General features: G+C 43.9%; 68 protein-coding genes, 1 tRNA gene and 2 pseudogenes (2 of these 71 only partly in view). 46 read left to right on the top strand and 25 right to left on the bottom strand.

What is annotated here, in order from left to right; genetic code table 11:
* From VSQ62_RS16315 to truA, 4 genes are all read right to left on the bottom strand, one after another.
* Positions 1-239: the 5' portion of an FMN-binding protein gene (locus tag VSQ62_RS16315; RefSeq protein WP_334635859.1), read on the bottom strand. The gene continues 205 nt to the left of window position 1, outside the view; only the first 239 of its 444 coding nucleotides appear in the window; it begins with the start codon at positions 237-239; its stop codon lies beyond the left edge, outside the window.
* Positions 240-241: 2 nt separating this feature from the next.
* On the bottom strand, positions 242-2,254 hold the full coding sequence (locus VSQ62_RS16310; protein ID WP_334635858.1) for a methyl-accepting chemotaxis protein: 2,013 nt from the start codon (positions 2,252-2,254) through the stop codon (positions 242-244).
* A gap of 33 nt (positions 2,255-2,287) precedes the next feature.
* A complete protein-coding gene (locus VSQ62_RS16305) occupies positions 2,288-3,145 on the bottom strand; it encodes a DUF2971 domain-containing protein (protein WP_334635857.1) in 858 nt (285 codons plus the stop codon).
* Positions 3,146-3,399: 254 nt separating this feature from the next.
* The gene (truA, locus tag VSQ62_RS16300) at positions 3,400-4,176 is read right to left on the bottom strand and encodes a tRNA pseudouridine(38-40) synthase TruA (protein ID WP_334635856.1); all 777 of its coding nucleotides are present in this window, start codon (positions 4,174-4,176) and stop codon (positions 3,400-3,402) included.
* Positions 4,177-4,301: 125 nt separating this feature from the next.
* On the opposite strand from truA, the gene VSQ62_RS16295 reads away from it, so the two are divergent.
* Positions 4,302-4,778 carry an acyl-CoA thioesterase gene (locus VSQ62_RS16295; protein WP_334635855.1) on the top strand — a complete coding sequence of 159 codons (477 nt, stop codon included), beginning with the start codon at positions 4,302-4,304 and terminating at the stop codon, positions 4,776-4,778.
* Between the two features lie 48 nt (positions 4,779-4,826).
* On the opposite strand, the gene VSQ62_RS16290 is transcribed toward VSQ62_RS16295, so the two are convergent.
* Together VSQ62_RS16290 and VSQ62_RS16285 are read right to left on the bottom strand one after the other, a co-directional pair.
* Positions 4,827-5,075, bottom strand: a complete 249-nt coding sequence (locus VSQ62_RS16290) for a hypothetical protein (RefSeq protein ID WP_334637684.1) — start codon at positions 5,073-5,075, stop codon at positions 4,827-4,829.
* The gene (locus VSQ62_RS16285) at positions 4,957-5,574 is read right to left on the bottom strand and encodes a hypothetical protein (protein WP_334637789.1); all 618 of its coding nucleotides are present in this window, start codon (positions 5,572-5,574) and stop codon (positions 4,957-4,959) included. Before VSQ62_RS16285 ends, VSQ62_RS16290 begins: the two co-directional genes overlap by 119 nt.
* Positions 5,575-5,731: 157 nt before the next feature.
* Here VSQ62_RS16285 and VSQ62_RS16280 point away from each other — a divergent pair, with 157 nt between their 5' ends.
* On the top strand, positions 5,732-5,881 hold the full coding sequence (locus VSQ62_RS16280) for a hypothetical protein (protein ID WP_334635854.1): 150 nt from the start codon (positions 5,732-5,734) through the stop codon (positions 5,879-5,881).
* A gap of 22 nt (positions 5,882-5,903) precedes the next feature.
* On the opposite strand, the gene VSQ62_RS16275 is transcribed toward VSQ62_RS16280, so the two are convergent.
* Together VSQ62_RS16275 and VSQ62_RS16270 are read right to left on the bottom strand one after the other, a co-directional pair.
* Positions 5,904-6,155, bottom strand: coding sequence for a chorion class high-cysteine HCB protein 13 (locus VSQ62_RS16275; RefSeq protein WP_334635853.1), 252 nt, complete (start codon positions 6,153-6,155; stop codon positions 5,904-5,906).
* 71 nt (positions 6,156-6,226) lie between these two features.
* Positions 6,227-6,862: a DnaJ domain-containing protein gene (locus VSQ62_RS16270; protein ID WP_334635852.1), complete on the bottom strand. Its 636-nt coding sequence runs from the start codon at positions 6,860-6,862 to the stop codon at positions 6,227-6,229.
* Between the two features lie 157 nt (positions 6,863-7,019).
* Between VSQ62_RS16270 and VSQ62_RS16265 the strand changes: the two genes are divergently transcribed.
* The 12 genes from VSQ62_RS16265 (at position 7,020) to VSQ62_RS16220 (ending at position 12,305) form a co-directional block, all read left to right on the top strand.
* Positions 7,020-7,973 (top strand): HipA domain-containing protein, encoded by a 954-nt coding sequence (locus VSQ62_RS16265; RefSeq protein WP_334635851.1) that lies wholly within the window; start codon positions 7,020-7,022, stop codon positions 7,971-7,973.
* The gene (locus tag VSQ62_RS16260; protein WP_334635850.1) at positions 7,963-8,178 is read left to right on the top strand and encodes a hypothetical protein; all 216 of its coding nucleotides are present in this window, start codon (positions 7,963-7,965) and stop codon (positions 8,176-8,178) included. The genes VSQ62_RS16265 and VSQ62_RS16260 overlap by 11 nt, the downstream gene beginning before the upstream one ends.
* Positions 8,179-8,274: 96 nt before the next feature.
* Positions 8,275-8,388, top strand: coding sequence for a type I restriction-modification system subunit M N-terminal domain-containing protein (locus VSQ62_RS32475; protein WP_350339927.1), 114 nt, complete (start codon positions 8,275-8,277; stop codon positions 8,386-8,388).
* On the top strand, positions 8,366-8,578 hold the full coding sequence (locus tag VSQ62_RS32470) for a DUF3990 domain-containing protein (RefSeq protein ID WP_350339926.1): 213 nt from the start codon (positions 8,366-8,368) through the stop codon (positions 8,576-8,578). Before VSQ62_RS32475 ends, VSQ62_RS32470 begins: the two co-directional genes overlap by 23 nt.
* A complete protein-coding gene (locus VSQ62_RS16255) occupies positions 8,566-8,802 on the top strand; it encodes a hypothetical protein (protein ID WP_334635849.1) in 237 nt (78 codons plus the stop codon). Before VSQ62_RS32470 ends, VSQ62_RS16255 begins: the two co-directional genes overlap by 13 nt.
* 12 nt (positions 8,803-8,814) lie before the next feature.
* On the top strand, positions 8,815-8,952 hold the full coding sequence (locus VSQ62_RS16250) for a hypothetical protein (protein ID WP_334635848.1): 138 nt from the start codon (positions 8,815-8,817) through the stop codon (positions 8,950-8,952).
* Positions 8,953-9,038: 86 nt separating this feature from the next.
* Positions 9,039-9,509: an IS200/IS605 family transposase gene (tnpA, locus tag VSQ62_RS16245; RefSeq protein WP_334635847.1), complete on the top strand. Its 471-nt coding sequence runs from the start codon at positions 9,039-9,041 to the stop codon at positions 9,507-9,509.
* Positions 9,510-9,708: 199 nt separating this feature from the next.
* Positions 9,709-9,921 carry a hypothetical protein gene (locus VSQ62_RS16240; protein WP_334635846.1) on the top strand — a complete coding sequence of 71 codons (213 nt, stop codon included), beginning with the start codon at positions 9,709-9,711 and terminating at the stop codon, positions 9,919-9,921.
* A gap of 236 nt (positions 9,922-10,157) precedes the next feature.
* Positions 10,158-10,919: an SAM-dependent methyltransferase gene (locus VSQ62_RS16235; RefSeq protein ID WP_334635845.1), complete on the top strand. Its 762-nt coding sequence runs from the start codon at positions 10,158-10,160 to the stop codon at positions 10,917-10,919.
* A gap of 82 nt (positions 10,920-11,001) precedes the next feature.
* Positions 11,002-11,886: a S8 family peptidase gene (locus VSQ62_RS16230; RefSeq protein ID WP_334635844.1), complete on the top strand. Its 885-nt coding sequence runs from the start codon at positions 11,002-11,004 to the stop codon at positions 11,884-11,886.
* Positions 11,887-11,971: 85 nt separating this feature from the next.
* Positions 11,972-12,127 carry a hypothetical protein gene (locus VSQ62_RS16225; RefSeq protein WP_334635843.1) on the top strand — a complete coding sequence of 52 codons (156 nt, stop codon included), beginning with the start codon at positions 11,972-11,974 and terminating at the stop codon, positions 12,125-12,127.
* Positions 12,108-12,305: a GNAT family N-acetyltransferase gene (locus VSQ62_RS16220; RefSeq protein ID WP_334635842.1), complete on the top strand. Its 198-nt coding sequence runs from the start codon at positions 12,108-12,110 to the stop codon at positions 12,303-12,305. Before VSQ62_RS16225 ends, VSQ62_RS16220 begins: the two co-directional genes overlap by 20 nt.
* Before the next feature lie 202 nt (positions 12,306-12,507).
* On the opposite strand, the gene VSQ62_RS16215 is transcribed toward VSQ62_RS16220, so the two are convergent.
* The 6 genes from VSQ62_RS16215 to VSQ62_RS16190 form a co-directional block, all read right to left on the bottom strand.
* The gene (locus tag VSQ62_RS16215) at positions 12,508-13,167 is read right to left on the bottom strand and encodes a transposase (protein WP_286164879.1); all 660 of its coding nucleotides are present in this window, start codon (positions 13,165-13,167) and stop codon (positions 12,508-12,510) included.
* Positions 13,168-13,509: 342 nt separating this feature from the next.
* Positions 13,510-13,824: a DUF6618 family protein gene (locus tag VSQ62_RS16210; RefSeq protein ID WP_016217795.1), complete on the bottom strand. Its 315-nt coding sequence runs from the start codon at positions 13,822-13,824 to the stop codon at positions 13,510-13,512.
* Between the two features lie 12 nt (positions 13,825-13,836).
* Positions 13,837-14,643: an ExeA family protein gene (locus tag VSQ62_RS16205; protein WP_120397164.1), complete on the bottom strand. Its 807-nt coding sequence runs from the start codon at positions 14,641-14,643 to the stop codon at positions 13,837-13,839.
* Positions 14,643-15,911 (bottom strand): DDE-type integrase/transposase/recombinase, encoded by a 1,269-nt coding sequence (locus tag VSQ62_RS16200; RefSeq protein WP_300870027.1) that lies wholly within the window; start codon positions 15,909-15,911, stop codon positions 14,643-14,645. The genes VSQ62_RS16205 and VSQ62_RS16200 overlap by 1 nt, the downstream gene beginning before the upstream one ends.
* Positions 15,912-16,000: 89 nt before the next feature.
* Positions 16,001-16,519: a DUF6431 domain-containing protein gene (locus VSQ62_RS32465; RefSeq protein ID WP_350339905.1), complete on the bottom strand. Its 519-nt coding sequence runs from the start codon at positions 16,517-16,519 to the stop codon at positions 16,001-16,003.
* A gap of 327 nt (positions 16,520-16,846) precedes the next feature.
* The gene (locus tag VSQ62_RS16190) at positions 16,847-17,314 is read right to left on the bottom strand and encodes a helix-turn-helix domain-containing protein (RefSeq protein ID WP_334635841.1); all 468 of its coding nucleotides are present in this window, start codon (positions 17,312-17,314) and stop codon (positions 16,847-16,849) included.
* A 570-nt stretch (positions 17,315-17,884) separates the two neighbouring features.
* On the opposite strand from VSQ62_RS16190, the gene VSQ62_RS16185 reads away from it, so the two are divergent.
* Positions 17,885-18,373, top strand: coding sequence for a hypothetical protein (locus VSQ62_RS16185; protein WP_334635840.1), 489 nt, complete (start codon positions 17,885-17,887; stop codon positions 18,371-18,373).
* 109 nt (positions 18,374-18,482) lie between these two features.
* Here VSQ62_RS16185 and VSQ62_RS16180 read toward each other — a convergent pair.
* Positions 18,483-18,689: pseudogene (locus tag VSQ62_RS16180) on the bottom strand (helix-turn-helix transcriptional regulator); the annotation flags it as partial.
* 92 nt (positions 18,690-18,781) lie between these two features.
* A complete protein-coding gene (locus VSQ62_RS16175; protein WP_334635839.1) occupies positions 18,782-20,269 on the bottom strand; it encodes an IS4 family transposase in 1,488 nt (495 codons plus the stop codon).
* Positions 20,270-20,517: 248 nt separating this feature from the next.
* Here VSQ62_RS16175 and ylxM point away from each other — a divergent pair, with 248 nt between their 5' ends.
* From ylxM to VSQ62_RS16105, 14 genes are all read left to right on the top strand, one after another.
* Entirely contained in the window at positions 20,518-20,862 is a 345-nt protein-coding gene (ylxM, locus tag VSQ62_RS16170; RefSeq protein WP_334635838.1) for a YlxM family DNA-binding protein, read from the top strand.
* Positions 20,863-20,877: 15 nt separating this feature from the next.
* A complete protein-coding gene (ffh, locus tag VSQ62_RS16165; RefSeq protein ID WP_334635837.1) occupies positions 20,878-22,233 on the top strand; it encodes a signal recognition particle protein in 1,356 nt (451 codons plus the stop codon).
* Between the two features lie 74 nt (positions 22,234-22,307).
* The gene (gene rpsP, locus VSQ62_RS16160; protein WP_172489021.1) at positions 22,308-22,553 is read left to right on the top strand and encodes a 30S ribosomal protein S16; all 246 of its coding nucleotides are present in this window, start codon (positions 22,308-22,310) and stop codon (positions 22,551-22,553) included.
* Between the two features lie 37 nt (positions 22,554-22,590).
* Entirely contained in the window at positions 22,591-22,821 is a 231-nt protein-coding gene (locus tag VSQ62_RS16155; RefSeq protein ID WP_016217220.1) for a KH domain-containing protein, read from the top strand.
* An 83-nt stretch (positions 22,822-22,904) separates the two neighbouring features.
* Positions 22,905-23,411 carry a ribosome maturation factor RimM gene (gene rimM / locus VSQ62_RS16150; RefSeq protein ID WP_334635836.1) on the top strand — a complete coding sequence of 169 codons (507 nt, stop codon included), beginning with the start codon at positions 22,905-22,907 and terminating at the stop codon, positions 23,409-23,411.
* A gap of 35 nt (positions 23,412-23,446) precedes the next feature.
* Positions 23,447-24,244: a tRNA (guanosine(37)-N1)-methyltransferase TrmD gene (gene trmD, locus VSQ62_RS16145; RefSeq protein WP_334635835.1), complete on the top strand. Its 798-nt coding sequence runs from the start codon at positions 23,447-23,449 to the stop codon at positions 24,242-24,244.
* A 123-nt stretch (positions 24,245-24,367) separates the two neighbouring features.
* The gene (rplS, locus tag VSQ62_RS16140; RefSeq protein WP_334635834.1) at positions 24,368-24,715 is read left to right on the top strand and encodes a 50S ribosomal protein L19; all 348 of its coding nucleotides are present in this window, start codon (positions 24,368-24,370) and stop codon (positions 24,713-24,715) included.
* A 76-nt stretch (positions 24,716-24,791) separates the two neighbouring features.
* The gene (lepB, locus tag VSQ62_RS16135; RefSeq protein ID WP_334635833.1) at positions 24,792-25,391 is read left to right on the top strand and encodes a signal peptidase I; all 600 of its coding nucleotides are present in this window, start codon (positions 24,792-24,794) and stop codon (positions 25,389-25,391) included.
* Between the two features lie 41 nt (positions 25,392-25,432).
* Positions 25,433-26,281 carry a ribosome biogenesis GTPase YlqF gene (ylqF, locus tag VSQ62_RS16130; RefSeq protein WP_334635832.1) on the top strand — a complete coding sequence of 283 codons (849 nt, stop codon included), beginning with the start codon at positions 25,433-25,435 and terminating at the stop codon, positions 26,279-26,281.
* Between the two features lie 31 nt (positions 26,282-26,312).
* Positions 26,313-26,882: a signal peptidase I gene (gene lepB, locus VSQ62_RS16125; RefSeq protein ID WP_334635831.1), complete on the top strand. Its 570-nt coding sequence runs from the start codon at positions 26,313-26,315 to the stop codon at positions 26,880-26,882.
* Positions 26,875-27,579, top strand: a complete 705-nt coding sequence (gene rnhB / locus VSQ62_RS16120) for a ribonuclease HII (protein ID WP_334635830.1) — start codon at positions 26,875-26,877, stop codon at positions 27,577-27,579. Before lepB (VSQ62_RS16125) ends, rnhB begins: the two co-directional genes overlap by 8 nt.
* Positions 27,576-27,950, top strand: a complete 375-nt coding sequence (locus tag VSQ62_RS16115) for a YraN family protein (RefSeq protein WP_334635829.1) — start codon at positions 27,576-27,578, stop codon at positions 27,948-27,950. Before rnhB ends, VSQ62_RS16115 begins: the two co-directional genes overlap by 4 nt.
* Before the next feature lie 4 nt (positions 27,951-27,954).
* Positions 27,955-28,791: a peptidoglycan editing factor PgeF gene (gene pgeF / locus VSQ62_RS16110; protein WP_334635828.1), complete on the top strand. Its 837-nt coding sequence runs from the start codon at positions 27,955-27,957 to the stop codon at positions 28,789-28,791.
* Positions 28,792-28,836: 45 nt separating this feature from the next.
* On the top strand, positions 28,837-29,766 hold the full coding sequence (locus VSQ62_RS16105) for a mechanosensitive ion channel family protein (RefSeq protein WP_334635827.1): 930 nt from the start codon (positions 28,837-28,839) through the stop codon (positions 29,764-29,766).
* Positions 29,767-29,934: 168 nt separating this feature from the next.
* Here VSQ62_RS16105 and VSQ62_RS16100 read toward each other — a convergent pair whose 3' ends face one another.
* Together VSQ62_RS16100 and VSQ62_RS16095 are read right to left on the bottom strand one after the other, a co-directional pair.
* Entirely contained in the window at positions 29,935-30,129 is a 195-nt protein-coding gene (locus VSQ62_RS16100; protein WP_334635826.1) for a hypothetical protein, read from the bottom strand.
* Positions 30,130-30,267: 138 nt separating this feature from the next.
* Positions 30,268-30,340: transfer RNA gene (locus VSQ62_RS16095), tRNA-Thr, on the bottom strand.
* 149 nt (positions 30,341-30,489) lie between these two features.
* Here VSQ62_RS16095 and VSQ62_RS16090 point away from each other — a divergent pair.
* A complete protein-coding gene (locus VSQ62_RS16090; protein WP_334635825.1) occupies positions 30,490-31,371 on the top strand; it encodes an AraC family transcriptional regulator in 882 nt (293 codons plus the stop codon).
* On the opposite strand, the gene VSQ62_RS16085 is transcribed toward VSQ62_RS16090, so the two are convergent.
* Positions 31,368-32,063, bottom strand: coding sequence for a YczE/YyaS/YitT family protein (locus tag VSQ62_RS16085; RefSeq protein WP_334635824.1), 696 nt, complete (start codon positions 32,061-32,063; stop codon positions 31,368-31,370). The two genes, VSQ62_RS16090 and VSQ62_RS16085, sit on opposite strands and share 4 nt — an antisense overlap.
* 168 nt (positions 32,064-32,231) lie before the next feature.
* On the opposite strand from VSQ62_RS16085, the gene VSQ62_RS16080 reads away from it, so the two are divergent.
* The gene (locus tag VSQ62_RS16080) at positions 32,232-32,573 is read left to right on the top strand and encodes an MmcQ/YjbR family DNA-binding protein (protein WP_334635823.1); all 342 of its coding nucleotides are present in this window, start codon (positions 32,232-32,234) and stop codon (positions 32,571-32,573) included.
* A 133-nt stretch (positions 32,574-32,706) separates the two neighbouring features.
* Here VSQ62_RS16080 and VSQ62_RS16075 read toward each other — a convergent pair whose 3' ends face one another.
* Entirely contained in the window at positions 32,707-33,504 is a 798-nt protein-coding gene (locus VSQ62_RS16075; RefSeq protein WP_334635822.1) for an ABC transporter permease, read from the bottom strand.
* Positions 33,497-34,129: pseudogene (locus VSQ62_RS16070) on the bottom strand (ABC transporter ATP-binding protein); the annotation flags it as partial. The pseudogene VSQ62_RS16070 and the gene VSQ62_RS16075, both read right to left, overlap by 8 nt.
* Here VSQ62_RS16070 and VSQ62_RS16065 point away from each other — a divergent pair.
* The 5 genes from VSQ62_RS16065 to VSQ62_RS16045 all read left to right on the top strand — a co-directional run bounded on the left by VSQ62_RS16065 (position 34,049) and on the right by VSQ62_RS16045 (position 41,352).
* The gene (locus tag VSQ62_RS16065; protein WP_334637683.1) at positions 34,049-34,612 is read left to right on the top strand and encodes a helix-turn-helix domain-containing protein; all 564 of its coding nucleotides are present in this window, start codon (positions 34,049-34,051) and stop codon (positions 34,610-34,612) included. The pseudogene VSQ62_RS16070 and the gene VSQ62_RS16065 overlap by 81 nt on opposite strands.
* A 172-nt stretch (positions 34,613-34,784) precedes the next feature.
* Entirely contained in the window at positions 34,785-35,462 is a 678-nt protein-coding gene (locus VSQ62_RS16060) for a DUF3990 domain-containing protein (protein WP_334635821.1), read from the top strand.
* Complete coding sequence (locus tag VSQ62_RS16055) at positions 35,443-36,078, top strand: helix-turn-helix domain-containing protein (RefSeq protein ID WP_334635820.1); 636 nt, start codon at positions 35,443-35,445, stop codon at positions 36,076-36,078. The genes VSQ62_RS16060 and VSQ62_RS16055 overlap by 20 nt, the downstream gene beginning before the upstream one ends.
* Positions 36,079-36,597: 519 nt before the next feature.
* A complete protein-coding gene (locus VSQ62_RS16050) occupies positions 36,598-38,451 on the top strand; it encodes a DEAD/DEAH box helicase family protein (protein WP_334635819.1) in 1,854 nt (617 codons plus the stop codon).
* A gap of 360 nt (positions 38,452-38,811) precedes the next feature.
* Positions 38,812-41,352, top strand: a complete 2,541-nt coding sequence (locus tag VSQ62_RS16045; protein WP_334635818.1) for a DEAD/DEAH box helicase family protein — start codon at positions 38,812-38,814, stop codon at positions 41,350-41,352.
* 542 nt (positions 41,353-41,894) lie between these two features.
* Here VSQ62_RS16045 and VSQ62_RS16040 read toward each other — a convergent pair.
* On the bottom strand, positions 41,895-42,119 hold the full coding sequence (locus VSQ62_RS16040; protein ID WP_334635817.1) for a helix-turn-helix domain-containing protein: 225 nt from the start codon (positions 42,117-42,119) through the stop codon (positions 41,895-41,897).
* Positions 42,120-42,855: 736 nt separating this feature from the next.
* Between VSQ62_RS16040 and VSQ62_RS16035 the strand changes: the two genes are divergently transcribed.
* From VSQ62_RS16035 to VSQ62_RS16005, 7 genes are all read left to right on the top strand, one after another.
* Positions 42,856-43,770 (top strand): RpnC/YadD family protein, encoded by a 915-nt coding sequence (locus VSQ62_RS16035; RefSeq protein ID WP_334635816.1) that lies wholly within the window; start codon positions 42,856-42,858, stop codon positions 43,768-43,770.
* 111 nt (positions 43,771-43,881) lie between these two features.
* On the top strand, positions 43,882-44,697 hold the full coding sequence (locus VSQ62_RS16030; protein ID WP_334635815.1) for a ParA family protein: 816 nt from the start codon (positions 43,882-43,884) through the stop codon (positions 44,695-44,697).
* A 5-nt stretch (positions 44,698-44,702) separates the two neighbouring features.
* Entirely contained in the window at positions 44,703-45,824 is a 1,122-nt protein-coding gene (locus VSQ62_RS16025) for a ParB/RepB/Spo0J family partition protein (protein WP_334635814.1), read from the top strand.
* Between the two features lie 172 nt (positions 45,825-45,996).
* Entirely contained in the window at positions 45,997-46,596 is a 600-nt protein-coding gene (locus tag VSQ62_RS16020; RefSeq protein ID WP_334635813.1) for a sigma factor-like helix-turn-helix DNA-binding protein, read from the top strand.
* A gap of 122 nt (positions 46,597-46,718) precedes the next feature.
* Entirely contained in the window at positions 46,719-46,973 is a 255-nt protein-coding gene (locus tag VSQ62_RS16015) for a UPF0175 family protein (protein WP_334635812.1), read from the top strand.
* Positions 46,936-47,451, top strand: coding sequence for a PIN domain-containing protein (locus tag VSQ62_RS16010; RefSeq protein ID WP_334635811.1), 516 nt, complete (start codon positions 46,936-46,938; stop codon positions 47,449-47,451). The genes VSQ62_RS16015 and VSQ62_RS16010 overlap by 38 nt, the downstream gene beginning before the upstream one ends.
* Positions 47,452-47,745: 294 nt before the next feature.
* Complete coding sequence (locus VSQ62_RS16005; RefSeq protein WP_334635810.1) at positions 47,746-47,952, top strand: hypothetical protein; 207 nt, start codon at positions 47,746-47,748, stop codon at positions 47,950-47,952.
* Positions 47,953-47,956: 4 nt separating this feature from the next.
* On the opposite strand, the gene VSQ62_RS16000 is transcribed toward VSQ62_RS16005, so the two are convergent.
* The gene (locus tag VSQ62_RS16000; protein WP_334635809.1) at positions 47,957-48,235 is read right to left on the bottom strand and encodes a helix-turn-helix domain-containing protein; all 279 of its coding nucleotides are present in this window, start codon (positions 48,233-48,235) and stop codon (positions 47,957-47,959) included.
* A 153-nt stretch (positions 48,236-48,388) separates the two neighbouring features.
* On the opposite strand from VSQ62_RS16000, the gene VSQ62_RS15995 reads away from it, so the two are divergent.
* On the top strand, positions 48,389-49,120 hold the full coding sequence (locus VSQ62_RS15995) for a zinc-ribbon domain-containing protein (protein ID WP_334635808.1): 732 nt from the start codon (positions 48,389-48,391) through the stop codon (positions 49,118-49,120).
* Between the two features lie 160 nt (positions 49,121-49,280).
* On the opposite strand, the gene VSQ62_RS15990 is transcribed toward VSQ62_RS15995, so the two are convergent.
* Positions 49,281-50,753 carry a transposase gene (locus tag VSQ62_RS15990; protein WP_334635529.1) on the bottom strand — a complete coding sequence of 491 codons (1,473 nt, stop codon included), beginning with the start codon at positions 50,751-50,753 and terminating at the stop codon, positions 49,281-49,283.
* 291 nt (positions 50,754-51,044) lie between these two features.
* Between VSQ62_RS15990 and VSQ62_RS15985 the strand changes: the two genes are divergently transcribed.
* A complete protein-coding gene (locus VSQ62_RS15985) occupies positions 51,045-51,236 on the top strand; it encodes a hypothetical protein (RefSeq protein ID WP_334635807.1) in 192 nt (63 codons plus the stop codon).
* A 166-nt stretch (positions 51,237-51,402) separates the two neighbouring features.
* Here the strand turns inward: VSQ62_RS15985 and VSQ62_RS15980 are convergent, their stop codons facing one another.
* Positions 51,403-52,737: an IS110 family RNA-guided transposase gene (locus VSQ62_RS15980; protein ID WP_334632994.1), complete on the bottom strand. Its 1,335-nt coding sequence runs from the start codon at positions 52,735-52,737 to the stop codon at positions 51,403-51,405.
* A 389-nt stretch (positions 52,738-53,126) separates the two neighbouring features.
* Between VSQ62_RS15980 and VSQ62_RS15975 the strand changes: the two genes are divergently transcribed.
* On the top strand, positions 53,127-54,277 hold the 5' portion of the coding sequence (locus VSQ62_RS15975; RefSeq protein ID WP_334635806.1) for a DUF4234 domain-containing protein. Its footprint extends 664 nt past the window's final position; only the first 1,151 of its 1,815 coding nucleotides appear in the window; it begins with the start codon at positions 53,127-53,129; the stop codon falls past the right edge of the window.

Genomic DNA, 54,277 nt, shown 5'->3' with positions numbered 1-54,277 from the left:
GTCTGCATGTAAGCATTATCCCAGCTTTTGATAAAACCGCTGGCATTTTCAGCGTTGTATTCTACAGAGACGATACTTCCGCCCTTCACCATGATCGTAATATATTCTTTCCAGCCGTGACTGAAATCTTTGGCCTGAGCCGTATAATATCCGTCTTGAAGCTCCGTCTTCTCGCTGCATGCCGTCAGAGGGAGTACAAGCAACAGAAAAATCAGTGTAAATGTCAGTAATCGTTTCATTTTTAATTTTCCCCCTTCAAAATAAATTTATCCACTTGTACCTGAAGATTCTCGGCTTCTTTTGCCAGTGATCCGCTGGCCTGTTCCATGCCGCCGGCATTCTGAAGGTTACGGTCGGCGATTTCTGAAATAGCTTCAATTCGTTCGTCCATGAGAGACAGGGCATTCTGCTGGCTGTTCACTGCCGCTACAAGCGTATCGGAGATCGCACTGATCTGGTCAGACACAGAAGAAATAGCACTGAAAGAGCCGGCAGTATCTGCAGTCAGTTCCACACCGGTCTGAATAATATCTTTGGTGCTGGTTACCATCTCGGTAGCGTTCTGTGCAGCCTCGGCGCTTTTAGCCGCCAACTGTTTCACTTCATTTGCGACAACTGCGAATCCTTTTCCGGCTTCTCCGGCGCGGGCAGCCTCTACGGAAGCATTGATCGCCAGAATGTTGGTCTGGAAGGCAATGTCTTCGATCGCTTTGGCAATCTTAGTGATCTCTTGTGCGTTGGAACTGATATCATCCATCGCGTTAGTGAGAGAGGACATCCGTGAATTGGCTTCCTGAATGCATTGTGCGATCTCTTCGGTCTTAGCCCTGGTCTGGGAACTGCTTTCCGTAACGCCAGACAGCCGTTCCTTCACGTGGGAAACTTCGTGGATCAGAGCTTCGGTGGACTGGTTCTGTTCCAGAGAAGCCTGATGAAGCTGGCCGGACTGTCCGTTCAATTCTTCTGACATAGCAGCCAAGCGGGTTGCAGCGGCCCGGAAGCCTTTGATAGTTTCATTCATAGACTGTATGATCGTGTGGAGACTTGTTCGGATCAAGGCAAAGTCTCCTTTATAATCTACCTGGGCGCTGACCTTTAGATTGCCGTCAGCAATTTGGGTTAATACCTGCTGAATATCTGATATGTAACGGTTGACGCTTTCTACGGTAGCATCCAAAGTCTGGGTCATAAGCTCTAATTCATCCCTGGAATTGACATGCGTCACCTCGGTATGGAGATCACCGTCGGAGAGGGCAACCATCCGGTTCGTAACGCTTTTGACCGGACGGGAGATCGAGCGTGACAGACGCAGTACTACCAAAATGGATATAATCAATACGGCCAGAGTAGATAATATTGCAACCATCATTGCCGCATTGATCAGGTGGTCATAGTCGGACTTGGGAATCTGAATGACCAGGAACCACTGAGTACCGCGGATAGGTGAAAAGGCCATCAGCATATTCTCATTGCCGATAGAGTATTCTTCAGAGCCGGTCTCGCCGCTCATTACGTGGCTCAGAGATTCGTCGTTGCCGTCGTTGAGCTGCGCCAGTGTGCTTTCGGTCAGAACCAATGACTGGTCAGGATGTCCGGTAACGAGACCTTCCCGGTTCACCATATAGGCGGTTCCGTGTCTGCCCAGGTTAATGCTGCTGATCACGTCGTTAAGTGCGTCATATTTGTAAACTCCTACTACATAGAAGGCTGTCTCCTGATTCTCCTTCACCGGCATTCCCATGGTGATGCCGAGCTTTCCGTCAAAAATAGTGGAAGAGCTGGTGGTCAGATTGTCTGTTTCTTTCAGAAGAGCGAAGAAGTTATCCTCCAGATTCTCCGGTGCACCGTCGATTCCCTGTATCAGCCGGCCCTGCAGGTCATACAGGGCAATGGTATGCAGCTCGTAGATCTCAGCGGCTTCCATAAGCACTTCTTTGCGGTTTTTGCGGATTACGGCGGTATCAAGCCGAGCATTATCTGTTCCTGTCGAACTCATGCGTGAATCTCCTGCAATGGTCATCATTCTGTCTGCAAGCATATGAATATTGGCTTCCACGGTTTTGGACGACTGCCTTGCCATAGGCTGCAGGCTGTCCAGAAGAATATTGTTGGCTAACGACTGCATAGAGAGCGCCATGATCACGCAGCATATGATAACTAATATCAGAATATTAAGAGTAGTGTTTTTTAAAATTCTCCCGTTCAGGCTGCGTCTGGTCTTTTTGCTGTGAGAGTTATTTTTCTTAGTAGTCACGTTTGCTGTCTCCTTTTCTTAAAAATTCTTGTACTAATATCTCAGCTTGATATTAGATAAGGCAACATCTGCCTGATATCCTTTTGTGTGCAGCATATATTCCATTCCCTTTTTCGCAAGGTCAATGTGGTTCTGCGGTGCAACCATGATCTCCTCAATAGGCAGAAGCCCTTCGCTTAAGGGGATCTCAATATAAGGAAGCATAAATCCGTCCTTGGCACGGAAATATACCGTCGTATCTTTCTGCTTTTTGAATACAAACCGATATTCTTCTTCCTCAGCAAATCCTTCATGTTTAAAGAACATGGCATAAACTTCAGCGGTTTTTTGGAATTTGCGGCACGCCTTCTGATAATTGACGTTCTGCCGGTCCCTGCTGCCGGCCGCTAAGACGTCTTCAAGGGGCGTCCGAAGCAGATTGGGTAAATAACTGCAGATATTTCTCTGGATTAACTGCCTTTGCCGTCTGGGATTGTAAACTACAAGGCCGTGGTAGGCGATCTCGGCCGCTTCCTCGATTCTTGCGATGATCTCATCGCTTCGGAAGCCTATATTATAACCGGTCTTGCTGCCGAATTCCGACCACATGGTGATGCTGTCCCGGCATTTTGAGAAAGAAAGCACGAAGTATTCCCGGGGCTTTTCATGCTTAGAATAGATAGAATCCGCAAGAAACATCTCCTTTAATGCCGGGCTTTTGATAGTGTCCCGGCACACCTCTTCTATGATTCCCCGGATGTAAGAAAATTCATTGGGGTCGTTTAGAAAATCACTCTTTGTAGCCCAGAAGCAGTTGTGGTTAATGATACCGTTGATGCCGTTGCTCTTGGTATAGTGATACAGGATGCTGCTGTTTTCGGCGCGTTTTAATTTTACCTGTCTGCCAGACATAGATTCGTTACCTCTCATGGTGTGTTATTCAAATATGCGAAAATACTCCTTTACTTACTTATCGGCTGTTTCACTATAAAAATTACCTAATTTTTACAATTATTGAGTTTTAGGGTATTTATTTGTATCTTGTATTGGCTTGATAGGGGAGGGGTTTGATGCTATAATATGCGGAAAGAAAAGACACAGGGCAGCCGCAGACAGGATACCATGCGGCGTCCCTGTGTGATCTGCAAATTGAGGAAGACAAACGATCAGTAGGTGATCTCCTGAAGATAGAGCCCTTTGGGGTCGCAGGGAGCGCTTGCATCCATGCTGCCCTCCAGGATATCGTCGATGTCTTCTTTGGGGCGGGTGTAGAATCCAATATCCAGCAGCGTACCTACCATGAGCCGTGCCATATTGTGAAGAAAGTCGTCGGCATGGATCATTATCTGCATCTCCTGGGCGGCGCTGTAGATCTCAACCTCATAAACCTGCCTTACGGTAGATTTGCTTTTCTTTGAGGAAGAGAAGTTCTTGAAATCATGAGTCCCGGTCAGGAGAATGCCGGCCTGCTGCATCAGCTGCCTGTCCGGCGTCTTGAAACAGTGGTAGGTGTACTTGCGGTCGAACACGCTGGGTACGTCGTCGATGGTCATGCGGTACACATAAGTCTTGGAGGTGGCGTTCAGTTGGGCATGGAAACGGTCAGGAACCTCATCTACCCGGACGATCGCAATGTCCATGGGAAGATATCGGTTGAGGTAATGCTTCATATCCAGAAGCTTCATATCGGATCCCGTCTTGAAATTGGCGACCTGCGCATAGGCATGTACGCCAACCTCGGTACGGCATCCGCAGTTCAGTTCGGTATCGGATTCTCCGGTCATCTTTCTGATGACTTCTAAGATCTTATTGGAGACCGTATTGTTGGATTCGTCTTTCCCCAGGCGTGTCCAGCCCTGGTAACGGCTGCCGTCGTATTCTATTGTTAATTTGATGTTTCTTAAAGCAGAAGGCGTTTTTGCGGATTTGTCTCTTTTGCGCATATTCAAAATCCTCATCTTTCTATATGGAAATATTTATAACATCATTGTATTAAGTATATCAAATTCTATATTATAAGAAAAGGGTAAACAAAGAAAAAGACCTATAACGAAAGGAAATAATATAAATGAGTGTAGAAAGCAGAAAAGTATCAGAATCCATTGTGGAAACAGTCCATATGGTCCGTCCGAATCATTTGAACGGGGCGGGACGTTTGTTCGGAGGCATCCTGATGCAGTGGATCGATGAAGTTGCGGCGCTTGCGGCGAAGCGTCATGCCCATATGAATATAACGACGGTTTCGGTGGATAATCTCCGCTTCTTAAAGGGAGCCTATCAGAGGGATGTCATTGTGCTCAAAGGGAAGATCACGTATGTGGGGCGGACCTCCATGGAAGTGAAGGTGGATACCTATGTAGAGGATGCGGACGGCGAAAGGATATTGATCAACAATGCGTTTTTTACAATGGTGGCGCTGGATTCCAACGATAAGCCTGCCGAGGTGCCGCGTCTTCTGCTGGAGACGGAGGAGGACCGGCACGATTTTGAGAAGGCGAAGCTTCGAAGAGAGATGCGGCTGCTTAGAAAGGAAGAGGGATTCTAAGCATGCCGCCAGAGCTTATAGCTGTATTTTGTAATGATCAGAGGGAGGTCATTTCTTCATATAAGAAGATACCATCCGCACCATATTCTCGATCTGGTCCTGTTCTTCCTTGGATTTTCCGTCCTTTAGGACGGAGAGTACCAGAGAGAATTCATCCGGTGTAAACTGAATTCCTTTTTTATTCGCGTTCGTGATCAATGCCATCATGATAGGTGCGAGAGACTTCCCGCTCTTCCCCTGAGTCTGTGCTGCCGCTGTGCGGATCAGCTCCATTTTCATTGGATCCATGTTTTGCATTGACGGGTGGTTCATCCATTCGTTCATTGTCATTGTCTCCTTTCCTGCTGCCCGTGTCGGGTTGATTCATTTCATTTTCAAACATCATGCTGTACATTTCAAACATCTCCTGCTGTTCAGGATTCATCATGCTTTTCATCATGTCCATCGGATCAAAGGAATTCGAATCCATGGAGGATCCTGACATATTCTGCATGTTCTGCATATTCTGTACCATTTCCATCATATTCATCATGCCGGACATTTGTTCCATCATTTCTTTTTCAGAAGGGTTCATATAAGGTTTTAACCCCTCCAGTATATTGGAAGGAGAGGGATCAGAAGAAAAACCCTGAAAGACTTCCATGGTGTGGCGAAGCTCCAGAAATTTGATATAGACCCCGAAAAAGCGCTGGATAGAGGGCGGAGTGTATGGAAGCAGGAGTTTTAATGTATATAGGAAGGGCGGTGTGACCAGATTATCGAAAGGTGTCATTGGTTTCGGTGGATTTTGTTCCATAAGCACTCCTTGAAATAACGTTGTAAATATATATGACAGCGGAGAGGAATTTATACATACTTGTCTGATAATGTATTACAGTTTGAAGATATGGAAAAACTAAATTGAAAATATTTCATATATTAGTATGGTAAGATACCAGAAAGGGGAAGGGAATATGGATAGGAAACTGATTATTGACGGCAATGCCGTGTACGAGATTGATGAGAATTGTATGCTGAGAAAACATCTGGAAGAAGCAGTTCTGGAACAGCCTGAGAAGGACAGCAAGAAACTGAATGAATACAAAATGAAGAGGGCGGAGTGATATACTCCGCCCGGTTATAGAATTAGCATCCGCAGTCAAAGCCGCCGCATCCATTGCCACATCCGCCGCAGCAGAAGAGCAGAAGGATGATCCACAGACAACTGTCATTGCCGCATCCGCCGCCAAAGCCGTTACCGCATCCGCCGCAGCAGAAGAGCAGAAGGATGATCCACAGGCAGCTATTGTTGCCAAAGCCGCATCCGCATTCTCCACCAGTTCTTCCTACGCCTGACTCACAGCCGCATCCACAGTTCGTAGCACTTAAATCGCTCATATTGAAATCCTCCATTTATGATGTTTACAGTAACATAATATGCGGAGGGTTCCAATGTGTGAGAAGGAAAATCAATTTTTTATCAGTCGTTTTATAGAGTGCTGGTAGAGGTAGGAATTCTTCTGCAGCTTAAGCTTGTCCAACGTGGTGATATTCTCCTTAGCGTACTCGTCATAAAGGGTCAGCAGGTAGGACGTGGTGTAATTCCTGTGCTGGAACCAGGTGAAGAGGAGCCAGTTCATAATGTCCGGATACCAGTACCGCTCAGGGATGGCAGAGGACTGGAGCAGGGCAACGTGCTGTGACGCTTCTTCTGAAAGTTCGGTAAGCTCGTCAGAGTAGTTCTTATCCTTGAATAGGGCGTCGCTTTGCTGGATGATGTCGTACAGGGCGTTAGAAGCCTTCCAGTAAGCGACGAAGGCAGGATCGGTATCCTCAGGAGTTTCTTCCATATTATGAAGATCGAAGGTCTGCATAGTCGGCCGCCTTCTGGTGAAGTTCCAGTCATACTCGGAACGCTTGTCCGGGTCGGACAGGACATTGTAGGCCTCTAAGATCTCCTGCATCTGTTCGGTGGTGTCGATACCGTTGCGGATGTTGACATCCGGGTGGTACTTTTTCGCCAGTTCGTTCTTGGCTGCGGTAATGTCTTCTAAGGTAGCCTTTTCTGAGACACCCAATATATCATAATAATTCTTGTCGTTCATTCTATCCTCCATTGATGATAAAATATGGAAATGAGCATAATTATCTTACGACACTTTCGCGGATAAATCAATTAGAAATTTTGAATATTCAAAAGGTGATATAGATGTGAATCTGTGTTATACTGGTTGTATTAGTTGGGTGATTGAGGTGATGGGCATGGAAATGGCAGATTTTAACGGATATGAACAGAATCAGAGAATGTACGGAGGAACCGCTGGAAGGAAAATGGGTATTTCTGTTGACGGGAAGGATTATATTCTGAAATTTCCGGGGAATCTGAAAGAACAGGGAATGAAGAATATCAGGCTTAGTTATTCTAATAGTCCGGTGTGTGAATATATTGGTTCACAAATTTACCGGATGTTGGGGTTTGATGTGCATGAAACGATTCTTGGTACAAGAAATGGAAAAACGGTTGTCGCATGTGGGGACTTTCTTAGGAGTGGAGAGATATTATATGAATTTGATAAGATTAAGGTAACCTTCGAACCACATTTTTTAGACTCCAGTGGAAATGAGACGAATGGAGTAGGCGTAGATCTGTACGAAATTCTTATGACAATGCAGGAACATCCATTTTTAAAAGATGTTCAGGGAATCAGGGAGCATTTTTGGAATATGTTTGTAGTGGATGCATTTCTTGGAAATCCAGACAGAAATAACAGCAATTGGGGGATTATTCTGGGCATGGATGGTAATAAACGAATAGCTCCAATATATGATAACGGGAATTGTCTCAATTGTAAATGGGATGAAGAAAAGATGTCGGAGGTTTTGTCAGATGAAATGGAACTGGAGACAGAAAGTTATAGAGGGCGCCGGTGTATTTTTGAGATGAAAGGGAAGAAGATAAATCCGTATCATCTTATGGAAAATATGGAATATCGGGAATGTAGTGACGCTGTGGAAAGGTTGATTCCTATTATAGGGGATTTATTACCGGAAATTAGAAGGTTGATAGAGGATATTCCAGTGATATCAGAAGTACAGAAGATGTTCTATTATAAGATAATGGAATGCAGATATGATAAGGAGTTTCTTCCAATTTATCAGAAAATTATTGCCGAAAAAAATATATATGAAACTGGAGGACAACAGAATGTACAATGATGAGAAAATAATTTTGCCTATGGACCTTCCGGAAGGGCTGCAGCGTGATTTCAAGGAATTACAGGAATATTATGACGCAGGTGACTGGCTGCAGTTTGACTTATTGTTTGAAGCAGTGGAGGCGAGTGTGAAGGCATATTATCTTGCCGGAAAAATCAGCAGAGAGGAATTGAATCTTATTTTTAAGAAATATGGAATCGCATAGCGGTAAAGAAGATATCACAGAAGAGGAGACATAAGGAATAACGAAGCAAGAGCTGGCTACGAGAATATGGGCAACTGCGAATGAACTCAGGAAAACATCAAGGCAAGCGAGTACAAGGACTATATTCTTGGCTTTATGTTTTACAAATACTTATCAGACAAGGAGCTTGATTATTTCAAAGATTGGGGTGGGGAATCAGAGGAAGTATGATTTTATAAAAGGTCCAATTGCCAATGATAATACGATGCCTGTATTGAATATGTATATATCCGGGTTCGTTGATGAGGATTTTGCAATAAAGCGTTTGTTGCCGCAGAAACTCAAAGATCAATGTGTATTCAAAACAGAAAAAACGATTCCGTTTCTTAAGTTCAGGGAGGTAATATTATGCAAAAAATGATGAGTGAGGTATTGCATTATTATGACAGGGAAGTTGTAAAAATGATGATAGATAAATATGGTCTGATTCCTATGGAAGCAATCAACAGTTTTATAAAATCTCAAACCCACATTATGTTAGAAGATATACAGTATGGTATGGATGAGTTCGGTTATCCTGCTATATTTGATATGTGGGAATGTGAGAAAATAACGGGAGATCCTAGAAATTTCATATATATATAAGAGGAGAATAATATGACAGCAGAACATGAATTTTATCTATATTTATTGGAATGTTATGCCGCGTATAAAAATAAACCGACAGGTGAGGTACTTGAAGAGTGGGATTTACTGAATATATCGGATTTTATTTTTAATAAAAGAGGGGGTTAATTCCCCGCAGCTTGCTGCGTAACAAACTTTTTCAAAATGTAGATGAAGTGATATACTAGAGGAAAAAGGAAAGGAGAAGTTGTGCGATGAGTGAAACTATACGCAAGTCACACAATGTATCGGTACCCATGTATCATTTCGTATGTCCTGCAAAATATAGAAGAGTAGTAATAGATGAAGATGTAGATAGGGTAATCAAAGAAACATGTGAAGGAATTCAGGAAAGATATGAAATTAGATTTTTGGAAGTAGGTACGGACAAAGACCATGTACACTTTCTTATACAGTCAGTGCCAACATATAGTCCAAAGAAAATCATACAAATAGTGAAGAGTATCATAGCACGAGAGGTGTTTGCGAAATGTCCACAAGTGAAGAAAAAATTGTGGGGAGGGGAATTTTGGATAGATGGGTATTATGTAGCAACAGTAAGTGAACATGGGAACGAGCAAATCATAAGCAAGTATGTGAAAGAACAGGGGCAGGAGAAAAATTATAAAACAATCTATAAAAATGTAGAGGAAACAAAGCAGTATAGCATATGGGATTATATGTAGAGGCTGCGACCTTAGATACCCCGCAGCTTGCTGCGGGGTAGTTCATTTAGTTTGGGTTATACTAGCCTTGTGCCGTTCATCAAACAGATTCCGCAGGATCAGGATATGTGCTGGGAAATAGCAGGAGGAAAGATGAAAAAATAGATTTATCTAGCAGTATTGCGTTACATTTGAATTGGATGTTACGCATTTTCTGGAGGTGATCAGAAAAAAGGGACTGTTTGACAGAATAAACACAGCGTTTACCTATCTTAATAAAGATACGGAATTATTCAAGGTCGTGAATGTAGAAATGACGGATACATTAGAAGAATATGTAACTCTTGCAGTCAGGAAGAAGCAGGATCAATTTGCAGGACTATCTGGATTTTCTTTAAGAGTTACTGCTTTGATCGGCAGTTCTATGTTATAATTGGTAACAGTATAAGTCTGGCAGAGCCAGCGGAAATTGCGGAGGTTAGAGATGAGAAAACGAATTAATCACTCGGTGCAGTTGTAAAACTGGCAGCAGATTGTATCGAGGTTAATCAAAAAGCAAAGGCTTATGTTGTCAGGAAACTGCACCGATCAACTGGCTAAGCGGGAGTGCCTGCGGGTATATTGCCGCGGGACGTTAACTACAACAGATATTGAAAGGAAGCAGTTTGAATGAATAAAGCAGAATTAAGATCGATTTGGGAAAAGGAAGAGAAGGCGGCACATATAATAGGCTGGGATTTTTCGCATATCCATGGGAGATATGAGGAAGAGGATGATCTGCCGTGGGACTATGAAAAGACGGTGAGAAAGTATTTGAACAGGGATTTTGATATGTTAGACTATGATACCGGCGGCGGTGAATTTTTATTGTCTCTTGACCATCCATTTGACAAGACAGCGGCAACGGAAGGATTCAAGCCTAATGTACGATTGTGTGAGGAAAAATTGTTGCCTCTGGGAATTAACTTTAAAGAGTGCGGCACACCTTCCGTGATTCCTTTTGATAATGAAGCTTTTGATGTGATCATTAACCGGCATGGCAGTTTTGATGCCGGGGAATTATACCGTCTGTTAAAAAAGAACGGAATCTTTATTACGGAGCAGGTAGGAAGCGATAATGACAGAGATTTGGTTGAGATGGTTCTTCCCGGAACGGATAAACCTTTCCCGCATTTGAATCTCAAAGAGCAGAGGAGAGTGTTCGAGAATGCCGGATTTCATATTATCAAGGCGAAGGAAGCGTATCGTCCGATCAGATTTTATGATGTTGGCGCATTTGTCTGGTTCGCATGTATTATTGAATGGGAGTTTCCAGGGTTTTCCGTTGAGAGATGCTTTGATAAGCTATTGAAAATGCAGAAGGTCATTGAAGAAAAAGGGGAAATAAAAGGAACGGTTCATCGATATTTGATTGCGGCAAGGAAAGTGTAAGCCGAACAGACAGGTTCGGAATGGTCAATAAGGGCACAAGTTTGGCATAAACCGAATATCCTGATAAAAAAGGATTTTTTCGATGAATAAAGTAAAACAGCAGATCCACTATTGTTGTGACGACACCATGAAGGGAAATGTCAGGGGGCAGAATGTAACGGTGGCGGTTCTAGATACAGGGATGGCGGCGCATCCAGATCTTAAGGGAAGGATTCTGGCGTTTTATGACTGTGTCAGTCATCGTCATGGATTATACGATGACAGCGGGCACGGAACGCATGTGGGAGGTATCATTGCCGGCAGCGGTGCGCTGTCTCAGGGAAGGCTCGCCGGAATTGCGCCGGAAGCGAATCTGGCAGCGGTGAAGGTCCTGGATGCCAGGGGTGAAGGAGATGTGATGCAGATCATGGAGGGAATCCGGTGGATCAGGAAGAACTGTAGCCGATACGGTATTCAAGTGGCCAATATATCGGTTGGTGCGAAGCTTGGACTGGATGAAGAGAAGGAGCGGTGTCTGATACAGGCAGTAGAGATGCTGTGGGACGACGGGATCACGGTTATTGTGTCGGCAGGGAATTACGGGCCAAAGGAAGGAAGCGTGACAGTTCCGGGGAACAGCCGTAAGGTGATTACTGTGGGGGCATTGGAGGAACCTGGGATGAAGAATATCTGTTCCGGCGCAGGGCCTACCAACCGGTGTATTGTGAAGCCGGAAGTTGTGGCGCCGGGGTATCAGGTTTTCTCCTGCAGCAGCCTGTATCGCAAGAACAGGATCCCTTATGTCAGAAAGAGCGGAACATCTATGGCAACGCCTGTGGTATCGGGTGCGGCGGCATTATTTCTGTCGAAATATCCGGGCGCGGCTAATGTGGAGATTAAACTTAAGCTCCGGGAGACCTGTGAGCGGCAGCAAAACGGTAAGAATCAGGGGTGGGGGATACTCAGAGTAGACAGAATGCTGATGTAATTGTAAATGGAATAAGAATACTTCTGTACAGTACGATTTTGTCGGTTACTTTAAATCAATAATATAATGAAACAGGAGAAAAAATATGGAAAACATATTAAATATTGTATATCGGGAACCGGAACTTGAGGATGCGGAGAAAATCGTAGACTTCTATAATTATGTGGGTGGGGAAACGACTTTCTTGAAAAAAATATCAGGCAAAAGGAATCGGAACCGAGATGATCCGCCGGTTGATTGATTTCTGTAAGGGGAATGGGATTACTGCCAGAATACAGTTAGATACGCGATGTGATAACGAAGTAGCTGTGAAGCTATATGAAAGATTTGGTTTTGAAATCGAAGGACGGTTAAAGAACACGACGCTGATTAATGGAGAGTATTTTGAGCTGTATGTAATGGGATTGATGCTGCAGTAATATGCATGAATGGCAGAACATTTGGCTCGCAGCGGGGGCTTTGACTTACCAAACGGGGCTCTTGGATTATAAATGGGATTTTCGGTTTGCTATTTACCGTATAAGACGGAAAAACACGAATGTTAGTTCGTATAGAATTCGATTTTGTTTCCGCAACATTTGGAGAAGCTAAGCTAGTACAGCATTGCTTAAATATCAGTGATTAAATTGCTAATGGTATCCCAGCATATGTCCACTTAAATGGGTGTGCTGTAAGATTGTACTGTTCAATAAAGCGCAAGATGCTTGCTTCCAGTTCTTCTATTGACAGATAGCTTTTCCGCTTCAGCAGCTTTCGGTTAATGATGCCAAACCATATCTCAATCTGGTTCATCCAGGAACTGTGTTTCGGAGTATACACAAAGCGGATCCGGTGGGAAGGGTCATGCAGGAAATCTGCCCGGCTTTTCATACTTTTGAGGATCCCTGTCTTTCCTTTTTTGCCCAGTTCCACACCAGGGACACAGGCCTCTGCCACAAAGCGGACAAGGGCTTCCGACTTATGGGTGTTCAGGCCATCACATATAAATGTCCATGGAGCCTGCGGGTCTGTTTCTGTCAATGCTTTTACAGCTTCCACAAAATCCTCTTCTGTGCGTGTGGAGTTTAGATATGGCATTTCCATACGGCCCGTTGCAACATCAAAGAACCCGATGAGACTGGTCGTGCCATGGCGGATATACTCAAACTCCATTTTGGCGCACTGGCCGGGTAATGGGAGCTTATTAGGATATTTATGTTCCAACGCCTGTACCCCCGTCATTTCATCCGTGGAAACAACGTGTGCACCTTCCCGGTTTTGTTCCGGGGCGCTCTGGTACAGGCCGCAGATTTCGTTTACTTTACACGCAAAAGATTCCGGGGATTCCGTCTTTTCAGAAGAATGGAGCCAATAACGGATTTTGTGGGGATGTAAATCTACCTCATTTTTAAAAAACGGCTGACAGATTTCTCAGAAATCTGTTCAGCTGTTGGACGGCGAATTGAGGGAGACATAAACGGCAAATTATTTTTCCAACCTTTTTCGCATTGACTGCGCAGTGCTGTCTACAAATGCATAATACCGCCGAAAATGCAGCACGCTGTTGGTATAGCTTTTCTTTCGAAATCGAAAGGCCATGAATCCCATTATGAGATCCATAGCCACATGATGTATTTGGATTTTTTATTGTTTGTCAGCCAGAGTCGGCAGATAAGCCAAACCGGCAGCAACAGTTACGGCATCTACCTTCCGCATTAGATTGCTGATCCGCCCCTCATTCCAGAAAATATCAGAAAAATCGGATAGTTCACATCCCACATCATGGTTCGGGATGCACAGGTAGTTTCCGTATTTATGCACTCCGGCCAGGATGTGGAAGTATGTCCCCCGTCCATTCATCTCAGCTTCATACCATCCAGGCCGCCATCGCAGCAGGATAATCTCCCCTGTCCAGGTTTCTATGCGGGAACCATCCCTGAAAAAACATCTGTATTCCAAAAACAACACCCCCTATCCAAGATTCTGGCTGCTGACGGAGGCAAGTATGACTTCCGTGTCAATTGCTTTCTTCTCCATCTGTGCGCCAAGGGTAAGGGCATTTGTCATCAGGTTATCCACCAGACGCGGATTCCCCTGGGAATGGCTGTGGACAGCGGAAAGGGCGGCCTGCTCTATGATGGAGGCAGAGCCTCCCGCACAGGAGATCTTGTGGAGTACATACTGCGCCACTTCTGAATCTGTGAGCCCGGTAAAGTTGTAATGCACGGTGATCCTCTGGCGCAGGGCTTCGTGGACAGGCTTGCGCAGGGTATTGTTCAGGTGCGGTTCCCCGCACAGGATGAGCGTAAAGCAGTTCAGGGAGTCATAGCCGTAGTTCATGAGCATCTTAATGTCCTCCAGGATGCCTGTGGAGAGGTACTGGGCCTCGTCAACGGCCAGAAGAAGGGGCTGCTTCTTTTCCCGGTAAAGGTAGAGGATCTGCTCCTGTATGGCCCGGAACATCCCGGGTTTGCCGCCTCTAGGCTCTACTCCCAGTACAGAGCAGAGCTGGCGGTAGAACTCCATGACGCTTACGGTGGAAAGACAGATGTACTCCATATGGTAAAGGTTCGGGTTGAGCCCCTTTGCAAAACAGCGGAGTCCAAAAGACTTCCCCATGCCCGGGCGTGCCGTGAACAGACCAATGCCCCTGGTATCCTTGAGGTAATCCAGCCGGGAGAGCATCTCAGAGATGTCCCTGGAAAGGAAACGGTCTTTTTCCCGGGCCATCTGTTTGTCAAAAGGATTGAAAGACAATCCATAGTAAGAACGGAACATCAACAGCCACCCCCTAACTTTGAGTAGTCGATGCCAGGTGTATTGTTGCGCTTCGTCCTGCAGTTCTCATTCTTATCCGTAGGGCGGATGGGATAATGCACCCCTTCGTAAAGGATGAAGGCGGAGGACATGTCATCCGGGAGGAAGCGGATCTCCACTTTTGATGAGATAAACTGCATAGGGACGTCATAGGATACCTTGTCGATGGAGACGGTAGAATCCTTATTCACTTTCCTTGTAATGCGGTTCAGGAAACATTCCTCCAGCCATTCCCTGGACGCAGGTGTCCGTATGGAAGCGCGGGTCTGCTGGTAACGGGAAAGGGGTGTAGTGCCGATGCCGGAATGGAGGGAAGTATTATAGGAGCGCATGTAATCCTTAAGGAGTCCATTGAACTGTGCCAGGGAGCTTAAGGAATCCAGATCCAGGGTATAGAGCCAGGTTTCCTTGAGTGTCCGGAACTGGCGTTCTATCTTAGCCTTGGATGCGCCATCCCGGATTTTTGTATGTAAAAGGACCGTTCCGATGGAGCCGCAGATGAGGGAAAGCTGCCCGTTCGAGTAGCTGGAACCGTTATCGACATAGAGCTTAGAAGGGATTCCATGTGCAGCCACAGCATCCTTAAGCACTTTCTGGAAGTTATAAGCTGAGTCGTTATAGAAGAGCCCGCCGCCCACCAGGAACCGGGAATGGTCATCGATGATCAGGATGCAGTAGACCCGCCTGCGCAGGCCGTCTTCTGTGATATATGGAAGGTAACAGGTATCAGCCTGCCACATTTTCCCAAAGGCGTCCTCTTCAAAAGCCTTCCTGTCCCGCATGTTCGGGTTACGTGCCGATTTCAGGTCATGTTTCTTTACAAAACGCTGGACAGCACACACGCTGACAGAGGCAGGGATGAACGCCTCTTCCACAAGGTGGCGGTGGATCTGCGTGGAGTTAAGCCTTGGGAAAGCTTCCTTAAGCCGGTAGATCTCCTCGATGGCTGTATCCGTCAGGACCCGTGTGCCGCCCTTGTCGGAGCGTTCCCGGGGCATAAGTGCATCGATGCCGCCGTTCTGGTAGAGAGACACCCACTTGCTGATAGTCTTGGGGCTGTAGCGGAAGGCGGAACCATCAGGCAGGGTGAGCGGGTTCTCGGTGATGCGTTGGTAATAGGCATTTCTGGACGCATCAGGATAAAGGCCATGGATGACCGGTGCGATGAGGGCAAGCCGGAACTGTGCCATGGCGGCAGCGTCCGAAAGGTTCTTTTGTTTGTTGTCCATAAAAATATCCTCCTTAAATGGTTTTCTGCCATTATAAAGGAGTTCCCTCAGGGAGACCATGCCTGGTCGTGTGGTCGTGGAAAAGCAGTTCAGGGACCGAACACTTGTTGGCAGTAAGACGCCGGATTTTTATGGGACTGGAGGAAGGATTTTGCAAAACGGCGGACAAAGGCGGAAGCAAAATCAGAATAGGAGGGCTGGGAGAACAGTGTCTTCAGGAAGGAGAGGGAAGAGACTTCCATAGAGGAAAGTGCCCCGAGCCATTCTTCCTTCTGCACCAGGAAGAGTTCCAGAAAACGGTGCAGTTGGGAAAGGGTGATGGAGAAACGCCTGCAGAGGCCCTCTATAGTAGAGAGGTGCAGGAAATACTCTGCCAGGACACGGAGGATGAAGAACAGGCCGTAGCCGGAATAGGGGATGATGAAATCCGGGAGGATGGCATGGGTATGGCCGCAGGTGCAGATGAGGCGAAGGATGCAGAGGCTGTGTCGGACAGGGGCGCCATCTATGAAATCCACCAGGGAACGGTCATAATAGGCATGGATCTTGCAGCTGCCTGCTGCCCCGCAGAAGGGACAGGTCTGCAGCTGGGGACGGAATCCAACCATGAAAGACTCAAATAGTGCTTTTGATGAAGTTTTTATACGGATCAGCTTGCAAAATAGGGAGTTTTCTCTTATCATAGTATATGTCGGTAGTGCCAAAGCCTCACGAGTGGGACATGATCCCGTATATGGCAGGCACGCTGGTGTGAGAGAAAGAACAAACTGTAGGAGGTTGGTGTTCTTTCTCTTTTTTTTGTTCCAAAAAAAACTATATCGGAACAGGCAGGAATGGTCAAGAGGAAAATGCGCCGTTTCCTACAGCGCGCTCTGATAGACAGTATTAAGAAGATGAGATTTTAATTCGATGTTTTTGTGTGGGAGATAGGAACTTTAGTTTGCTGGGCGACATTCAGCGATCCCCTGCTTTTTAATTTCTGCCACTAACAGCGGGAGGCTCCACTGGCTTACTTCGTACCCAAAATCATTTGGGTTACTGCATGCAAGGTCGATGATCCGCATAATCTGATCCGGCGTAAAAACAGACGGGGCACCGGGACGCTTTTTATCGGACAGGACTGCCCGTATCTCATCTTCGAGCTTTTCCGGATCGTCCATTTCAATCTTCCGCAAGGCGGGGAGCGCCGCGAGGAATCGGCTGCGCCAGGTGGCAACATTATTATAATGAAGTCCGACCTGTGATGCAATATTCTGGTTGAGTTCCCCCTGTGACGCAAGCAGGACAATGCCGGCTCTTTTGACCAGTCCAGACGGAAGGGAGCGGCTTTTTGAAAAAGCAGATAAGATGCTTTTCATGGCATCAGATAAAACTGGGATAGTATCAATTGTTTTCCTTCGCATAGTAATCCATCCATTCTTTAGTGATAGAATTATTATGCACCGACTACAATAAAAAAGCAATATTTATTCATTGTTATTTCAGCAATGCTGTACTAGTATAACCAAAACTAATTACCGATACGTTTCGCGAAGGATAAATTTTCAGCCTGCAAGGCGGAGGAAAAATCATTCTGCGTTATATGGCTAGTACATCGTTGCATTAATTCTTGATTAATAAGCACTTGCTATCCATGCCATCTGCACACCTACGAACCTAGATGTAGCCCGCTACACCGTCGGTTCGTAGACGCACAGCTGACACGAATATCAAGCACTATTACTTCAAGATTAATGCAATGATGTACTAGGAACTTATTTTTCGGTGTACTAGGATTCATAAATTACCTTACGACCAACGCCGAACAGCTTGGAACGGGTTTCGCTACTTGGGTAAATATATTATTTGATAAAGTTAAGTATTTCACCGATAATATCCGGCGGGACGATATAGCACAGGGACTTACTACCTGGCTGAATACGGCAATAGAGAATATCCAGTGGGAAGAAAACGGGCAGAAGCTAAATGAATTTGTGACAAAATTTCTTAGCGTATTCCATTATGTAGCTGAAAACATGAACTGGGAAGGTCTTGGTCGTGGAATTGGTGAATTTATCGGTTCTATTGATTGGGCTACACATTTAGGAACTGCATTCGATATCATTTGGGAAGTCTTAAGCGGGCTTATATCAGGATTATTTGATACAGACGCAGGGAAAATAGCTATTGCAATAGGCGGAGGTATCCTTGGAATAAAAGGGTTGTTCAATGTGGCGGATTTCGCACTGACCAAAGCGCAATGGGCGACCGGGGGAACGGATAAATTCACACTTCTGTCAGAAGGGGCGAAAATGCTATTTGGCAATCTTGGAAACACAACCGGATTAATCAGTGGTTTGTTCAGCCTGACAGGGTTAATGATCGGCGCGATTATTGCCGGAGCCGTTTGGGTAATCACTCATTGGGATGAAGTTAAAGGGACTTTCACATACTTGTGTCAAATACTTCAATGCAGGGCTTAAAATATCTTTCCATACTTTCGTAAATACTTTTGAGATAAACTCACCTAGCGGAACCAGCACATTTTCTGATTTATTGTCTGTATAATGGGGTTAAAACCCTCGCCTTAAGGTCTATGGAAATATCAAACATTGTGACAAGCTGGAAGAATAAATTAAAACTGGGGTGCTGCCCCTTATTTTCAATGCTCATAATCGTGCTATCAGTCTTTCCGACTAATTCCGCAAGGTAGGCCTGCGTCCAGCCCCGTTCCTCTCGGGTCTGCTTGATAGCCAGCCCTAAACCGTGAAAATTAAATCGTCTTTCATCTTGGTTCATTCTCATATCACCCTATATCATTGTACATTTCGGGTTGACTTATGAAAATGTAATGAAATTATAAGCCTTGCAATAGTAAAAATAAAATAGCTTTATGCCACATTGGGCATAGTAAAGCGTTCTCTCCACGGTGTGGTGAGATTGCCGATAAATGTACAGAGCAGTCCGTTGATCTGTTCATCCGAAGCTTTGAAATGCTGTTTCACACTCTGCAGCATGATGTCCAAAATGAGAATGATTGCACAGTCCATCATTTCATTTATGATATCCCGCTGTACCTCATAAAACAGTTCTTCCAGACTTCTGTTATCTGTATTTTGGAAACGCTCAATTGCCAGTATCATGTACCGTATTGCAACGATTACCATATGTGAAGTAATGGCATCATAGCTTGTACTGTGGCATTCCGTACGAAGTTTTAAATAGCTCTTTGACATTTTAAAATAGGTTTCAATTTTCCAGCGCATCGTGTACGCACGGAGGATTTTCTCTTCATCTAAGGTCATGTCAGTGCATACAAAGCATACCCAGTCCTTGCGGTTGCTGTGATTCCGTACGTAGACCAGTTTTGCCTTCATGGCATTCCCGGTACTGTCAGGAATGATAATATCTACAGACAGGAGGTATCTGGAACGCCCCCTGCGCTTTTTGTTCCTGCTGTAGATTTCTTTTACATTCAGTTTTTTCTCCTCGCCTGTTGCGGGATCTCTCCAGATATATTTCGTGCTGTTCTTTTTGATCATCGCTATGACATCTGTTCCTATCCCCTTGAGCGCAGCCAGCTGGGATGGACTGGAAAACCATGTGTCAAACAGGACATAATCGAATGGTATCCCTGCTTTGTGTGCCTGCTTTACCATATGTTGGACAACAAGGGTTCCCTTTGTTTTTGCCATTGCCCGGCGCTTTCCGCGTAGTGTACGGCAATCGATTCGGACATTGGGTCCAACCATTTGTTTCTCATCGCGCGTTGACAAAAGGGACTGTGCAAAAGGAATGAATGTCTCTCCATTTGTCCATCCACCAGTCATCATGCGGTATCCAAGACGGGTCTTATGATCATTATGGTCAAAAACCCTGGCACATAATTCGGTTCCCTTTCCGCCGGTCCGCGCATATAAAGAATCATCAAAAATCAGAGCATTGATATGTTTGTCTGTGGTCTGTGACTCTATATCTAAAATGACATTTTTTGCTGTTTCCAATTGCAGCCTTTCCCAGTTAGCTCCGGGAAGCTTATCAAAACGGTAAAATGTGTCTTGCTTATAATCCCGGAAGAATGTGTCCGTCTTAAACATCAGATACGCACTTGCAGGGGCAAAACACACGAGAAGTTTGTCGATAAGCAGATCCTTGGCACTCACAACTTTCTCAAGGACGGGTGATTGTTTCAGATCACCCAGCAGACGGGAAATCGGGTTATCAAAGTATGTCATCCCGCTGTTGACAAAAATGTCATCGACCATTTTTATGACACCACATTTCCTAAGAAGGGGACGACCAATGTACTTATCAAAAAAATTTTCAATACTATCTAAGAGTTGTTTGCTATTATCAAAGATTTCTGCTATGCTATTCATGGTATAAGCCTCCGTTTTTAAATGGTTTTCGGCTAATTCCATTATAACAAAAACAGAGTGCTTATACCTTTTTATTTTTGATTTTCTCTGTATTTTCAACTAACACAGCACAAATTCAGGTTGCGAAGTATGAGAATATTGATTTCATAGGAAGATAAAACAAGACGAGCAAATACGAACGTTTGTTTGTAAAGAAAAAATACTTGACACCTTTCCCTTTTTGTTGTATGATAGCGAAGGTGATTGAAGTGGATAAGATTCTGGAGCAGACATTGCTGTTTGATTTTTATGGTGAATTACTTACGAAGCATCAGAAGGAGATCTATGAGCGGTTCGTGTCGGAGGATCTCTCCCTTGGGGAGATCGCGGAGGAGGCGGGTATCAGCCGTCAGGGAGTCCATGATCTGATCAGGCGCTGCAATCAGGCGCTTAGAGGATATGAGGAGAAGCTTCATCTGGTAGAGAAGTTCCTGGCAGTCCGGGAGAAGGTGGAGAGGATAGACGGGATTCTTAAGGAGTATCAGACAGAAGATTCGGACGAATGGATACAGAGTATCCGCAGGATTGCCGGTGAGATTATAGAAGAGCTGTAACAGAGGAGTTTTTGTATGGCATTTGACAGTTTGACAGAGAAACTTCAAAATATATTCAAGAATCTGCGAAGCAAGGGACGCCTTACCGAGGAGGATGTCAAGGAAGCCCTCAAGGAGATCAAGCGGGCGCTTCTTGCGGCGGATGTTAATTTCAAGGTTGTCAAGGATTTTATCAAGAGCGTTCAGGAACGCGCCGTCGGGCAGGATGTCATGAACGGGTTGAATCCGGGGCAGATGGTCATCAAGATTGTGAATGAAGAACTGGTGAAGCTGATGGGCTCCGAGACGACGGAGATCAAGCTGCAGCCGGGAAGCGCGGTCACGGTGATCATGATGGCAGGTCTTCAAGGAGCCGGTAAGACGACCACCACCGCGAAGCTTGCGGGCAAGTACAAGCTTAAGGGTAAGAAACCGCTGCTTGTGGCCTGTGACATATATAGGCCGGCGGCTATTAAGCAGCTACAGGTGAATGGTGAGAAGCAGGGCGTAGAAGTATTCGCCATGGGAGAGAATCACAAGCCTGCCAATATCGCAAAAGCTGCTCTTGAGCATGCCCAGAAGAATGGGAATAATATTGTGATCCTGGATACGGCCGGGCGTCTTCATATTGATGAGGATATGATGACAGAGCTTCAGGAGATCAAGGAGACGGTAACCGTACATCAGACTATTCTGGTCATTGACGCCATGACTGGTCAGGATGCGGTGAACGTTGCGAAGGAATTTAACGAGAAGGCGGGGATAGACGGTGTGATCGTCACGAAGCTTGATGGTGATACCCGAGGCGGTGCGGCACTTTCTGTTAAGGCCGTTACCGGCAAGCCGATTTTATATGTAGGTATGGGGGAGAAGTTATCTGATCTGGAGCAGTTCTATCCGGACAGAATGGCGTCCCGTATCCTTGGGATGGGTGATGTGCTGACTCTGATCGAGAAGGCGGAGGCTGAGATCGACGAAGAGAAAGCAAGGCAGATGACCCAGAAGCTTAAGAAGAATCAGTTTGATTTCGAGGATTTCTTAGAGAGTATCAGCCAGATGAAGAACATGGGCGGTCTTGGCAGTATCATGAACATGCTTCCTGGTCTTGGCGGCATGGGCGGTATGGGTAAGATGAAGGGGCTTGACGATGAGCAGACTTCCCAGGCGGAGAAGGGCATGGCGCGGATGGAGGCTATGATCTACTCCATGACTCCGGAGGAGAGAAGGAATCCAGATATATTGAACCCGTCAAGGAAGCATCGGATCGCGAAGGGCGCCGGTGTGGATATCAGCGAGGTCAACCGGATGGTGAAGCAGTTCGGCGAGATGAAGAAGATGATGAAGATGATGGGCAAAGGCGGCAGGAAAGGAAAGTTCCGTTTGCCGTTCTGATAATGGTATACCGCGTCTTCGGCGCGTTATATAGATGTAATTTATAGAAGAATATTTTATGGAGGTGAAATACAATGGCAGTAAAGATCAGATTAAGAAGGATGGGACAGAAAAAGGCTCCTTTCTATAGAATTATCGTAGCTGATTCAAGATCCCCAAGAGATGGTAAATTTATCGACGAGATCGGGACCTATGATCCGAACTGTGATCCAAGCGCGATCAAGGTTGATGAAGAGGCGGCTAAGAAGTGGCTGAATAATGGTGCGCAGCCGACAGAGGTTGTAAGCAAGATCTTTAAGATAGCAGGCATTGAGAAATAGATTCTGAATGTAAATCTTATTTTAGAGGTACGCGATTATGAAAGAACTGGTGGAAGTTATTACGAAGGCCCTGGTGGACGATCCTGACAGCGTTGTTGTGACTGAGAGAGAGGAGAAGAAGACGATGGTCCTGGAAGTTCATGTTGCCGATTCTGATATGGGAAAGGTAATTGGGAAGCAGGGACGCATCGCCAAAGCGATTCGTTCGGTTGTGAAGGCGGCGGCTGCCAAAGAAGATAAGAAGGTTATCGTTGATATCATGGATTAGCAAGAAGAGGGATTTTCCTCTTGGACGAAGGACAGACGTATAAGATGAACGCCTGTCCTTGTTTTCATAATAGGAGAAGAAGGATGGATGATTTATTACAGGTCGGGGTGATCACCCAGACCCACGGGATCAGAGGAGAGGTAAAGGTATTCCCTACGACGGATGATCCTGGAAGATTCGTGGAATTGAAGCATGTGATGCTTGATACAGGGAGAGAGACACTGCCTTTGGAGATTGAGAATGTCAAGTTTTTCAAACAGTTTGTGATCTTAAAATTCAAGGGCTATGATAATATAAATGATATTGAGAGATACAAGAGATGTCCGCTTCTGGTCGAACGTGAAGACGCGGTTCCTCTTGAGGAGGATGAATATTTTATCGCAGATATGATCGGGATGAAGGTTGTGACAGATCAGGGCGAGGAATTCGGTACTCTTAAGGATGTGATGGAGACAGGTGCGAATGATGTATATGTGATCGACCATCCGGTGAAGGGAGAAGTGCTGATCCCGGCGATCAGGGAGTGTATTCTGGATGTGGATATTGAGGGCGGACAGATGAGGATCCATGTGATGGATGGACTGATCTGAGAAATGTGGCGGTACGCGATAAAGGAGCTTGAGTTATGCATTTTTATATTATGACATTGTTTCCGGAGATGGTGATGCAGGGACTTTGTACCAGCATTATCGGAAGGGCTGTGGAGAAGGGAATCTTATCTATTGACGCTGTCAATATCAGGGACTATGCTTTTAACAAGCATAACAGTGTGGATGATTATCCTTACGGTGGCGGCGCCGGGATGCTGATGCAGGCGGAGCCTGTGTATCAGGCGTATCAGGCGGTGAAGGAGAAGATATCGGCGGCAGGTCCTAAGCCGTCTTCAGGCGGTGAAGAGACGGCGGATGTTCGAGGAAGAGCAGAGGAAGGGAAGACGCCCCGTGTTGTCTGCTTGTCTCCGCAGGGGAAGACATTCAACCAGAAGATGGCGGAAGAATTCGCCGCCGAAGAAGAATTGGTGTTCTTATGCGGGCATTACGAGGGAATTGACGAGCGTGTGCTCGAGGAGATCGTGACGGATTATGTGTCGATCGGGGACTATATCCTGACGGGCGGGGAGCTTCCGGCTATGATCATGGTGGATGCAATCTCGCGTCTGGTGCCTGGGGTCCTTCACAACGATGTATCGGCAGAGTTCGAGAGCTTCCAGGATAATCTGCTTGAGTATCCCCAGTATTCCAGGCCGGAGGTCTGGCATGGGAAGCGTGTGCCGGAAGTTTTGTTATCCGGGCATCATGCGAATATTGAGAAATGGCGGCGAGAACAGTCTGTGTTAAGGACGGCACGGCTGCGTCCGGATCTGCTTGAAGAAGCAGAGCTTACCTGGGCAGAGAAGGAAATGGTGATAAAATTTCAGGAGTAATTATTTGGGGAAATCCCTTGTCAAGCGCTGTCAAATATGATAGAATATAACACGTTGTGAAGAAAAGAGATGGTCCTCTGGTACAAGGTATTAAGAACATCCGAATAATAAGGAGGTCACACGATGAACGATATTATCAAGAAGATTGAAGCAGAACAGTTGAAAGAGACTGTACCGGAATTTCATGTTGGAGATACCGTGAAGGTATACGGTAAGATCAAGGAAGGAAACCGCGAGAGAATCCAGGTATTCGAAGGAACTGTACTTAAGAGACAGGGAGGCGGCTCCAGAGAGACATTTACCGTAAGAAAGAATTCTAACGGAATCGGTGTTGAGAAGACATGGCCGTTACATTCCCCGAACGTTGAGAAGGTGGAAGTGGTAAGAAGAGGTAAGGTAAGGAGAGCGAAGTTGTTCTACTTAAGAGACCGGGTTGGTAAGAAAGCAAAGGTAAAAGAGTTAGTAAAATAAGAAACAGGATGAAGAGGACAAGTACATATTGTATATTGTCCTTCTTTATTTTATAGCGGATAGATCAAGAGGAATCATGGGACGCAGACGGAAGAGACGGATATTTAAAAAGAATAAGAAGAAAAAGTTTGAATTTCATATAGATCTGGGTTTCCTTGCGGGGATTGCCATATGGATCTTCAAGATAGGCGTGGTCTGCCTGCTGGCGTTTGTGTGGGTGTGGTATTTCGGACAGCAGGTCAGTACAGTGGGGGATTCCATGAAGCCGGTTCTAAGCAACGGTGACGTCGTTCTGGTGAACAGGATCGTATATAATGCCATGGCACCGAAGCGGGGAGATATCATTATATTTAAGCCCAAGGGCAATGAGAACATACATTATTATACGAAGCGGATCATTGGACTGCCTGGGGAGAGTGTGGAGATCATTGAGAACAGGATCTATATAGACGGCGAGAAGTTGGAAGAAGAATATGAGACGACGGACATCACTGAGGTGGGGATCGCGAATGAGAAGATAGAGCTTGCGGAGGATGAGTATTTTGTGCTGGGGGATAATCGTGCAAGCAGCGAGGACAGCCGCAATGCGGATGTAGGCAATGTAAAGCGGGAATATATCTATGGGAAGGCATGGTTTGTCATTTCCCCAAGGAAAGATTTTGGATGGGTAAAATAAACGAGATGCGGCAACGCAGCGTGAGATAAGGAGTAAAAAGTATGCATTTTCAATGGTATCCGGGACATATGACGAAGGCAAAGCGTATGATGCAGGAGAATATGAAGCTGATCGATCTGGTGATCGAGCTTGTGGACGCAAGGATTCCCTTAAGCAGCCGGAATCCGGACATCGACGAGCTGGGACGGAATAAGGCCAGATTGATCCTGCTGAACAAGGCAGATCTTGCCGAGGAGAAATGGAACGATGCCTGGGCAGAGTATTTTAAGAGTAAGGGCTTTCTTGTGATGAAGGTAGATTCCAGGAAGAATAACGGCATGAAGCCGATTCATGGCATCATTAAGGAGGCGTGTAAGGAGAAGATAGAAAGAGACAGGAAGAGAGGAATCTTAAACCGTCCGGTCCGTGCGATGGTGGTGGGAATCCCCAATGTGGGCAAGTCTACATTCATCAATTCTCTGGCGGGCAAGGCATGCGCCAAGACAGGCAATAAGCCCGGGGTTACCAAGGGGAAGCAGTGGATCCGGCTGAATAAGCAGGTGGAGCTTCTGGATACGCCGGGAATCCTGTGGCCCAAATTCGAGGATCAGAAGGTAGGGCTTATGATGGCGTTTATCGGTTCCATGAAAGATGAGATCCTGAATACAGAGGAGCTGGCAGCGGAGCTGATCGGGCTGATCGGGCAGCATTATCCGGGGGTGCTTGAGGAGAAGTATCATCTGGAGACGGACCCGGACGCTTATGTGATGCTTGGGAGGATCGCTGAGAGCAGGCATTGCAGGCTTCGGGGAAATGAACTCGACACGGAGAAGGCGGCTGTCTTGCTGCTGGATGATTTCCGCAATGGAAGACTGGGAAGACTGACACTGGAATATCCGCAGGAAGTGTGATAGAATTGGGAAGGAAAAGGAGACAGTAGCGATGACGGAGACAGACAGCAGAAACGAAGAAGAGAAGAGTATATTTGGCATTTTGGGCGGATGGATCATGTATATCGTTGTCATTATCGGACTGACTTATCTGATCATCACATTTGTGGGACAGAGAACCAGGGTCAGCGGTTCTTCTATGGAGACGACGTTGAGTGACGGGGATAATCTTATTGTAGATAAGCTGACTTATCATTTTGCGGAGCCGAAGCGGTTTGATATCATTGTATTTCCCTATCAGTATGAAGAGAATACATATTATATCAAGCGGATCATAGGCATGCCGGGAGAGACGGTCCAGGTGATAGACGGGTATACGTATATCAATCATGAACTGCTTGAGAGCGATATCTACGGTGCGGCGGTGATGGAGTCGCCGGGAATCGCGGCGGAGCCGATCGTGCTTGGTGAGGATGAGTATTTCGTACTTGGAGACAACCGCAACCACAGCTCGGACAGCCGGGATCCGAATGTAGGGGTCCTGAAGAGAGAAGATCTGATCGGGAGAGCATGGGTCCGTATCTTCCCGTTTGACAGGCTGGGAGTCATAAGGCATGAATAAGAGAGAAGAAGAGAGGCTTCGGAAGCAGCAGGAGAAGCTTGCGAAGGAACGGGCAAGGCTTGAGGCAATGCGTACTTATGAGAAGGAGTACGGTATGTGCCGGTATATCTGCGGGATTGATGAGGTGGGCAGGGGGCCGCTTGCGGGGCCGGTTGTGGCCGGAGCGGTGATATTGCCTGCCGACTGTGAGATCCTGTATCTGAATGATTCGAAGAAATTGTCCGGGAAGAAACGGGAAGTCCTGTATGACGAGATCATGGAGAAGGCTCTCGCTGTGGGAATCGGTATGGTAAGCCCGCAGAGGATCGATGAGATCAATATCCTTCAGGCGACGTATGAGGCGATGCGCATAGCGGTCGGCAAGCTTTCGATCCGTCCGGATGTGCTGCTCAACGACGCGGTTACGATACCTGAGATCACGATCCCCCAGGTGCCGATCATCAAGGGAGATGAAAAAAGCGTCTCCATTGCGGCCGCCAGTATCGTTGCCAAGGTCACAAGGGACCGGCTGATGGTGGAATATGATGAGGTGATCCCGGGCTATGATTTCGCGAGCAATAAGGGGTATGGAACGAAGGCGCATATTGCGGGCTTGAAGGAGTTGGGGGCATCCCCGATCCACAGGAGGACGTTTATTACAAAATTTTGTCAACCGGATGAGGAAGTGATGCATCGGGGAGGAAAGGCGGGCGTATGAAACGGGGCAAAGCTGGATGCACCAATCATAAGACGGGCGCGGAATATGAGCAGAAGGCAGGAGCGTACCTGGAAGAGCAGGGGTATGAGATCTTGGAGTATAATTTCCGATGCAGGGCGGGAGAGATCGATATCGTTGCGAGAGACGGAGAGTATCTGGTCTTCTGTGAGGTGAAGTACCGTACAGACGCAAGTACCGGGCATCCGGCGGAGGCGGTTGATGCGCGGAAACAGCGGCGTATTTCGAGATGCGCGCTGTATTATCTTATGCGCCATGGGCTTGCGGATCAGGCGTGCCGTTTTGACGTGGTAAGCTTTGAAGGGGAGACGGTAACGCTGTATCCGAATGCGTTTGACTACTTAGGAGGATAAATCAATGGCACTTGGGTTAAAATATAAGAATCAGGAACATATATTTGAAGAGAAGACCGTGGACGGTGTGCCTTATCTTGCTTATCCGCTGCTTGAGAAGACAGGGGTGGTCAGGCATGGATTCTCTACCAGGCTTGGAGGGGTCAGTACGGGGCACTGTGCGACGATGAATATCAGTACCACGAGAGGGGACGATCCGGCGGCGGTGGAGGAGAATCGGCGCCGGATCGCGAAGGCGATCGGAGTCAGGGCAGAGAATATGACCTATACGAACCAGACCCATACCACGAATGTGGCGGTGGTGGAGGCAAAAGACAGAGGAAAGCGGTTCATGGAGACAGACGGGATGGTGACCAATGTGCCAGAGATCTGTCTGGTGACCTTCTACGCGGACTGTGTTCCGTTATTCTTCGTGGATCCGGTACACCGGGCGATCGGGCTGTCCCATTCGGGATGGCGCGGTACAGTCGGTAAGATGGGTAAGGTTACCGTAGAACGGATGCGCGAGGAGTACGGGACAGATCCGGCACAGGTGGTTGCCGCCATCGGACCGTCAATCTGTCAGGATTGCTATGAGGTAAGCGAAGATGTGATCGAGAAGTTCAGGGAGAATTTTGACAAGGCTCTGTGGCCGGAATTATTCTATGAGAAAGCAGATGGGAAATATCAACTGAACCTCTGGAGAGCCAATCAGGCGGTGCTTGCGGAGGCAGGGGTGCCAAGAGAGAACATAGCAGTGACGAATCTCTGTACGCATTGTAACCCGGATATCCTGTTTTCTCACAGGAGTACCGGAACGGCGAGGGGGAATCTCAGTGCATTTCTGGCATTGATTCCTTAACGGAGGAAGGCGATGTGAGGCTTATGTAAGTAAGGAGGAGATTGTATGGTAATACCGATGCCTTCTGAAGCAGGAGGAGGAATCACTACAGCCGGTGATGTGGCGGTGACTGCAGCCGTAGAGGTCAAAGAGGTGACACAGGATACGGTGGAGGAAGTAGGGCGCCTTGCACAGTTTATACAGGACAGTATTCCTAAGCTTGCGGGGTTTGGCGTGCGGATCCTGATCGCGCTGGCGGTATTCTTCGTCGGAAGGATTGTTATCAGATGGATCCAGAAGTTGGTGCGGCGTTCGCTTGAGCGTTCCAGTGCGGATAAGGGAGTGGAACAGTTCGTAGATTCATTTCTGAAGGTGGGACTGTATTCGCTGCTGATCTTCAGCATAGCGGCGAAATTCGGCGTGGATACGGCTTCGGTAGCGGCGTTGGTCGCGTCCGGAGGTGTAGCGATCGGTCTGGCGCTGCAGGGGAGTTTGTCGAACTTCGCAGGTGGTGTCCTGATCTTGCTGCTTAAGCCTTTCGAGGTGGGGGATTATATCTCTGAAGATACGAACAAGAACGAGGGAACGGTGAAGGAGATACAGATCTTCTACACGAAGCTTAGTACCATTGACAATAAGACCATCGTGATTCCTAACGGTATGCTGACCAACAGTAGCCTCACGAATGCGACGGCGAAGGATGAGAGACGGCTTGATCTTAAGGTGTCCATCTCTTATCAGGCGGACCTTAGGAAGGCGAAGGCGTTGATCGAGGAGATCCTGAGATCAGATGAATGTGTGATGAAGGATGAGGAGATCAATGTGTTTGTGGATGAACTGGCGGAGAGTGCGGTTATCCTTGGTGCAAGGGCATGGGTGAAGAATGAGGAGTTCTGGCCGACGAGATGGAGGATGCTTGAGACGATTAAGCTGACGCTGGATGAGCATGGAATAGAGATTCCGTATCCGCAGTTGACGGTGCATATGCATGAATGACAGGCATCACTTTGCTGTAAGCAGGGAAAGGTCAGGTTCGGCATCGGCTTAACATTCACACGGGCAGGAATCCGGCCTCTTGCCGTAAGGCAACTTGAAACAGGCCGGATTCGTTGCTGTGAGCACTGTAGGTGTGAACCGTAATCTTTGCACCTTTTGAGAGATAACTTATTTTGCTGCTATTCTATCAAGCTCTGTAATATTAACGCTTAAAGATGACAATGTAACTTTCAATTCAACATAACGTTTGTGTATTTGTTCGTATGTTTCAAGATCGTCATTCTTTTTTGCTAATATCATCCAGTCTTGAATCCTGGAAAATTCGTTAATTGAATCTCTGACAATATCTGCTTGACTTGGCATATCCTCACCACCTTTTATTCGTGCCGTTTGCTTTGGTATATTCATTATATCAATCGGTGATTATAGTGTAAAGTCTTTAGAGATAATAAAAAAGCCATAATCCTCCGCATCTAAAGGATTATGACCTCTCTCATTGAAAGCTGGAAATCGGACTTGAACCGACGACCCCTTCATTACGAGTGAAGTGCTCTACCGACTGAGCTATTCCAGCATATGGCATATTACTCACAGCCACAAGTAATATTATAACAAATTTCCGGATATTTGCAAGAACTTTTTTGGGTAAATGCTATTTTGGGCATTTTTAACAATTTTTTTATCAGTATACATTTGAAATTCGACAGCCAGGAGGTGAGGTTCATGCAGTCCATCAGAGTCCGGACAGATCAGAATCATCGGGAATTGTCCGAGCACGGGACGATGCAGTTCCCGTTAGAGATCAATCATGATCATCTGAATGATTATTTTAATCGGTATGTGGGTTGCCATTGGCATGAGGAATTTGAGATACCGGTTATTATCCAGGGGAAGATCCGTTATCAGGTACGGGATCACGCGTTTGACTTGAATCCGGGAGACGGAATACTGATCAATTCACGTGTACCGCACACGATCATGGCGCTTGGGGATGAAGAACCGGTTGCATTGACCACTATATTTTCTCCGGCGTTGCTGTATGGAACGCCGGCCAGTGCGATCTATCAGAATTTCCTGAATCCATACATGAATACGCCGGAGCTTGCGGGGATACTGCTTCCGGAGGAAGCTGTAGAGGTGATGCGCCGGATCGACGCGCTGCATGAGGAAGCGTCTCCGGGCGTGGAGCTTAAGATCAAGGGGATGTTGTGTAATCTGTTCTATGAGCTGCTTGTGCATCGCAGGCATCTGTTCTCTTCGGTGAAATCTTCGAACGAAGAGGCCTTGCTGCGGCTTAAGATACTCCTTGATGCGATCCATGAAAATTACGCCAAGCCGCTTCCGCTTACGGAATTGGCTTCTAAGATATCTGTCTCGAAGGAAGGGTGCTGCCGCTTCTTCAAGAGTATGACGGGACAGACCATTTCCCAATATCTGGAGGACTACCGGGTAACGCAAGGCCTTCTGCTCCTTCAGGAGGATGGGTATTCTATCATGCAGATCTCGTATCTGGTGGGATTCGGGAATCCCGGCCGATTCTCCGCTGCATTTGCCAGGCGTATGAACTGCACGCCCGGCCAGTACAGGAAGAAGATTCTCTCTTAGTAAGCGCTTTGGTGTCTGCGGATCGCAGGAAGGCGCAGGGATTCTCCGTTCAAAAATGGCTGCGATACCGTATGGTTGAAGAATTCGATCAGAGATCCCATGAAGAGCGCTGTGATGATCGTTCCAAGTCCGGCGATTGCCGTGAGGCCGTTCATGGTTCCGCCGGAAATCAGATAGAGTGTGCATCCGAAAGTCACACAGATCAAATCGGTGCAGATACGGATATATCTGAATGGTCCGGCGTGCCATTTATTTGCAAGGATCAGCGCGACTGCATCGTAGGGAGATACGCCCATATCTGCGGTAAAGTAGAAGGATGAGCTGATACATATGATGCCGATCCCGATGAGGAAGGCAGTTATGCGTACTCCCATGGAAGGAGCCGGGAACAATTCCTGCAAGAAGCCGGTAGAGAAATCAATGATATAGCCCAGCAGGAAAAGGTTGAAAATGGTTCCAAATCCGATGTAGTGGCGGTCAAAGGCCAACATGAACAGCAGCAGGCAGATGCTTACGGATATATGAAGCGTTCCGAAGGGAACCGGGATCAATGCGTTTAAGCCTGCCATGAATGACTGGAACGGGTCTACGCCGAATGCGGCAAGCTTCAAGAAGCCTACGCTTACACCGCATAATACTAACCCGACGATCGTCATACCGATTCTTTTATATAAATGATTTTTATTTTCCATTGTGATACCTCCTGGTTGATGTATTGCCCCTGTGCTTTGATTCAGCGGCGTTCCGTGTATGACATCAGTATAGAGAATCTGCCGGGGGAATGAAAGCCAGATTTTGCGAAGTTATATACAGATATTGACGGGATGGGTATTCCATCTGAAGAATAGGAGGTGTAGAGTATGACGGACAGAGAAGCGGTTCTGAGATATTGTCTGTCGCTGCCGGACACGTATCAGGATGCGCCGTTCCATGATGAGAACTGGCAGCTTGTCCGGTACAGGAAGAATAAGAAGGCATTTGCCTGGACATATAAGTGGAAGGACGGAATGGTCCGGGTGAATGTCAAAGTGGATCCGCAGTGGCGCGACTTCTGGCGGCAAGCCTATGAGTCAGTGATACCGGGATATCATCAGAATAAAGAGCATTGGAATACAGTCATTCTGGACGGAAGTATTCCGGATAGAGATGTGAAGCGTATGCTTGCGGAAAGTTATGATCTCATAGTCGGGAAGAAATCATAAAATAGTCTTAATATTAAGACAGTATGTAGGCAGGAGGTGCGGGGCATCTCCTGTTCTGCGTCTTGTGCGCGTGTATCCGGCAGAAGACTTATGTGAAAAGTCTCGTGTGGCAGTGCGGTTTGAGGCATGTGCATTAAAATCGGTGCAGGCACCACCTCTCTAAGAGGCTGATCAGGGAATAGAGCAAGGTCGCCATGATACAGAGAAGTACGATACTCATTAAGAGCCAATCCATCTTGAATACCTGACTGGAATAAATGATCAGATACCCCAGTCCGTCTCTTGCGGCCAGGAATTCCCCGATGATCACGCCTACCAGGCAGAGACCGATATTGACCTTCATGTTGCTGATGATCGCGGGGATGGAGCTTGGCAGCACCACCTTTGACAGTGCGTGGAAGCGGTTACCGCCAAGGGTGTAGATCAGCTTGATCTTACCCGGGTCTACAACGGTGAAACTGGTGTAGAGGCTTAGAATGCTTCCGAAGATGGCGACCGACATCCCGGCGACGATGATGGTAGTCTTTGTTGCGCCGAGCCATACGATCAGAAGCGGAGCCAGTGCGGATTTGGGCAGGCTGTTCAGCACCACCAGGTAAGGGTCCAGGATCTCAGAGAGCTTGGAGCTGAACCACAGCGCAACTGCCACCAGGATGCTGATGGCAATTACGAGAAGGAAGCTTAAGAGCGTTTCATACAGCGTGACGCCCAGATGGAGGAAGATACTTTTATCCAGGAGCATCCCAAAGAAGCAGAGTGCGATCTTAGTGGGGCTGCTGAAGATAAAGGAATCAATGATCCCGGCCCTGGCGGTTAATTCCCAGATCAATAAAAAGGCAAGCAGGATCAATACCCGGGAGATACGGACGATTCTTTTGTGTCTGCGGTGTTTGGTGAGATATGTTTGCTGTTCTGTTGACAGATTATTCATCTGTATTCAACTCCTTCCATATAAGATTAAAATATGTTTTGAATTCCGGGGCATTGCGCCGGTTTAGCGGTGTGTCGGAATCTAAGGCGAAGATCAGCGGTATGGTCTGTTTGATGGCAGCGGGTCTCCCTGAGAGTATGATCACCCTGTCTGCCAATGAGATGGCTTCTGACAGGTCGTGGGTTACGAGCAGGGCGGATTTGCCTTCCTTGCGGATGATCTGCCCGATATCGTCGCCGACAGTCAGGCGGGTCTGATAATCGAGGGCGGAAAAGGGTTCATCTAGAAGCAGAAGCTCCGGTTCTAATACCAGGGTGCGGATCAGTGCGGCCCGCTGCCTCATGCCTCCTGACAGCTCGGAAGGGCGTGAGGTCTCAAATTGCCGCAGGCCGTAGAGGTCGAGCAGGTCATGGGCGCGTTTTTTCGTCCGTGCAGTCAGCATGTGCTGGACCTCCAGGCCGAGGATCACGTTGTTGTAGATGGTACGCCATTCAAAGAGTTCATCGTGCTGAAGCATGTAGCCTACGTTTGTCGTGCTTTCTTTATGGTATTTTCCGTTGATCTTGATATAGCCCTTTTCCGGTTCGATGAGTCCGGAGATCAGAGAGAGCAGGGTAGATTTGCCGATGGTATAGCAGTGGAAACAAAGGGCGCCGTTTTAACCAAATCGGCAAAAGTATTCGGGGGGATGTTTGAGGATAAGGCGAAGCTTGAGCAGAGTATTTCGACCAGGATCCGGTATTGTATGCAGAAAGCAAAGGTTCCGCAATATAAGATAGCCAGAGCGATCGGGTATGCAAACGAAACTATATCCAATTACATGAATGGTAAAATTCCTGAGGAACATATGAACGTGCATATGCTAAAGAAGATGGCGGTATATTTGGGGATGGATAAATATTATTTTTGTAATGAGTATCATAAGTTTATGGATAGTACAGATGTTCCGAAGTTTTTGAAAGAGATGAGGCGGGAAAAGGGAATGTCACAGAGAGAGTTTGCGTCTGCGGCGGATATACCGCTGCAGTCTTATAAGAAATATGAGGAAGGATGGGTGCGGTTACCGGAGAAATATTGGCGGGCGTTGATGGATATGGAAAAGGGATAGGGCAGAAGGGAGGGTGCGGAGGTTGTAGATGGTTACTGGAATCTGGAAAACGCCGCAAATTCCAGATTCCAGGAGTTTTCTTGCTCCTTTTTTTACTGCTATTGACAAACTAACTCTTTAGGGATACAATACAAATAAGTAACTCTTGAGAGATACTACGAGGAGATTTATTATGAGTAAGATTGTTTTATATCACGGTTCAAACGGAAAAATTGAAAAGCCTCTTTTCGGAAAAGGCAAGATTTATAATGATTATGGTCAGGGCTTTTATTGTACCGAACATATAGAGCTTGCAAAGGAATGGTCCTGTAATGAAGGTGTTGACGGTTTTGCGAACAAATATGAGCTTGATACAGTAGGTTTGAAGATTTTAAATCTATCTTCAGAAGAATATACGATTCTTCATTGGCTTGCTCTGCTTATGGAAAATCGTCGTTTCCGTGTGTCAACTCCTGTTATGCGCAGAGGTGTTCAATGGTTGAAGGAGTATTTTTTAGTTGATATCAGCGAATATGATTTAGTTATCGGTTACCGTGCAGATGATTCATATTTCTCATTTGCAAGAGCATTTATCAGTAACGAAATTTCTTTAAACCAGTTAAACTATGCTATGCGCCTTGGCAAACTCGGTGAGCAGTATGTTTTAAAAAACGAAAAAGCATTTAATCAAATAGAGTTTAAATCCGCTGAATTGGCAGATAATACTATTTACTATGCCCGCAGAAAAATGAGAGATGATGAAGCCCGTAATGCTTTTTTTGCAGAGCTTGAAAAAGAAGATATTGACGGTATTTATATGAGAGATATTATTAGAGAGGAAATGACAAGTTATGATGTACGCTTACGATGAACTTTATCTGAATGATGCTATGAGAAACCTTGGCGAAGCATTTGATTATTCGGCAACTGTCTTGAAGATCCCGATGGATGATTTTCTTGATATGTTTATTATAAGCGGTATTGCAGAACAATTTGCCAGCGGCGTTCCAAAGTTCGTATCAGGTCTTTCGGGAACAGAGCTTGTATGGGAAGTTTTAAATCGTACAAGGGAAAATATTGATTTGTCTGCACCACAGATTGAATACGACTACTCACCTGAATATTGGTGCGGTTGGATACTTGCGTTTTATCAATGGAATACAGGAAAGAGTTTTAAGGAAATTAAAAAATATCTGCCAATGAATGAAATTTATAAGTTATACCCCACCTTGCACGAAGCGGCGGAGGAAAAGTTTGTTGATATAGCAAATTCTATACTTGAACGCAAAAACTTACCTACAAAATTGCAGACAGTACGCAGGGCAATCGGACTTTCACAAAAAGAGCTGTCTGAAAAATCAGGGGTAACACTCCGAATGATTCAGCAATATGAACAGCGGGCAAAGGATATAAACAAGGCAACTGCAAGTAACTTGTTTGTGTTGGCGCAGACACTCGGTTGTAAAGCAGAGGATTTATTAGAATAGCTTGCGGCTGCGGCGGATATATCATTGCAGTTTTATAAGGAATATGAGGAGGGGGCGGTTTCCGGAAAATATTGATGGGCATTGATGGATATGGAGAGGGCAGAAGGGAGGGGCGGAGGCTGTAAATGGTTACTGGAATCTGGAAAATGCCTCAAATTCCATATTCCAGTGGTAAAATAAGGTATTTGTTGTGCCTATGCCAACTGCATAGCCTCTGCTTCAAGTATATTAGGCGAATTGACAAAAGTACTCGTGGGTGATAGAAGTGAATATGTGGAAATTACATTTTGGTTACTGGAAAAAAACTATTAATTTCCAGAATTTAGTATAAATATAAAAATATTTGTGATAGAATGAATAAAAGATATTGTTTGGATTGGTGAAATGATAAGGAAGGCGTGAGAAATTGCCGGAATTTTATAACAATTATTGGTTTTCTTATTAAAAATGTTTGGAAATTGGAATCGGCTATATAGTAATTAATCCCAAATTCCAAAAAACATAGTTCAAGGAGAAGTCATGCTAGAAGAATTCAAAAAACAAGACAAAGAACAAAAGGTTGAAAAACGGTTTGTTTCAGATGAAATAGGAGAAAAATACAAAGAGTGGAACCAAAGAAATATTATTTTTATTACCTCTCCTACCGGTAGCGGAAAAAGTTATTTTATATTACATATATTTCTGAAATGGGCAATAAAGAATAATATGAAATTGCTTTATCTGGTTAATAGACGGATATTAAAAATGCAACTAGAAGAAGAACTAGAAAATGTGGAAGAAGAACTGTGCAGGGAGTCCTCAGATTGGAAGGTAAAGTGTACCTTAAATGAATATATAAATATTAAAACATATCAAAGTATTGAAAAAGAAATTAAAGGAAAAGAACCAAAAAATTTATTGTACTATTTGGATTTTTTTTCCTGTGTCATTTATGATGAGTGTCACTACTTTTATGCCGATTCAAATTTTAATACAAATACAGAATTGTCATATTCAGTTCTGAGAAAAGTGTTTGACAATAAGCTACAGATATATGTATCTGCAACGCCAGAAGAAATGATAGAAGAAGTAGATAAGTTTGTAAAGGAAGAACAAAGAGAATCCGAAGGAAAGATGTCATACGAGCAGATTTTTGTGTGTCCTCCTAATGAAAGAAAAAGGGAATATAGCATAAGTGCTGATTATGGATATATAAGTTTAGAGATTTTTGAAAATATTGAAGACTTGGCCCATTTAATAAAAAGAAATGGAAGCGATAAAAAAGATAAATGGTTGATTTTTGTAGATAGTATCGAACGGGGGAAAGATTTAAGAAAAAGATTGCTGACTAAAAATGATTCAGAAGAAGAAAAGAAAATAATCAATGAAAAAGATGTAATTTTTTTGGATGCGAAATATGATGAAAATGATGACAGTAAAGAAAGTGTGAATGAAATTGTAAACGAAGAATTTTCAAGTAGAAAGGTGGTAATTTCTACTGCGGTTATGGATAATGGTGTATCTTTCAAAGATTTTAACTTGACAAATATTGTCATAATGGCAGATACACGCGAAATGTTTCTACAAATGTTAGGCAGGAAGCGAACGGATGGAGGTAAAGTAAAATTATATATTTGTAAACAAAATGTAGAGCATTTCAGAAAAAGAAAAATGTATACTGAAAATATACTAAAATGTTATGAACGGCATAGAAACACTTTGCGAAAGTTAGATAAACCATATTGTTTAGTGAGTAATCCGTATTATTTGTATAGTTATGTGGAGACTCTATTTATTAATACAAAAGAAACTTTTTATTCAACTGAATGGAAACAACAGGATATATTGAATGAAATATTAGAGGATACTGTATCTAGTCAATATATTAGAAAATTTTGTTATTCTTTAGGAGGGATTATAACCCTTAATTCTTTAGCAATAAAGAAATACCTTAAATTGAAGTTATTTTACAAAGATATGATAGAAAAAATGGAAAACGATGAGTATGCATTTGTAAAGCAACAGGCGGATTGGTTGGGGGTTTCGCACGATAAAGTAGAAGTCGTTATTGAAGAATCGAGCATAGATGAGCTATCTAAGAATAGAGAGAGATTAGAAAATGCGATTAAGGAAGTTTTAGGTGACTCTATGACAAGAGAGGAAAATATTGAATGGAAACTAAAAATATGGAAACCTCTATTATATTTTTTAAGTAGAGACAAAGATTTCAAAGATGGTGAAGAAGATGCTATAAAAAAGAATGATAGAACAATTTCTGATAAAATATTTGAACGGTGCATGACGCAGGCAGGGTTGCCTTATGTATTGAAAATAAAAAGAGGAAGTGAACAAAAAGGAATAGTCACCTTGTATACTATTAAAAAAATAGATTAAATAAATTGTTGTAGTATATTAATTGTACCTGGAAATAAATATAAACAACTCATTTAACAACCCATAAAGAATAATTTGCCAGCAGTTTCATAAACATATTATGAAACCTGACTGACGGAAAGTGGGTTGTGATGTCAAGAAAAAAGCAGAGTATTGAGATTGTTTTACATAAACCGACAGATATATCAAAGGTGTACAATGCGCCGCAGGTTACGGATTTTTGGAAAGAAATGATTCTAGCAAAGGTGCGGGCGTGCAGCCTCACACAACAAGACTACCTTCGATTATTGGAAAAGGATTTCGGTAATCATTAACAAAGATGATAACTGTTTCATAAAGTCCAATAATCCGGAGGAAAAAATGAAAGTAAGGATACATCTACATAACCAAAAATACCGTTCCAAACCTAAAAAAAGTGAGATTGGTAAAATCAGCAATGAAATTACGGATAAAATTAAAGAGATTGATATTGAGAGATTTGCCCAAGAAGTAGGGAAAAAGGGAAGGACCTTCACCACATCCATATTTAACGGCAGGAGAGTGAAGGAGAATTTTGTGAGCCAGCAAGTATTTTGTCTGGATTTTGATAAAGGATTTACGATTGATGAGTTCATGGAACGTGCAAAACAATATGATATACATCCGTCCATGATATACAATACGTTCAGCAATACAAAGGAAAGCCCAAGATTTCGGGTGGTATTTATCAACGACTGTGAGATACAAAATGAGGAGGCTGCATTTGCTCTTATGTACATGCTGCTGGAAATCTTTCCAGAGTCGGATAAGAGCTGTAAGGATATAACGAGAATGTTTTTCGGCGGTAATGATTTGAAATTTGTTGATAGCAATGCAACGATTAATCTGGTTGATATTTCGTTGAGTTTGCAAGCCTATTTAAAAAGCAGAGATAAGAAAAATTACCGTAGAAAAATTGAACAGATTGGCAGAAAAATGCAGGTACAAGTGAATAATGGAAAGCTGTGTATACACGCAGAGGTGTTAAGCGGTATAAAAAGTGAGGAATTGCTTGCAATGACCAGTAATATGATAAGGGTGAATGCAACAGAATCCTCACTTTTTTATGTTATAGAAAAAGAATCACACAACCATTCTATGTGTAGACGGCAAAATGGGGAGAAGAAACGAAAGAAAGTACGGGGGATATCAGAGAAGATTTTATTGAAAAAATGTCCGCTTTTCAAAGATTTTTATGAGAAAAATATTACACATGAACAGAAGTTTTTGATTGCCACGAATTTATTATCTATCAGCGGGGGCGAGAACTTATTTTTTGCCGGAAATATCAACCATGTTGAGAAATGGAAGGAAAATTGGGAGTATCTAAAGCAATACCATTATGTACCGCAGCACTGTAAAAACGGAAATTGCCCCTATTATGAGAAATGCAGAAGTCCTACGATTTTAGACAAAGTAACTGAAAAAATTAGTAAGAATAGGATTGAGGGATACTGTGAGATAGAAGAAGCGGAGAAAATTTTGAGAAGTTATCTGTTACAAGCTGTTCAGGCCAAGGAGAAAGGAATTTACTTGATTTCAGCTCAGACTGCTTTAGGAAAAACCAGTACCTATTGTAATATTGTGAAAGAGAATTACGAAAAGAAATCATTTATGGTTGTAGTGCCTACAACAAAATTACAAAGGGAGGTAGGGGAAGAATTAGAAAGGTTAAACGTTCCGGTATTTATGACTGAAAATATTTATTATCTTTTGAGAGAGATACATTTAGATGATTTAAAAGATATGGCCATGTATCTGTACAAGATGGGATTTGGATATAAAGTGAAATCTGTGATAAGAGATTATATATCAAATACAAAGTTAGATGATATACAGGAAAGACGGCTGAGGGAATATTTGAAGTCAAAAGAAAGACTGGAAGATAGCAGGTGTGTTGTAACGACACATGCCATGTTTTTATCGTTTCAATCTGAAATCATCAGCAGGTATGAGGTGGTGATTGATGAAGATATTCTCATGAGTATTTTTAAGAATACGTCTACTATTAGTTTTGGAGATATTGAATTAGCTCTTGAAAAGGAGGCGATACCAAAAGAAGAACGAGGTTTTGTGAAACGGTTATTAAATGCTTCTGACAGTAGAATAGAAGTGAAAAAACCGTTGGAATTGCGAATCAGTCAATTAGATAAAATTTACGAGAAAGAGATGTTAAGAAATGTACCATTGGTAAATTTTTTACAGGCAGCTTCCTATCAGGTAGATGTGTCAAAGAAACAGGTGAATTTTTTCAATGCGAGGCGAATCCCTGATGTGAAAATGACGATTGTGTCTGCCACATTAAATGAAGAATTATACAAAAATTATTGTAAAGGGCAAAAGATTTGTTTCATGAAAGTCCCTGTTGCTAAGTACAAAGGGAAACTGCTACAATATACTGCTCATTCTTTGAGCCGAAGTAATTTAGAGGACATAGGATATAAAAAAATAAAAGAAAAGCTAGACAAATTTATTGAAAGCAAAGAAAAAAATATTATCACTTTCAAAAAGTATAAAGAAGATTCTGAAATTTATTACGGGAAATCGGAAGGGTATAATGAATATAAAGGAAAGGACTTGATAGTAATCGGAACGCCGCATAACGTACCTTTTGTATATCATCTAATAGGCGCCTATTTAAGATATGATGCAGAGGATACATTGTGCCTTCGGATGACGGAAAATGATACATATTCGTTTAAATTTATGACATTTAAAGATGATAAAATGAGAAATTTACAGTTTTATTTTATTGAGAGCGAGCTTGAACAGGCAATCGGTCGCGCAAGGCTGCTTCGGTATGATTGCAGGGTATATTTATTTTCTAATTATCCATGCAGACAAGCAGATATTATCGAGGATGAATATTTAGATTTAGCATAGAAGTTTTTGGTCGAATCCTAAAGCGGCGAATGAAGATGTTGGAATCGTTTGCTGTGAAATCTTTTATCAGTTTATCCGGTCAAAGCTGATATAAGGAAGAAGGATTTGATGGGTGAAAGCAGACATTTCTATTGTGTTGAGAAGGAAAAATTTTTAAAAGATTGGTATATCACTCATGTAGGATTGAAGTGAAAACAGGGATGAGATTATTTCAATATTGGTGAAAAAATTTAGTAGTTAATGTAATGCAATGTATAGAAAGGGGGATGAAAATGTGGATAGAAATAATATTGAATATGCATGGCGGATGATAGCCGATATGCAGAGTATACTTTGAAACTGTTCACAAAAAGATTCAGAAATTATAATACATGAAAGAGTCAATCTATGAAAGTAGGAAAAATGAGTGAGAAAAAATACCATTTGAGATAACTTTAACTTTTAAGGCAATAGGGCTGTCACTTTAAGCAATCTATTTTAAGAAATTCTGTATCTTGTATCTTTTATACTTAATGTAACAGCCTTGATTTTTATAAAAGATATCAGTTTATATTGAATCCGGATTTTTCGTAGATGAACTGGTCTACGGCAATTTTGCTAACCTTCCAGATGGAACCAATTCGGAATCCTTTGATTGCTCTGGTGTTTAATAATTCATAAGCCCGATTCCTTCCAATGCCTAAATATTCTGCCAGTTCACCGACTGTCATTAAAGGGGATTCGATTTCAGTATCGGTCGTTAGAGAGGGCTTCAAGATATCCATCATTGTTAAATTCTCCTTCCTGATTTGATATTTTACTTTAATGTTTGAATGGACTAATTTTATATACTTGAATAGATTATATAGGGATGTGAGATTTGGGTATAGTTAGGGGAAACTGGGGATAGTTATGGATAGTTTAAGAGTAGGAACGTGATTTCAAGCTCTACAGGGAAAACTACAAGTAAATGGTTAGGAAAATCGCTGATATGAAAGAGAAATTATGATTGTGAATATCTCAGTATGACGGGATATTCCTTGCTTTTGCCGCATTGTAATGGGGTAGCTGAGGATTTTAAACATATGTCGTTTTTCTGAGAATTACTTCTACATGTCTATATTTCAGTAAGAGTATTGGATTTTGATTGTATATTATTATCATGATACTTGTAAAAGTACCAAGAAGTAATGTCCAGACTTTTTGGTATGTTCCGTGACAGAAGAAATCTGATTAGGACAGTATCATGCCATACAGCCATAGGAAGGAAGGAAGCAGGCCGTTGAATATTTCAGGGCAAAGGGAGTGAATATGTTGGACAAGATAATAGGAGGAAGAAAATATGGGTAAAAGAATGGCTCGTAATCAGCAATTACAAATCAACCAATGATTATCTCAAATGTAGCAGCCGTAAATATAGGAAGGCTGGTGTAAGGAGATGTCCGTAAAGATATTGAAACCGATAATTGAAACCCCAAATAAAGTATGGTAGTATAAAAATAAAAGAAGGGCAGGTGAAGGACGATGGAGAAGGAGAACCGGGAACACAAGGACAGTGTCTTCGTTGACCTCTTTTACCAGGATGAAACGGCAAAGAAGAATCTGCTGAGTTTATATAATGCGTTGCATGATACAAATTATGAGGATGAAACGATCATTCGGAAGGTAAAGATTGATGATGTCTTATATAAGAACTTCAAGAATGACATTTCTTGTGAGGTGAATGGGCAGGTGCTTGTTTTCGGAGAACATATGAGTACAATCAATAGAAACATGCCCTTGCGCTGCCTGATGTATGTGGGAAGGGCATATGAGCAGTTGGTAGACAGCAAGGCACGTTACAGGACGACATTGGTGAAGATACCGACCCCAGAGTTTTATGTATTTTACAATGGCGAGAAAGAACAACCGTTAGAACGGGTATTATCTCTGTCAGATGCATTTATGAATCCGGCAGGAGAAAATTCTGTAGAGCTAAAGGTGAAGGTCATCAATATTAATTCTGATAAAGCGCATGAGATTCTGGGGAAATGCGGGATATTAAAGGAATATAGCCAGTTTATCAGTACAGTAAGAAAGTATTCGTATGAAGAAAGCGCCATTAAAAAGGCAATCAAGGAATGTATTGAAAAGGGGATTCTGGCAGATTATTTAAAGAGGAAAGGAAGCGAGGTGGAGAATATGTTGATTGCAGAGTATAGTTATGAGGAAGATATACAAGTGAAGCAAGAGGAAGCAAGGCAGGAAGGAATATGGCAGGGAAGACGTGAGGGAAGACGTGAGGGAAGACGTGAAGGAAGACAGGAAGGAATCACTTTATCGGCAGATATTTTCCAGATGGTTAAGAAGCAGCCAGATTTAACAAATAAGCAGATTGCCAAGAACCTTGGCTGTAGTGTGGAAGATGTGGAAAGTACAAGAAAAATGTTTGGTATATAGTTTTATAATCGTTTTTAACGCTATCGGAGTAAGTCTGATAGCGTTTTTTAATGTGCAGATTTTCTAAAAGTAAATTTAATCAAAAATAAATCAAGGATGGTGGAGAATGGTATGAAAACAATTAGTCTACTAAATTTAAAGGGCGGGGTTGCGAAAAGTTTTACTTCGGTAAATATGGCTTATGAATTGTGGCGCAGGGGGAATCGGGTCTTATTGTGGGATAACGACAAGCAGGGGAATCTGAGCAAGGCATTTGACCGGTATGAGGCAGAACAGACCGCACCTGCCGCAAGGATACTCAGTGGTGATTGGCAGAATCCAGAGGAATTGATACAGGCGACAGATTATGAAGGGATAGATATTATCACGTCGAATCTGTCATTGTTTGGCACTGCCTGGAATCTGGTGCGAGAAGGCGGGAATGATATGACAGAAAGATACCGGAGATTCGTAAAAGCCAGTATCAACAATCAGACAGAAGATTGCATTTGTGAAAGATATGATTACTGTATCATAGACAATCCCCCGGATATCGGAATCAATGTGGTCAATGCCCTTGGGGTGACGGATGAAGTGATCGTTCCTGTGAAGATTGATGAAAATTCCTTAGAAGGGCTGGATATTGTGGCGGGACAGATTGAGGACGCAAAGGCTCTGAATCCGTCTTTGATATTAAAAGGAGTATTGATTACGATTTACCAGAATACGGACGGGGAAACAGCAGGGTTAGAATGGCTCAGGCAGGAATGGGACAATGCAGAAAGCAGGCATTACAGGCAGTATGAGGTTCTTGGCAGGATTCGGTATTCTGCAAAGGTGGCAGAAAATTCCTTTGTGAAGAAACCAATCTACGAGTATAGCCCATGCTGTGGTGCGGCGCAGGATTATAAGCGTTTTGTAACCAGTTATACGGGGATAGGGAGATAATGGGCATGGCGAAATTTGGGATTAACGATTTGATAGACATTAAGAAAAAGGAGTCCGGTTCAGAGACAGTAGATGAGTATAAGGAGATCTGGCTGAACCCCAGGGACGTGAAACCTTCGGAGAGTAATTTTTATTCGCAGGAAAATATAGAAGAACTTGCAGACAGCTTTCTTGCGGTGGGACAGCAGCAGCCAACGGTCTTAGCGAGAGTGAACGGGGAGTTCCGTATCGTGAGTGGGCACAGGCGGAACCTTGCGAATATTAAGAACCTTGAACGAGGGTATCAGGAATACGAGAAGGTGCGTTATCTTTACAAAGATATGACTCCTGCAATGTTGGAACTGTCTTTGCTGTTGGGAAATGCTTTGAATCGGGAACTGACGCCATGGGAAAAGACCCAACAGGCGCAAAGATTGAAAGAGGCGTTGGTAAAGGCAAGGGATGAGGATGGCTTGGAGATACAGGGAAAGCTGCGGGATATCGTGGCAGACCTTATGAATGAAAGCAGTTCCGGCATTGCAAGGATGGACAGTATCCACCATCATGCGGTGTCAGAGATTCAGGAAGAATTCCGGAAAGAAACTCTGAATATCAGTGCGGCGTATGAGGCGTCGAAATTATCAGATGTAGAACAGAAAGCCATTGCTAAGAAAGCTGCAGAAGAAGGTGGTATGAAAGCAAAGGAGGTTATAGAGAGGGCGATGAAGAATCGAGAAGGAAAAGGCGTGAGAAAAGATAAGGAATTTTCATTGGTGTCCAATTTGGACACCGATTTACAGCCCCAAAACGGGAAAGAAATCCGAAGGGACGATTTTACAGGCAAAATGGAAGAAAAGCAGACCGGACAGACTGTAAAGGGCGGAAATATAAGGAAATTTAAGAAAGGAAATCGCCATCAAGAGATACTGCGTGAGTGGGGCAGGGAAAGTGTAAGCCTGACGGTCATTACAGAAGCGGTTAGGGAGGCAATGCGGAAAGTGTCCAATTTGGACACCTCGGAAGAATGGTCAGACGTTGAGTGGGCGGTATTCCTCACGAGGGCGATTATGAACCAGGCGGATTGTGTAAGTGAGGAAGATTTGTATCTGCTTCACGATATTATGATACGCTGCCAGGGAGAAGAGTAATTTACGCATGGATGTATGCCGGATCGTGTGTGGATGTTATAAAAGAAGCATACTTAATGTGCGGTGTTTCGTTAGAATACTGGATAGTAATGGAAATTGTGAGAAGATATATAGTATTGGTGTCCGATTCGGACACCTTATAATAGGAAGAAATAGATAGCGAGATTAAGAAATGGCAAAGCCGGGGCAGAAATGTTCCGGCTTTGTGCTGTTTGGGAAGGGAGAAGAAATACAGATGAAAAATATGCGTACATTGACAGAAGAGCAGAAGATATTTGCAGAACAGCACCATATGCTGGTGGAACAGTTTCTGTGGAAGAAGCATTTAGAACGGTCTGAGTTTTACGATGTGGTAATCTTTGGTTATCTGGAGGCGGTTCAGGAATATCTGGAAAAGCCGGAACTGTCCAAATATCCATTTTCATCCATTGCGTGGAGAAAGATGAAATATTGTATGATTAATGAATATATTTACCGGAACTGCCCGAAACGGAATGCCCCTATGGGAACGTACCGGGAAGATTACGAACCTGCACTTTCAAGGGAACAGGTTTCGGAGCAGATGAATTGTATTGCCAGGGAGTTGGAACACAGGGCGCTGTTACAACAGTTGATGTTCCATATGACAGTGAAAGAGAAGGAGGTTGTCTGCATGAGGGCGGCAGGATATACTTACCGGGAGATTGCAGAGCATTGCAATATTACTATGCGGGGAGTTTCTGCAAGGCTGATTCGGATGAGAAAAAGGTTTCGGGCATTGGCGTTAATTTAATGGACGGCATGGGTGATTCATAATTTTTTCATAGAGGGTGTTAAAAAGTGTAGTTTTCAAGTATAATATTTTTATACAAAATAAATCTTTTTATAATTAAGGAAGATCGGAGGAGGTATGGTATGTGTCAAGTGGCGATAGATATACCGGAAGCAGTTTTATATGATACGCGCATGAGCAGGGAAGAAGCCTGCCAATTTGCAAAAAGGGCGGTAGCATTGGGATATTATTCTCAAAGCGGCGTATCTATTGGTTATTGTGCGCAGATTGCGGAAATGACAGAAGAAGAGTTTATCAGGTATCTGGGGAAAAATCATATTTCTATTTTCCAGTTTGATAATGAAAAAGAATTTCTGGAGGAATTGGAAAATGCGTAGAGTGATTGTAAATTCTACTCCGCTGATTATTCTTTGTAATATAGGAAAGTTGGAAATATTAAAAAATTTGTATGGGGAAATTGTTGTTCCGCAGGCGGTGTATTCAGAAGTAACAGTAAAAAAGGATTCTGCTTGTCAGCAGATTGTATCAGCGGACTGGATTCACGTAGAGCAGATAAAGAACGATTCTGATAAAAAGATGTACAAAGCTAAACTCCATGACGGGGAAGTAGAGGTTATGATTCTTGCGCAGGAGAATGAAAAGGCAGATTTGGTTGTGATAGATGATAATGCGGCAAAGAAGACGGCGAAATATTTAGGGCTTACAGTTACCGGAACTGTCGGAGTGCTGTTAAAAGCGAAAACAAGCGGGGTGATTACAGAGATCCAACCTATTTTGGAAAGCATGAAACTGAAAGGATTTTATATCAGTGAAAACATAGAACAAATGATTTTGAAACAGGCTGGAGAAAAATGAATAGATTCTATTGGGAGCTGGAACAGAGGTGTTCTGGCTTTTTTGTTTATTAGATTCTGGGAACTTTTGGCGGACCATATCATTGTGGTGGACGGGTATTTTAGTTTTCGGACAGAGGGCTTGCTGGCGGAGGGAAAAGGGGTATGAGTCATAGTAATGCTGGATTATATCACATTATGTCAAAGTAGGCTGAATAATTACTGTTTTTGACATTTTTCGTCGGATATGCCGTAATTACTTTATAATGAGTTTAGCAGAACATAAAAGAATTTTTGGTGCGAGGAGGAGATAGGCGTGAAGGAACAGGAAGAATGGATAGGAAATTTAGAACATGATATGTATCGGGAAATCGTGAGGGTGACGCAATCCTTTCCGGTAAAAGAACAGCGGGCAATTCAAAAGGAATTGGCTCAAATCATAGCCAAGGCGCAGGATAAGGCGTTTATGAGGGGATATGAGTATGCCATAGAAGTGTTGGAAAATGGGCATATGAAAAAATAACCGCTTATATCCCCCTGATATCATCAATAATCTGGCGGACATGGGCTAACTGTACATCGGTAAGGCCGGTCACTTCAATGTAGCTCCGGCTGTCCAATTCCAGCAGGTAATCGGTACTTACGGAAAAGAACTGTGAAATCTTGACCAGCATTTCTATGGAAGGGAGAATGTTATTGTTCTCCCAGTTGGAAACCGTCTGTTTCGAGACGTTGAGCGAAACCGCAAGCTGGACTTGGTTGAGGCTTCGGGCCTGCCGTAAATTTTTCATCATATCACCAAACATAAGAAACCTCCCTTTTCATAGGCTACTCTATAGAAAGTATATTTACAAAATACTAGAGTATTGATATAATGGACATGGTGAGATGTCAAAAAATATAAAAATGGAAGTCAAGTGAAAAGGGAGGCGTAATTCATTTAATAAAAGAGGAGAAAGATGTATTCAGAAATAAGGAAAGAGAGGAAAAATGATATGTTTTGTACAACGTGTGGAAAGGAATTGAAGGAGGAATGGTCGATTTGTCCATATTGTGGGAATGAAACAAATGATGAAAATGAAAAAAAGGAAAAGAAAGAGATTATAAAAACTGAAAACACATATAGTGCGGAAGATGAAGATGTTGATTTAAAGTCTGAAATAAAATTAATTAAAGGATTGATGTATGAACATCCTGTAAGAATAGTATTATGTATTCCAATTATCATTTATATGATTTATTTGTTGTATTTGCTTTTTACATATAATTTTAATAATTTGCTTCATGGGCAGGATTTTTGGGCAACCTTACCTATGGTCATAAGGGATTTAATACCTATATTTACTGGTTTGATTTTGAGTGATATTGGATTATGGTTGCTTTACGGGCCAAAAAATTATAAGCAAGTTAAAGAAAATGTTACAAAGAAATCTCAAAAAGGATATGGGATTGCTTCACATGTCCTAGCTTTAATAGTAGCTCTTGTATTAATGTCGTGTGCTAGTGATGGAGATGAAGACGTTAATTATGTGGAAAGAGAATCATCAAGTGAAATAGCAAGTGATGAATCATCCAATAATATGACGATAGAAGACTATATCAACTTGTGTCAGGAAGTAACGGGAGAGGATATATCAAGAAATCCAGAAGCTTTTGTAGGTAAAGATAGAGCACTCTCGGAAACTCAATAGAGAATAAGCAGGAAAGGGTTGATTTTCAGAAATGAGAGGGATAAGGGATGGATGATTATGGGGCTTGAGCAGTCCAGAGAGCGTAAAGAATAAAAATGTGCATGACTTTAAAACCTGTCGGAAAACAGGCCTGAAAGAATCCAGAAGCAGGAAACTTGGTTTATGCCACTGCCTGCACCTGCTGTTTATAGCGGGCATCCAGATGGATGCAGATTCCAATCATGGTTGTCATGAAAGAATAATGCTCCTTTGTGTGTATGAACATACGGTGCAGTCCGTAATCATTGAGGATGCGGTTGTTGATACGTTCCGTGGCGGTGCGTTGATTATAAATCTTCTTATAAGCATCTGTGCCGCGGGGGACGTCGGTGTAAAGCCGGATATCCCATTCGGGCCGGGTTTTGACGACTCTCCCATATTTGGAATCGGTGCAGGAGTTTTTACATTTGGAACAGTGATCTTTCCCATAGGGGCAGCGCCACATGAGGTAACCGCTGGATCTGTCATAACCGTTAGGCTTCATGCGCAGTTTTTCCTGACATAAGGGCGTTCCATCTTTGTCAATGGTGATGGTATCAGGAATTGTTTTTGGCCGGCCGCATTTGTCGTTCAGGTCGATGAAGGCCCGTATTCCCCTGCTTTTAAGGATCCGGTAGGTGGGGTAATTGTCCATTGCAGAATCCAGGCACATATTCGAGGTGGAAACAGCCGGCATATGTTTTTCCAGTTCATGGAAAGCGACAAGGAAATTGACCGAATCATGACGCTTTGCGCTGGTAAAACGCAGAAGCAGGGGGAGATCTGTCCTGAGTTCACTGTTATAGCAGGATAATTGGAACAAAGTGTAGCCGAAGTAATATTTTTCCAGGTCGCTGTCCCAGCCCCAGGAAGCATCGGGGTCGGGGAAATGCCGCAGGTTTTCCGGTGCGCCAACCCTGTGGTGCCCGCGTGGGCAGGCATGGGTATGCACGGCGGTGCCGTCTCCGGAAACCGTAAGGTGTTCCCTTGGTATGAGACCGGATTCCATGGAAGGCAGGACAGCCACGTGATAGAAGAAGCGCTGCAGCCGCCCTTCAAAGTTAAAAGGGATATCCTTCCCGCTCATGAGCCGTTTTTCGATAGATTCTGTGATTTTGGGCTTTGCCTCCTGTGCTTTCTGTTTTTTGCCTTTGGGCTTATCCGGCTTTTTGGTGTTCCAGGAAGCCGGAAGCAGTTTGTCCCGCGCATATAAGTCCGTTGGCGGTGCAGTCCAGAGCCTGTCCATGAAGTCAAAATAAGAACCGAGGGGCGGCAGGGAATCCGTAGTGCAGCCGATGAGAGCGGCAAGGAGGCGGTCATGTTTGAGCCTGTCGACCCAAAGGGTAAGGGATAGCTTGGCCAAACCTTCTGAAAATAGAAGAAAGAAAAGGATAAAAGACCTTAAGATTTGTGGCTGGTTCTTAGCGGGCCTGCCAGTGTTGGAGTAAAAGGGCAGAAGGAACTCCATGGCCTTATCGGTATCGAAAAGGCGGAGTTTCTGCCAAGGTTTCCAAAGCTCCGTATGGAGCCGGACTCTTTCAGAGGAATCGAAATGGACTTTGGATTCGTTGAGAAAGTACTTGTAATCTTGCATGGACTGCCAGTACTTGATCATAAAGTGCACCTCCTAGTAGTTTAGTTTAATGCTGTGCGTGTGGCACAGACGCTTCTTAACTACAAGGGGCGCGTTTGGTGACTGGCGTATATGGTCACCAAACGCGCCGCACATTTTGACTTATATGTCAATACTTTTTTGAAAATTTAACAAAAATGTTTTCCGGGATATGGAGGAAAGCAAAAAAGAAGAACATGAAAAAAGAGCGGAAATTCGGGCTCAAAGAGTTTCCGAGACCGCTCAGATATTATATTGGAGGGAAGATTTGATATTCTTGCAGGTGAAATAGTAATGAATTGGTTTACGGATAGCGGCATTATTGGGATAAAGTATAATGGAAAAGCTGTAGATATGCAGGGAAATATTATAGGAAATGTAATGACTGGGGATTATGGATATGTAGCTGGGAGATATGAGGGAGAGGATGATTGGGGACATAAATATATTGATGCACAAATTATTATCTTGGATAGTGCAGAATAGAATGCGCAAAAAGGATATTTAGACAAAAACAGAAGAAGTCCAGCTAAGAAATGTCAATAGTTAAAATGAAAAATGTTAAAAAAGTTTTTTTCAAACAGTTGATGTAAAAAAGGGTAACTTTAATAAACCTACTTATGTGGAAATTTAAAAAATTGATGAGAACCTCTTAAGCTGCGTTCTGTGCCTTGCCAGGATGCGCTGCAAAATATTGCTCGCAGTGTTCCTGAGGAGTGATGATCTTAAACGGTTTATTATCTCGGAGCATGGCAAAAATGATGTTGCAGATTTTATGCATGACAGCCCCGACAGCCACGTTTTTCTTCTTGCTTTTGCATTTGTCGGCATAGTAGCTGTGGATCACCGGATTTACTGGTGTTTTCGTCCCTTTGTCCACCTTTAGGTTATTAAGAGCCACCATATGCAGGATACGTCTGGCAAGACTGGACCCCCTCTTGGACATGTGGACCTTGTCACCATTGAACTTACCGGACTGCTTTACGGCGGGATCCAGGCCGAAGTAGGCATAAAGCTTCTTCGGGGAAGAAAACAGGTCAAAAGATCCCATTTCCGCAATCAGGACAACCGCGCTGAGGAAACCGACACCCCGTAGGGACTGGAGAAGGACGATGCGATCATAGGCCGGTGTCCCTTCCAGCTTATCAACAGCCTTATGCAGTTCTTTCAGTATGCTGTCCAGATACTCCTGGTATTCCCGATAGGTTTTGATATACAGCCGGATCCGGAGCGCGCTGCTTGGAAGTGAACGTCCGAAAACAGCGGCATCCTTTGCGGCGGCGCATATAGCATCATATTTGGCAAGGGCATACTTTTCCCCAAAGCGTGCCGTGCTGCGGATGGTTTTCACAAGCTCGTCTTTTGGAGCGGCAAGCATGTCCGCCGCAAGGGGGTAAGCTTCCAGAAGCTTTAAGGAAGTCTGCGTCGTGATCTTGCTGAACACCTTTAGGTATGCGGGGAAGGACACTTTGAGTTCCGCATGAAGCTTCAACACGATGGCGGATTGCAGATCCTTGAAATAATAGTAGTCACGCACGAGATTGCGCAGGTCAATGATTGTGTCATCCGGGACAATGGAAGTCTTAAGAGAGGCATCCAGGCCGACTTTAGCAGCTTTTTTTGAATCAAATTTATCATTATGCAGTTTCCTAATGTTCATATTTGTGCTATTCTTAGTAATGATAGGATTAATGACGGAGCAGTCAAACCCTTTATCACGAAGGAAGCACAGGAGCGGGATGTGATAGATCCCGGTGGACTCAAGGAAGCATCGGCTTTCGAGAGAATACGTCTCTTGTGCTTCCTTAATTTTTGTGACGGCAAGCTCACGGGACTCAGGATCCGAGTGAAGGATCTTAAAAGGTTTTCCTGTGAGAATGCCATTGGGGAGCATGATGGACATCCATGTGAAATCAGCGCCGACATCAAGCCCGACTGAGAGGTAGGGGATGCTTTCGAGCATCTTGAGTACTTTTTGAGAGTGCATCGTTTTATCCTTTCCGGCAGGCATCCATTTCCAGAAGATGGCTACACAACCTAGCGGCTTATACAGGTATAGCCTGGGGCTTCCCAACCAGCCAAAACATAAATCACCACCGAATGGACTGACAGACTTTCTAAGAGGTTTCACCAGCTACAAGGCTGGTTCCCAAGGAGAATACGTCAATGATCCTGCCTTCAGTGATTATACCTCTATATTTTGTCTGGCGCATTAAGGAAACCTCAGACAAGGTAAATAATGTTGCCTTATAACTTCTGATGGAGGGGGAATTCCTCCTTCCGTTATATCTATATAGATTTATTAGATTGGACTTTGTAACTATTAACCAGTAGTCATTCTTGACTACACCATTATTATACTAGGAGAACTAAAAGATGTTTTGCAGGAAATGTGGAAAAGAGATACAAAAAGGATGGGTTAAATGTCCATATTGTGGAACTTTGATAGGGAATGAAAGGTTGGCAGAAGAGAATGTGGAGGGTTCAAAGGGAATAGAAAAAAATATAAATCGACAGAGTAAAGTGAGCGAGAAGGCGCAGCAAGTTGTAAATCATTCAATGTCTGTAAATGATAATAAAAGTAGAATTGAGTATAGAAGCTTTTGGAAGTATCTATTACTTTCATTTGTCACTTGTGGGATTTATGGAATTTACTTTCTGTATGGTTATGTAAAGGACATGAATCGGCTATGTGAAGGAGACAGAAAAGAAAGTAAAAATTATATTGTTGTACTTTTATTGAGTGCTATTACATGTGGGATATATGGAATCTATTGGTGGTATGTGCAAGGAGAACGCCTGCATAATATAGCACCGAGATATAATGTAAATGTACGGGAAAAAGGTAGTGGCATATTATTATGGGAAATCCTTGGATGTACAATAATGCCGGGAATAGGAATGATTGTTGTTACTTATATTATGGTCGATAATATGAATATATTAGCAAAGGCATATAATGGTGAGATTTCTGAAAATGATTTACCAAGACTCAAAAATCCACATCCTCATTTGGTACGAAATGTATTGATTGGATATGGCGTATTCTTAATTGCGGTGCTTGCTACGATTTTTTTGATGTTAAGTGTATTATTTACAGAAGATTCTACAGAAGATTCACAAGAAATAGAACGTATAGTAGAGGAAAAGATTAGTTATTCAGACGCAGACATAGAGGGGCTTATTGGACAGTCGGAAGAAATATTGAAAGATACAGATTTTACATACGATGAAGATGAAATTGGGTATCAGCTTTTAGATGGAAATGTCGTTGTAGATTGTACAGATGGCATAATAAATATGATTATTATTACTGGCAATGCGGACGGTACACCAAGTTTTCATGGCGTGAAATTAGGAATGTCTATTGAAGAAGCGGAAGGATGTTTGGCAGATAAGTATGAAAATGCAGGAGAGGACGAAGGCAGAAAAGCATATCTTGATATAAACAGCAGAATCAGCGTAGGGATAAGGGAAGAAGCTGGCATTGTTGCTGAAATTGTTGCAGTACAGCTTGCAGAAGAAGA

Origin of the sequence: Sporofaciens sp. JLR.KK001 (assembly GCF_036941055.1) — a bacterium.
In the GTDB taxonomy this organism is placed as follows: domain Bacteria; phylum Bacillota; class Clostridia; order Lachnospirales; family Lachnospiraceae; genus Sporofaciens.
Note: the sequence above shows the minus strand (reverse complement) of the source record. Positions and strands in the feature narration are given on the sequence as shown.

Bases quoted from the DNA above. Each gene is read 5' to 3' on its own strand.
- VSQ62_RS16305 (WP_334635857.1), bottom strand. From the start codon at position 3,145: ATGTCTGGCAGACAGGTAAAATTAAAACGCGCCGAAAACAGCAGCATC.
- truA (WP_334635856.1), bottom strand. From the start codon at position 4,176: ATGCGCAAAAGAGACAAATCCGCAAAAACGCCTTCTGCTTTAAGAAAC.
- VSQ62_RS16295 (WP_334635855.1), top strand. From the start codon at position 4,302: ATGAGTGTAGAAAGCAGAAAAGTATCAGAATCCATTGTGGAAACAGTC.
- VSQ62_RS16290 (WP_334637684.1), bottom strand. From the start codon at position 5,075: ATGCAAAACATGGATCCAATGAAAATGGAGCTGATCCGCACAGCGGCA.
- VSQ62_RS16285 (WP_334637789.1), bottom strand. From the start codon at position 5,574: ATGGAACAAAATCCACCGAAACCAATGACACCTTTCGATAATCTGGTC.
- VSQ62_RS16280 (WP_334635854.1), top strand. From the start codon at position 5,732: ATGGATAGGAAACTGATTATTGACGGCAATGCCGTGTACGAGATTGAT.
- VSQ62_RS16275 (WP_334635853.1), bottom strand. From the start codon at position 6,155: ATGAGCGATTTAAGTGCTACGAACTGTGGATGCGGCTGTGAGTCAGGC.
- VSQ62_RS16270 (WP_334635852.1), bottom strand. From the start codon at position 6,862: ATGAACGACAAGAATTATTATGATATATTGGGTGTCTCAGAAAAGGCT.
- VSQ62_RS16265 (WP_334635851.1), top strand. From the start codon at position 7,020: ATGGAAATGGCAGATTTTAACGGATATGAACAGAATCAGAGAATGTAC.
- VSQ62_RS16260 (WP_334635850.1), top strand. From the start codon at position 7,963: ATGTACAATGATGAGAAAATAATTTTGCCTATGGACCTTCCGGAAGGG.
- VSQ62_RS16255 (WP_334635849.1), top strand. From the start codon at position 8,566: ATGCAAAAAATGATGAGTGAGGTATTGCATTATTATGACAGGGAAGTT.
- VSQ62_RS16250 (WP_334635848.1), top strand. From the start codon at position 8,815: ATGACAGCAGAACATGAATTTTATCTATATTTATTGGAATGTTATGCC.
- tnpA (WP_334635847.1), top strand. From the start codon at position 9,039: ATGAGTGAAACTATACGCAAGTCACACAATGTATCGGTACCCATGTAT.
- VSQ62_RS16235 (WP_334635845.1), top strand. From the start codon at position 10,158: ATGAATAAAGCAGAATTAAGATCGATTTGGGAAAAGGAAGAGAAGGCG.
- VSQ62_RS16230 (WP_334635844.1), top strand. From the start codon at position 11,002: ATGAATAAAGTAAAACAGCAGATCCACTATTGTTGTGACGACACCATG.
- VSQ62_RS16225 (WP_334635843.1), top strand. From the start codon at position 11,972: ATGGAAAACATATTAAATATTGTATATCGGGAACCGGAACTTGAGGAT.
- VSQ62_RS16220 (WP_334635842.1), top strand. From the start codon at position 12,108: ATGATCCGCCGGTTGATTGATTTCTGTAAGGGGAATGGGATTACTGCC.
- VSQ62_RS16205 (WP_120397164.1), bottom strand. From the start codon at position 14,643: ATGTTCCGTTCTTACTATGGATTGTCTTTCAATCCTTTTGACAAACAG.
- VSQ62_RS16200 (WP_300870027.1), bottom strand. From the start codon at position 15,911: ATGGACAACAAACAAAAGAACCTTTCGGACGCTGCCGCCATGGCACAG.
- VSQ62_RS32465 (WP_350339905.1), bottom strand. From the start codon at position 16,519: ATGGTTGGATTCCGTCCCCAGCTGCAGACCTGTCCCTTCTGCGGGGCA.
- VSQ62_RS16190 (WP_334635841.1), bottom strand. From the start codon at position 17,314: ATGCGAAGGAAAACAATTGATACTATCCCAGTTTTATCTGATGCCATG.
- VSQ62_RS16175 (WP_334635839.1), bottom strand. From the start codon at position 20,269: ATGAATAGCATAGCAGAAATCTTTGATAATAGCAAACAACTCTTAGAT.
- ffh (WP_334635837.1), top strand. From the start codon at position 20,878: ATGGCATTTGACAGTTTGACAGAGAAACTTCAAAATATATTCAAGAAT.
- rpsP (WP_172489021.1), top strand. From the start codon at position 22,308: ATGGCAGTAAAGATCAGATTAAGAAGGATGGGACAGAAAAAGGCTCCT.
- VSQ62_RS16155 (WP_016217220.1), top strand. From the start codon at position 22,591: ATGAAAGAACTGGTGGAAGTTATTACGAAGGCCCTGGTGGACGATCCT.
- rimM (WP_334635836.1), top strand. From the start codon at position 22,905: ATGGATGATTTATTACAGGTCGGGGTGATCACCCAGACCCACGGGATC.
- trmD (WP_334635835.1), top strand. From the start codon at position 23,447: ATGCATTTTTATATTATGACATTGTTTCCGGAGATGGTGATGCAGGGA.
- rplS (WP_334635834.1), top strand. From the start codon at position 24,368: ATGAACGATATTATCAAGAAGATTGAAGCAGAACAGTTGAAAGAGACT.
- lepB (WP_334635833.1), top strand. From the start codon at position 24,792: ATGGGACGCAGACGGAAGAGACGGATATTTAAAAAGAATAAGAAGAAA.
- ylqF (WP_334635832.1), top strand. From the start codon at position 25,433: ATGCATTTTCAATGGTATCCGGGACATATGACGAAGGCAAAGCGTATG.
- lepB (WP_334635831.1), top strand. From the start codon at position 26,313: ATGACGGAGACAGACAGCAGAAACGAAGAAGAGAAGAGTATATTTGGC.
- rnhB (WP_334635830.1), top strand. From the start codon at position 26,875: ATGAATAAGAGAGAAGAAGAGAGGCTTCGGAAGCAGCAGGAGAAGCTT.
- VSQ62_RS16115 (WP_334635829.1), top strand. From the start codon at position 27,576: ATGAAACGGGGCAAAGCTGGATGCACCAATCATAAGACGGGCGCGGAA.
- pgeF (WP_334635828.1), top strand. From the start codon at position 27,955: ATGGCACTTGGGTTAAAATATAAGAATCAGGAACATATATTTGAAGAG.
- VSQ62_RS16105 (WP_334635827.1), top strand. From the start codon at position 28,837: ATGGTAATACCGATGCCTTCTGAAGCAGGAGGAGGAATCACTACAGCC.
- VSQ62_RS16100 (WP_334635826.1), bottom strand. From the start codon at position 30,129: ATGCCAAGTCAAGCAGATATTGTCAGAGATTCAATTAACGAATTTTCC.
- VSQ62_RS16090 (WP_334635825.1), top strand. From the start codon at position 30,490: ATGCAGTCCATCAGAGTCCGGACAGATCAGAATCATCGGGAATTGTCC.
- VSQ62_RS16085 (WP_334635824.1), bottom strand. From the start codon at position 32,063: ATGGAAAATAAAAATCATTTATATAAAAGAATCGGTATGACGATCGTC.
- VSQ62_RS16080 (WP_334635823.1), top strand. From the start codon at position 32,232: ATGACGGACAGAGAAGCGGTTCTGAGATATTGTCTGTCGCTGCCGGAC.
- VSQ62_RS16075 (WP_334635822.1), bottom strand. From the start codon at position 33,504: ATGAATAATCTGTCAACAGAACAGCAAACATATCTCACCAAACACCGC.
- VSQ62_RS16065 (WP_334637683.1), top strand. From the start codon at position 34,049: ATGGTATTTTCCGTTGATCTTGATATAGCCCTTTTCCGGTTCGATGAG.
- VSQ62_RS16060 (WP_334635821.1), top strand. From the start codon at position 34,785: ATGAGTAAGATTGTTTTATATCACGGTTCAAACGGAAAAATTGAAAAG.
- VSQ62_RS16055 (WP_334635820.1), top strand. From the start codon at position 35,443: ATGATGTACGCTTACGATGAACTTTATCTGAATGATGCTATGAGAAAC.
- VSQ62_RS16050 (WP_334635819.1), top strand. From the start codon at position 36,598: ATGCTAGAAGAATTCAAAAAACAAGACAAAGAACAAAAGGTTGAAAAA.
- VSQ62_RS16045 (WP_334635818.1), top strand. From the start codon at position 38,812: ATGAAAGTAAGGATACATCTACATAACCAAAAATACCGTTCCAAACCT.
- VSQ62_RS16040 (WP_334635817.1), bottom strand. From the start codon at position 42,119: ATGATGGATATCTTGAAGCCCTCTCTAACGACCGATACTGAAATCGAA.
- VSQ62_RS16035 (WP_334635816.1), top strand. From the start codon at position 42,856: ATGGAGAAGGAGAACCGGGAACACAAGGACAGTGTCTTCGTTGACCTC.
- VSQ62_RS16030 (WP_334635815.1), top strand. From the start codon at position 43,882: ATGAAAACAATTAGTCTACTAAATTTAAAGGGCGGGGTTGCGAAAAGT.
- VSQ62_RS16025 (WP_334635814.1), top strand. From the start codon at position 44,703: ATGGCGAAATTTGGGATTAACGATTTGATAGACATTAAGAAAAAGGAG.
- VSQ62_RS16020 (WP_334635813.1), top strand. From the start codon at position 45,997: ATGGCAAAGCCGGGGCAGAAATGTTCCGGCTTTGTGCTGTTTGGGAAG.
- VSQ62_RS16015 (WP_334635812.1), top strand. From the start codon at position 46,719: ATGTGTCAAGTGGCGATAGATATACCGGAAGCAGTTTTATATGATACG.
- VSQ62_RS16010 (WP_334635811.1), top strand. From the start codon at position 46,936: ATGAAAAAGAATTTCTGGAGGAATTGGAAAATGCGTAGAGTGATTGTA.
- VSQ62_RS16000 (WP_334635809.1), bottom strand. From the start codon at position 48,235: ATGTTTGGTGATATGATGAAAAATTTACGGCAGGCCCGAAGCCTCAAC.
- VSQ62_RS15995 (WP_334635808.1), top strand. From the start codon at position 48,389: ATGTATTCAGAAATAAGGAAAGAGAGGAAAAATGATATGTTTTGTACA.
- VSQ62_RS15990 (WP_334635529.1), bottom strand. From the start codon at position 50,753: ATGATCAAGTACTGGCAGTCCATGCAAGATTACAAGTACTTTCTCAAC.
- VSQ62_RS15985 (WP_334635807.1), top strand. From the start codon at position 51,045: ATGAATTGGTTTACGGATAGCGGCATTATTGGGATAAAGTATAATGGA.
- VSQ62_RS15980 (WP_334632994.1), bottom strand. From the start codon at position 52,737: ATGCACTCTCAAAAAGTACTCAAGATGCTCGAAAGCATCCCCTACCTC.